Raw genomic sequence first — 56,827 nt, forward strand, 5'->3', positions numbered from 1 at the left:
TAAGTCTCCCTGCGCCGATGGTACTGCCTTCATGGTGGGGGTGGGAGAGTAGGTCGCTGCCGCGCGTTTCTTTGGTGGGGATCGTCCTGTGGGGCGGTCCCCACTTTTTTGTTGCCTGGGTTTGTGATTGTGTGAAACTTCCGGGGGTGCGGGGGTGTGGGGGTGCCTGCTGCGGGTTCCGGGGGTGCCTGCTGCGGGTTCCGGGGGTGCCTGCTGCGGGGGTGTGGGGGGTGCGGTGGTCGGCCGGTCCCTGTCGGCACCGGTAATCCCGCCCCCGGGGGGGCGTTCCGGTGCCCCCGGGTGGGGGTGCTGGTCGGCTTCCGGAACGGCCCCGGGTGTGTGGTGGCGGTGCGGTCGGGTGTGGGGGACGTCTGCGGGTGGGTCCGGTGGTCCGGTCGGGCGCGGTGCTCGTGGTGGGCAAGGGGTCGCGGTCAGGGTTGTCCACAGCCGGGAAATCTTTCCTGGAACCGGCTATCCCTGCTGTTTAGCGTTGGGGGTATGGGCGAGAACGCATTTTCTTCTACTTCCCCGGGGCCGGGTGGCGCTGAGCGGGCTGTGGCCTGTTTGCGTACGGCCGCTGAGGTGGTGCGCGGGCTTGCCCAGGCCGATGTCCCTACCGGGGCTGAGCACACCCTGGGCGAGGCCTTGACCGATGTGCTGGCGGCGTTGGATGGGGTGAAGCTGGCGTGTGCGGATGCGGCGGGGGTGTTCGAGGCGCGGGGTGGGCTGGCCGGGTCGGGCCAGTTCCGGCTGGCGCACTGGTTGCAGCATGTCGCGCACCGGTCTCCGGGCGAGGCGCGCCAGATGGCGAATCTGGCCCACCGCTCGGCGGACCTGGAGGAGTCTGAGCAGGCCTATGCCGACGGTGAGATCTCCCTGGCGAAGCTGGAGCGTATCAGCCACTGGGTGAGCGAGGGTCTGGCGTGTCGTTGCCTGCAGCGGTGGCCGGAGGCGGCGGGGTTTGTGCATGCGGCCGAGGGGCCGCTGCTGGGGATGGCGGTGCAGCCCGCGGTGACGGTGCGGGGGCTGGATCAGGCGGGGCGGCGGTTGCGCTACACGCTGGATCCGGCCCGCCAGGAGAAGGAGTACCAGGACCGTTATGCGGGGCGGGGGGCCCGGTTGACCCGGGGGATGGATGACTCGTTCCATCTGGAGGCCTGGGGGGATGAGGCCAGCGGGGATGTGCTGCGCAACGCGCTGGATGCGTTCCTGGCCCCGCCGTCAAAGCACGGTGAGGAGCGCACCTCCTATCAGCGCACGCATGACGCGCTGGTGGAGATGTGCCAGACGGTGGTAGAGCTGCCGGCCGACCAGGCCCCGCGCCGCCGGGCGGGGGCCGCCCCGGTTGCTGTGGTGGTGGGGCTGGACCTGCTTCAGGGCCAGAGGGGGGCCGCTCCGGGGGTCAGTGAGTATGGCACCTTGTGGCCGGCTTCGGCGGTGCGGGCGCAGGCGGGTGATTGCGCGTTGCGGCGGGTGGTGGTTGACCCGGTCGATGGGCGGGTGGTGGATGTGGGGCGCTCGCGGCGGTTGTTCGGTCCGGCGGTGCGGGCGGCGTTGATGGCGCGGCGCCAGGGGTGTGCGTGGGAGGGCGGGTGTGATCGGCCGATTGCGTGGTGCCAGGTGGATCACAAGGTGGCGTGGTGGGACGGGGGCCGCTCGGATTTGGATAATGCTCAGCCGTTGTGTCGGTTCCATAATTTGGAGAAAGAGCATCGTCGGGCGCGGGAGCGGGGCTGGGGGCCCCGGCCTGGCGGGAAGCCCACGCCCCCACCCCCACCACCAGCACCGCCCCCACCGCCGGGGCGGGCGCCGGGAGAGCCCACGTCCGAGCAGCGCAAGCGGCCGGGCCGGGGCGCGCGCCCTCCGGACGCGGAGGGCGGATCGGGTGATGGGTCCGGCGATCCGGATTGGTGTTGATCGATCGGTGCGCGCGAAGCTGAATGGATGACCCGCCGGGCGAGGTGCCCGGCGGGGCTATCGGTGTGCCTGTGATCGGCTGGGGTGTCGAGGCACGCCTTGATTCACCGGGTCTTTGGGCCGTGTCTGGTTGGGCGGCCGGTGAATGCCGGGTGTCTTGTCGGCTCCGGTCTTGACCGTGCGCCTCGCTGGGCGTGCTGCCCGACCTCTGCGATGTCGGTTGATTAAGTGTCACCGGGCTGGGAGGCGAGCCGGAAGCAGGGACAGACTGGCGAAGACGAATTCAGCACGTTCGACGACATCATTGCCCCTCGAAAGCGTCAAAGAATTGCAAAGTCGAATTCGCCACAAAGAGGCCATGGAAACACCAGGTCGGTCAGCCCCGATGTCACCGCCCTGATCGGGATACTCAGTGCTATCAGCCATGACGTGGTGGGGGAAGAGGGTTGCGGAAGAGCTGGTGTGACGATCCAGCCGCGGTATGCCGGGGGCGTCGTCCTTCGCCGATACGCGTGCGGTCTGCTCTAGGCGGGCCCCTCTCAGAACGGTGTCTGTCTCCACACCAGGACGTGGGCCGGACAGGTGACGCGTCTCGCGCTCTTAAATGACCTGCCTGCGCGGCGCGCCCTTCTAGCATCGAAGGTGGTTCCACATAGGGCCGTGTTGATGAGGAGTCCCATGATTTTCATTACCGCCAAGTTCCGCGTTCTGCCCGAGTACGCGGATAGCTGGCCGGAAATCGCCCGAGAGTTCACCGAGGCGACCCGCAGTGAGCCGGGGTGCCTTTGGTACGAGTGGTCGCGCAGTGTCGAAGACCCGAACGAGTATGTGCTGGTCGAGGCGTTCCGCGATGACGAGGCCGGTGCTGCCCACGTGCAGTCGGAGCACTTCAAAACGGCGCAGAAGACGCTGCCGCCGCACCTCGCCGAGACGCCGCGGATCGTCAACACCACGATTCCGCAGGACGACTGGTCCCTGCTCGGCGAGATGGCTGTGCCGCCGCGCGACTGAGGGCCGCTGCCCGTCCTCGGTCCCGTGTCGCTGAGCTTCTGGGTTCCGCTGGCCGTAGCGGGACTCAGAAGCTCATGGCTGGCCCTAGACGAAGCTCAGCGCTGAGGTCCGGTTCCGAGACAACGTGAGCGCCGCGGGGCTAGGAGTCGCGGCACGGGAAGCACCCGCGGTCCAGCGACCAGCGTCCCGCGCCTACGAGGAGCAGTGACACCAGGCTGAACAGCAGGAGCGAATCGGTGCGTGCCTCATGCGCGGCCCTCCAGAAAACCTCGTCCATCAGGACGGGGAGCTTGGTGAAGAGCAGTGCCCCACCCTCGATGGTGCGCAGCGGCAGCGCGGCAAGTCGGGTGAATAGCCCGGGGATCATACGAGGCCACGATCGACCGCGCCCAGAACCCGGCCGAGCGCGACGTTCTGCGGCGGCTGCGCGGCGCCTTTGCCTCCTGATTGGAGGATGTGTGGCGCGCGCTCGATGTGCGCCCGCATGAGTGCGTCAATTCCCCGGCGGGCGGTCCTCTCCGGACGTGATCGCCGCGTAGTGCTCCGCGATCTCGTCGCTGGTCGTCAGCCACACCCCAGGGTGGTTCACGACGTACTCCAGCGCCTGGTCGAGGTACTTGTGCCGGAACGGCTGGTTGATGACGAAGGGGTGCAGGACCAGCGACATCACTCGGCCGCTGTCGGCCGCGTCCTCGTAGAGCTGGTCCAGCTGGTCCTTGACGATCTGGACGAAGTCAGGCCCGCTCAGGCTCTTGCCCACGAACATGCTGATGTCGTTGATCTCGATGGAGTACGGCACGCTCAGCATCCCGGGCACGTTCAACCGGTACGGCTGGTCGTCGTTGGCCCAGTCCAGCACGTACTCCAAGCCCAGTTCCGCCAGAAGCTCGGGAGTCCGGAAGGTCTCGGTCAGTGCGGGGCCGAGCCAGCCGCGCGGTCGGCGTCCGGTCGACTCCTCGATGGTGCCGATCACGTCCGTCAGGTACGCGCGTTCCTCCTCAAGTGTCATGTCGGCCTGGAGGATCGAGTTGTTCTTGCCGTGCGCGGTCCACACCCAGTCCCGCTCCCGGCCAGCTCGGATGATCTGCGGATAGCGTTTGGCGACGTCGGAGTTGAGCATCACGCTCGCCCGCACCTGGTGCCGGTCCAGGCTTTCGATCAGCCGCCAGATGCCGACCCGGGGACCGTAGTCGCGCCAGCCGTAGTTCAGCGGGTCCGGCGTCAGCCCGACCGTCCCCGGGAAGATGCTCGTCGACGGGCGGTCGACCTGGTAGTGCTCGACGTTCAGGCCGACGTAGAGGGCGATGCGGGCGCCGCCCGGCCAGTGGATCGGATCGCGCTCGACGATCGGGCTGTAGTCGAAGAGCTGGTGGTCCAACGAAGCTCACCTCGTGTCTGCTAAGTGCCGCGGTTTCGCTTGATGGGTATCGTCGAACCTTCACATTGGTGAGAGGCTCAAGACGGCGGCACGTGAAGGCGGTCACATGCGCATCGGGGAGTTATCGGAACGCACCGGCACGCCCCGCCGGCTGCTGCGCTACTACGAAGAGCAGGGACTGATCGTCGCCGGGCGCTCCCCGAACGGCTACCGCGAGTACGACGAGCACTGCGTGGATCGCGTCATGCAGATCAGAGGCCTGCTCGACGCCGGACTGCCGACACGGATCATCAAGCAGATCCTGCCTTGCCTGGACAAGCCCCGCACCATCTACTTCCCTGACGCGACACCGGAGATGATCGCGACCCTGGAACACGAACGCGACCGAATGACTGACCGCATCCGGTGCCTGACGCGGAATCGGGACGCCATCAGCGCGTATCTTGCGGCGGTACTCGATGACAGCCGCCGCGACACCAACGTCGACACCCACGGGGATACCGCGGACCCGTCACCGTCATGACCTGCTGCGGAGGACGCCCCTGGGTGCTGCGGAGTGCCCGCTGTGTGCAGGGTGTCGAGCGCTGTGGCGCCGCCCGCACCGGCGCGGTCGATCGTGTCGTCGACCAGGTGGGCGATTCCGATGACGCGGTGTCCCGCCAGCGCGGTGTCCGCCACCGCCTCCGCCAGGGTCCGGGCGATCCGGTGGGCGCGCGCCTCCGGGGCAGCCGCTCGGGGCGTCGAATGAGATGTGGCGGGTGAGTAGTTCCTGCTCCGGGCGGTCGACAGCGGCGACCGACAGGTAGTCGACATGCACCTCCGGCCCGATGGCTGGGATCGTGCTGTCGTCGAGCGCGAGCAGCACCCGGGCGATCCACGCTCCTCTCGGTGGACTCGCCGATCTCGCGCACCAGCCCGCGGGAGGTCGGGTCGGCGACCAAGTTGGAGACGCTGGTCTAGTTGAGCTCCGAGGCCGTGGCGATGGCGATGGCGGTGCGCGAGCCGGGAGCGAGGGAGCGGACAGCGTGCAGCAGGACGCCCAGGTTGGTTTCTCGTACCGCCTGGAAACCGGTGGGTTTGGTATTCACGTCCGGCCGAATGAGGGCCCCGTCGCATTGGCACCCAGCCGGGTGGAAGGTGGGTGGACGGCCAGCGGCTGATCGCATCGGCCGGTCGGTGACGGTGCCGCGTCGCGCGTGAAGCCGAGGTGTGCATGGCGGGGCGGCCGCATCAACGGTGCCACCGCCGCGGACGCCAGCGCTGTCAACGGAGGCGAGGACGCCGAGGGCGCCGGCCGTGGCGATGATGTCGGGTCCGCGGTCGCGACCGATCGCTGCGGGCCGTGTCGAGTGGTCGTGGAGCGTTACGGCGCCGACGCGGACATGGCCAGGGCTTCGGGAATCGCGTCGAAGGCCTCCTCGACGGAAGCGATGAGCGCGGCCCGTCCGCCGCCGCGCCGCTCGCCCTCGCGCTGGTCGGCGAGCCAGTTCTTGGCCCCGCAACGCCAGGCGCTGATGGCGAACTCTCCGACGAGGCGTAGCCGGACGTCCTCGTGGCGGTCGATCCCCAGTTTGGGTTCCAGCTCGCGCACCAGCCGCCGCTGGACGTGCATGGACTCCACGATCGAGTAGTCGATCAGGGCGGGCGTGGTGACGACCAGTTGCCGCGTGCGGAGGAACCTCTCCACCCAGTCGTCGTCCATGCGCCGGGTCGCCGCGGTCATCGAGTCGCGTAGTGCCGGCAAGAGGGGGCCGTGGAGCTTGCGCCGGGCGACGTCGGCCACGAAGGCGTCCAGTAGGTCCGCCTGCGCCGCCAGTGCCACCTGCTCCTTGGAGGCGTAGTTCCGGAAGAAGGTGCGTTTGGAGACCTCGACAGCGTCGACGAGCTCATCGAGGGTGACCGCGTCGAAGCCCTTCTCGCTGAACAGGCGCAGCGCCGCGTCCGCCAGGGCCCGCCGGGTGCGGAGCTTCTTGCGCTCGCGCAGCGGCAGCGCGCGGTCCACGGACGACGGCGCACCCGTCGGCGCGGCCCGTGGCCTGCTCTCTGACGTGGGGGAATGCGGATTCATAGCTGGTCAGCATAGCAATTTATCCCTGAGGGGCGTAAGCAACGCGGTGGTTTTAATAACTTGATAGCTAATGCCACTCAGTGGCATATTGTCTCCTCGTTGTCTGACCCCCACACCAGAAGGCTTCTCAACTCAATGACCGTGACCACCCCGGCCGGTTCGGCCGGCCCCCCTGAAGCGCGGGAGAGACGGGCGCTCACCCGTCTCCTGCGCACCTATCTCCGCCCCTCCACGGGGCGCATCGGCCTGGTCATGCTGCTGCAGCTGATCCAGACGTCGGCCATGCTCTACCTGCCGACGCTCAACGCCGACATCATCGACAACGGCGTGGCCCGGGCCGATACCGGCTACATCATGCAGTCCGGCATCATCATGCTCGCGGTGGCGCTCTTGGAGGTGGTGTGCGCGGTCGGTGTGCTCTACCTCGGCGCCCACGTCGCCATGGGCCTCGGCCGTGATCTGCGCGCCGCCGTCTTCCACCGCGTCCAGAGCTTCTCCGCGCGCGAGGTCGCACGGTTCGGCGCGCCGTCGCTGATCACGCGCACGACCAACGATGTCGAGCAGGTGCAGATGCTGACCCTGCTGACGCTCACGATGGTGGTGTCCGCGCCCATTATCGGCTTCGGTGGCCTCCTGATGGCCTTCTTCCAGGACGCCGCGCTGTCACTGGTGCTGCTGGTGTTTCTCCCGGTACTGATCCTGGCCCTGATGCTGCTCATCCGTGTGATGGGCCCGCTGTCGGCCTCCTTGCAGGAGCGGATCGACCGGGTGAACCGGGTGGTGCGCGAGCAGATCACCGGTATCCGCGTCATCCGGGCCTTCACCCGCGACGCCCATGAGCAGGAGCGGTTCGGCGCCGCCAATGGTGACCTGCTCAACGTGGGCCTGCGCTTGGGCCGCCTCCAAGCGTTCATGATGCCCATCGTCCTGATCACCACGGAGTTCGCCAACATCGCTGTGGTGTGGTTCGGCGCGTACCGCATCGACAGCGGCGGGATGCAGGTCGGTTCGCTGATCGCGTTCCTGCTGTACCTGACGCACATCCTCGGCGCCTGCATGATGGCCATGGCCGCGTTCTTGATGGCCCCGCGTGCCAGGGTGTGCGCCGAGCGCGTCCGGGACGTGCTGGGCACTTCCTCCACCGTCGTGCCGCCCGCCGCCCCGGTGCGGTCGCTGCCCGGTACGGGGGAGGTGGAGATCCGCGATGTGGACTTCGGCTACCCCGGCGCCGAGGAACCCGTCCTGCACGGTGTCTCGCTGACCGCGCGACCCGGCGAGACTACCGCCATCATCGGCTCCACCGGCAGCGGGAAGTCGACGCTGCTCAACCTCGTGCCGCGGCTTCTCGACGCCACGTCCGGCACCGTCCGTGTCGACGGTGTGGACGTCCGTGAGCTGGACCCCGAGGTCCTCTCCGCGGCTATCGGCCTGGTGCCCCAGAAGCCGTACCTGTTCACCGGGACGATCGCCTCCAACCTGCGCTTCGGTAACCCCGAGGCGTCCGACGACGACCTGTGGCACGCGCTGGAGATCGCCCAGGCCCGCGATTTCGTCGAACGGATGCCCGAGCGGCTCAACGCGCCCATCGGGCAGGGTGGCACCAACGTCTCCGGCGGGCAGCGGCAGCGCCTGGCCATCGCACGGGCACTGGTCGCCCGGCCGCGTGTCTACCTCTTTGACGACTCCTTCTCCGCGCTCGACTACGCGACCGACGCGGCCCTGCGCGCGGCGCTGGAGCGCGAAACCGGCGGGGCGACCGTCATCATCGTCGCCCAGCGGGTCGCGACCATTCGCCACGCGGACCGCATCGTCGTGCTCGACGCGGGCCGGGTGGCGGGCACCGGGACGCACGACGAGCTCATGGGCGGTCCGGGCGGCACAGGTGGCAACAGGATCTACCGGGAGATCGTGCTCTCCCAGTTCACCGAGGAGGAGGCGGCCCAGTGACCCCTACGGACAGAGACGACCAGAGGATAGATGACGGCGGGACAGGCGGCGGCAGGACGGACCACGGCGGGACAGACGGCGGGAGGCACGTCGACGGCAGGCAAGACGTCGGGAGGAAAACAGACGCGGAAACGCCCCGGGACGCAAGGAGGGGCACGTCGGTCGATTTTCGTGGATCGGGCCTGCGGCTGCTTCGCGTCGTGGGGGAGGACGGCCTAGTCCTCGCGGGCGTGGTCATCATGATCGCAGCGACCGTCGCGCTGAGTGTGAGCGTGCCGCTGCTCCTCGGTCACGCCACCGACCTGGTCGTCGCGGGCGCCGCCGAGGGCGGCGTCGACTTCGCGGCTGTCGGGCGGGTCCTGCTCATCGCTCTCGCGGTGGCCGCCATAGCGGGGATCGTGGGGCACGTGCGCGGGCGGCTGTCCGTGCGCGTCGCGCAGCGCACGGCCCACCGGCTGCGCGGTCGGGCCGTGGCCAAGCTGTCGCGCCTGCCGCTCTCCTACTTCGACCGGCACTCGCGCGGGGAGGTGCTGTCCCGGGTCACCAACGACGTCGACAATGTCAGTACGGTCCTGCAGACCGTCCTCGGCCGCATCATCCACTCGCTGCTCACGGTCGTGGGCGTGCTCGCGATGATGCTGGTGCTGTCTCCTCTGCTGACGCTCGTGGCGCTGCTGGCCGTGCCTGTTTCGATCGGCCTCGCCGCGTTCATCGGCAAGCGCGCACAGCCCCGGTTCGTCGCGCAGTGGGCCACCACGGGCAAGCTCAACGGGCACATCGAGGAGATGTACACCGGCCACAACGAGATCGCGGTCTTCGGGCGGCAGAAGGAGGCCGAGCAGGTCTTCGCCGAGCACAACGATGCCCTGTTCGAGGCCGCGCACAAGGCGCAGTTCGTCTCCGGTGTTATCGAGCCCACCCTCAGGTTCGTCGGCAACGCGGGCTACGTGCTGGTCGCCGTCTTCGGCGCGCTACGGGTCGCCTCCGGCACGATGTCGATCGGCGACGTTCAGGCGTTTATCCAGTACACGATGCAGTTCAGTCAGCCCATCGCGCAGATGGCCTCGATGGCCAACCTGACGCAGTCCGGGGTGGCCTCGGCGGAGCGGGTCTTCTCCCTCCTCGACGCCGACGAGCAGGAGCCCGAGGCGCTTGTCCCGGCCCGCCCCGACCGGGTGGAGGGTCGCGTCGTCTTCGAGGACGTGTCCTTCCGGTACGAGCCCGACGAGCCGCTCATCGAGCACCTGTCACTGACCGTGGAGCCGGGGCGGACGGTCGCCATCGTCGGCCCCACCGGGGCGGGTAAAAGCACCCTGGTCAACCTGTTGATGCGGTTCTACGAGGTGACCGGTGGGCGCATCACCCTTGACGGGGTGGACATCGCACAGATGGCGCGCGAGGAGCTGCGCGGCAACACCGGCATGGTGCTGCAGGACACCTGGCTGTTCGGCGGAACGATCGCGGAGAACATCGCCTACGGGGCCGGCGATGTCGCGCGGGAGCAGATCGTCGCGGCGGCGCGCGCCACGTATGTGGACCGATTCGTGCGCACCCTTCCCGACGGTTATGACACCGTGCTCGACGACAGCGGGTCGAGCCTGAGCGCGGGTGAGCGCCAGCTGATCACCATCGCGCGCGCCTTTCTCAAAGAACCGGCCATCCTGGTGCTCGACGAGGCCACCAGCTCGGTCGACACCCGCACCGAGATGCTCATCCAGCAGGCCATGGGGTCACTTCGCGCGGGACGCACCAGTTTCGTCATCGCCCATCGGCTGTCGACCATCCGCGACGCCGACGTGATCCTCGTGATGGAGCGTGGTTCCATCGTCGAGCAGGGCACGCACGACGAGCTGATCGCTGCCGGGGGAGCCTACGCCCGGCTGTACGCGGCCCAGTTCGAGGAGGCGGTGAGCCCGGTGTGAACCGATGGAAGCTGAAGAGAGGGCGGTGGGCCGGGGGACGAGGCCGGCCCGCAAGCCCCCTCCAGGTCGGTTACCTGGCTGCCCAGCACATGCTGCGTGGCGGAGAAGCTGTCGGCAGTAGCCGTTGGCAGAACCGGTCGGCATAAAACACGGTCGGCAGAAAACCGGGGCGGAAGGGGCGGGCGGAAGAGGCGGACCGAGACGGCGGCCGGGGTGGTGTGCCGGATGGACTGGACGGAGCCGCGGAGGGTTGTGCCGCTTTCCGGGCACGCTGTGATCTCGGTCCTCTCCGGGTGCTGCTCGGCGTACTTCCGTGCCGCGCCCGCCCGCGTCTCCGGTTGGTCGGAGTGTTGGTGCTGCTGATCTGGCTGGGGCGCGGCGCTTGGTTTCGGGGAGTTGGGAGCGGACGGTCGGGGCCCGCTCGTGGTCCCATATCCGCGGCCCAGGTGAGCGGTGCGTAGGATGCCGCTAGTTGCGAAGTCTTTGCAACAAGAGCCAAGTGTGAGCTAAGGGGGCGTCCGCCGAGGTGGAGACGGGCGAGGAGACGCGTGGGGCCGATAGCGCGGAGCCAACGGCAGATACGCGGGGGCACGAAGGGCACGCGCAAGCGGCGTCCCCCCGAGGGAGGGCACCTTCGTGTGGGGAATCCCGGTCCGGTGACGCGACGCCCGCGCCGGAACCACCGCGGGGTATTTTCGCGCTCCGCGTTCCGCTCGGCGGGCGCGGCGAACGGACCGCGCTGCGGGTCGCTCTCGGGGCCCTCCTGCTCATGGCGTTGGCCGCGCTTCTCGCCCCCTGGCTGGCCGGGCACGATCCGGTCGCCACCAACACCGACGCCGTTGCCCTTCCGCCCGGCTCGCCCGAGCACCCCCTCGGCACGGACATGCTCGGGCGCGACCTGTACTCCCGCCTCCTCTACGGCGCCCGTCTGTCGCTGCTGGTCGGCTTGGTCGCCGGTGCCGCCACCGTCGTCGCGGGAACGGCGCTCGGCGCCCTCGCCGCCGTCGGTCCCCGCTGGCTCGACATTCTCGTCACAAGGTCCGCCGACGCGCTGCTCGCACTCCCGATGATGCTGGTGGCGCTGGCCCTCGCCGCCGTCGCTGGAGCATCCGTGGCCACGGTGGTGGCGGCCATCGCCATGACCGGGTGGATGCCTGTGGCGCTCATCGCCCGCTCCGAGGTGGCGGCGCTGCGCGAACGGCCGTTCATTCGGGCCGCCTACTCGCTGGGCTTCTCGCGGAGCCGTGTTGTCCTGCGCCACCTGGTCCCCAACGCCGTGCCGCCGATCGCGTCGATCGCGGCTTTCGAGGTGGGGCACGCGATCCTCACCGAGTCCACCTTGAGCTTCCTCGGCGTCGGTATCCCACCGAACACCCCCAGCTGGGGCAACCTGCTCACCGACGCGCGCTCCCACCTGCTCACCGGGCAGTGGTACACGGTGGCCCTGCCCGCGGTGGCCATCGTCGCCACGATCATCGCGGTGAACGTCATCGCCACCGGCTTGGACCGGCGCGGCACCGTCGAGGGGAGGACGTGGTGAGCGGTGCGATGTCGAGCAGCACAGGCAGGACCAGCACAGGCAGGACCAACACAGTGCTGACCATCTCCGGTCTGGCGGTCGACGTCGCGGGCCGGCGCGTCGTCGACGGGGTCGACCTCGACCTGGCGGCCGGGGAGATCACCGCTCTGGCCGGACGCAGCGGCAGCGGTAAGAGCCTCACGGCGCGGGCGGTGGCGGGGTTGCTGCCCGGCGGGGCGACGGTGTCGGGCCGGGTACTGCTGAACCGGGACGGCCGGGCCGAGGATCTGCTTGGCCTGTCCCCGCACCGCCTGCGGCGGCTGCGGGGCTCGGCGATCGGCTATGTCTTCCAGGAGTCCCAGGCGGCGCTGAACCCCACGGTCACCGTTGGCGGTCATCTCCTGGAAACCCTGAAGGCCCATGGCGTTCCCCGCCCTCACCGCAGGACCAGGGGCCTGGCCGCGTTGCGCCAGGCCGGGCTGCCCGCCCCCGAGCGGCTCTGGTCGGCCTACCCCTTCGAGCTGTCGGGCGGGCAGGCGCAGCGCGTCGCGCTGGCGCTGGCCAGTGCGCTCGATCCCCCGGTTCTCATCGCCGACGAGGTCACCTCCGCGCTGGATCCGGTGACCCAGGCCGGGGTGTTGGACATCCTGCGCGCCGGAGCGCGGGTCGGGCAGCGCGCGGTCCTGCTGATCACCCATGACCTCGCTGTCGCGGGTTGCTGGGCGGACCGGCTTGCCGTGCTTGACGGGGGCCGGATCGTGGAGAGCGGGCCGTCGTGTCGTGTCCTGCGCGCACCCGCCCACCCGTTCACCGCGGACCTGGTGCGGGCCAGCGGGGTCGTGCCCTCGGGTGCGGACAGTGCGGACGCGCATGTGTCCGCGCGCGTGGCCGGGGAGCGCGCATGATGCGGCCGCCTGGGTACCTGGACGAGGGGTCGGGCGAGGCGCCGGGCGGGGGCGCGGTCGGCGGCAGTGGCGACCGGAGCAGCGGCGTGCGCGGCGGGGGTGCCCCGCTGATCTCGTGCCGGGGCGTGACCCGCACGATCGGCGGTCGGCGTCGGCGCGTGGCGGCGCTGTACGGCGTGGACCTGGATATCGCGGCGGGGGAGACCGTCGCGGTCGTCGGGCGTAGCGGGTCGGGCAAGTCGACGCTCGCGGGCGTGCTCACCGGCCTCGACCAGCCGCAGAGCGGCACGCTGCGCGTAGGCGACGTGGACGATGTGTGGAGCGTGCCGGAGCGCGAGCGCAGGAGAGTGCGGCGGCGTTTCGGCTGGATCCCGCAAGACGCGCTGACGTCGTTCGATCCGCGTTATGCCGCCGGAGACGTGGTCGCGGAGGCGCTGCCGGATGCGGCGGCCCTGGACGCCGCGTCGGCCGTCGCTGCGCTGTTCGAGCGGGTCGGCCTCGCACCGGAGCTGATGACGCGGCGGCCGGCCACGTTGTCGGGCGGCGAACGCCAGAGGGTCGCGGTGGCGCGGGCGCTGGCGGTGGATCCCGATGTGCTCGTCGCGGACGAACCCACCAGCGGCCTGGATGTGGTGGCCCAGGAGCGGGTGTTGGACGTGATCGCCGTCCAGCGGCGGGCCGGTGTGGGCGCGGACTGCGGGGACCGGGCCCTTGTGCTGGTCACGCACGATCTGCGGATCGCGCGCCGGATGGCGGATCGGGTGATCGCGTTGGACGCGGGACGTGTCGCGGCCGATGTCTCCGTCGCGGATCTCGACACCGGCGGCCCCGCGCTGCGGCAGTTGGTGGAGGCCTCACCGGCACCCTGAGTCGGGTGGGGCGGTCCGTGGTGGAGACGGGTGGCGCGGGCGAGTGGCCCGGACGGTGGAGTTGACGGGTTGAGCCGACGGATGGGGCCGACGGCTGGGGGTAGCGGGTGGGTGGAGGGGTGGGGGTAACAGCGGGGGACGGCTGGGGTGGCGTTCTGGAATCTAAAATGACGAGTGGTTATAGCGCCGGACCCCGCGGTGATCGATAGCGGGCGGGCCGAAATCGCCGACTGCTGCGGCGCCTCAGCTCACCATCACCGCGGGGTCCGACAGGCGTTGCCCCGTAGGACAGGGCCCGAGGGCGGAACGCTCGCCGTTCCGCCCCCACTGACCGGGGAAAATTTGTCCTCCCCCGATTGATCCCCCCTTGGTTCGGCACATGCCGGGGGAGATCACTCCGAGCGCTGGTTGGGGATGCCAGCCAGCAGAGCCCGAACCTCGGTCTCGCGGTAGCGGCGGTGCCCCCCCAGGGTCCGAATCGAGGTCAGCTTGCCCGCCTTCGCCCAGCGCGTGACGGTCTTGGGGTCCACGCGGAACATGGTGGCAACCTCAGCAGGGGTCAACAGGGGCTCCGCCTCGGGCGTGCGAGTTGACATGTGTACGGCCTCTCCTCCTGGATCTGTGTGCCGATCCTGAGCCTTATCCTGGCACTTGGCCCGGATGTCCAATATTTCCCTCAAGGGCCATATTGGCATCACCCGAGGTGATTGTGCGACCACTTAACGCGACTTTGTTGGATGGGAGTCGCAAAGTCGTCATGCGGTGCGTCACGCTGAGTGATTCTAGCGCCACGTTTAGTGGCATGTGGCCTATTCGGTCAAAACTTCGTTCTCCGGCCCCGTTTTTCTCGATCCGGAGGGCCGAAAGTGCTAGAGGCGGCCCGTCTGAAAAGGGGTTTGCCGCGACGGGCAGCTCGGACTCAGCGTTTCTGACGAGGACTTTCGCGGGCGCGTGCGGTGCGACCGGTGTCTATGTCTTCTCTCATCGACTGCTCTCCTGTGTCACGCACATCCTCGGCGTGGCACGGGGTTCCGGTTACTCAGAGTGCGCTCTGTAGCGTGCCGAACACAGTCTATGTCGATCTCTATCGACTGGTATGCCCAGTTTCGGCAAAGTTGGTGCTAACTGTGAAGGTTCTCCCCAGTCGGACCGTCGTGAGGTGCGAAAACATGCGTCAGCAGCTAGAAGAAACCTGGTACACCAGGTTGGGCCTCGGTGTGGCGTGTGACCAGGTAACGTGACGCGGATTCATGTTCTCCGTGACGGAAGCATGACGCTCAGTTGGCGTGCTCCAGGGCCTGTATCGACTTCCAACGCTGCGTAACGCGCTGGTACATGGCCACGGTGAGCTCCTCGTGGCCGGTCTCCAGACCAGTGATGGCCGCCGCGACCTCGGCGACCGACTCGTCGTCGCGCAGCTCGTCGTCGTCCAGCAGGTGCACCAAGCCGCCGTAATCAAGTTCAAGGAGCGCCCCCGGCTGGGCGACGCCCGTCAACCAGTCCTCCAGCCGCTTGCCGGCACCCAGGGCCGCGCTCTCGCCCAGACTGGTCTCCAGTACCCGGATCGTGTGCTCCAGGCGGCGGCGGGCTGACGCTATCTCGGTCACATAGACCAGGGCGCGGCTCGGCTGTGTGCCGGGCAGGGCTTCGGTGCGGTCGGACCCCGTGGCGGAGGAGTGCGCGTGCACCCCGGCATCGCCGCGTGCGGTGGCCGGATCCGGCCCCTCCTCCAGCACCAGTCGGCGCTCCCCCGCTGCGAACGGCGCGAACCAGGGCAGGGGAATCCCCCAGGTACTGGTCAGGATGTGGGTCCGCAGCGGCTCACCCCGGTCACGCCAGCGCTGAAAGGCCTCTTCTGTGGCCTGGGCGACGGGTTCCGGCACGAACGCCGCGCTGAGCCGGGCCGGCGTCGTCGACCGGAACTCGCGCGCCGCCAGCCACGAACGCAGCCGGGTCTGCCAGGGGCAGATATAGAGGTCGTCACCCCACACGCGCACGTAGGCGTCCCGGCTCTCCTGCTCGGGGGCGAGGGCCGGCGGCGTGGCCACCAGCCGGTGCAGGGAATCGGCGTGCTCGGCCGCCATCGCCTCTACGCGTCCGAGGCCGCCGGCGGACTCGGCATAGGCCCTCCAGTACGCCTGCTCCCGGCGCGGAAACGCGGTAACTGGCTGGTAGACGCGGAGATAGGCGGTGTAAGGCAGCACGATCGAATGGTGGCATACCTCGACGGTCTCCAGGGCTCCGCATGACACTCCGCGGCGGACGCCGGTAGTCGATCTCGGTGATGTTGGGTACTTTGGTCCGAGGTTGCCAACGGTCCGGCTGTTTTCCGTGCGCCCGCTCGCCATGGGAGGCGTCCCCGGTGGACAATGGTTCTACAGGGGCCGGGTGACACGCCCGGGGCGGCGCCGCATGGCGTCCGGGTGGTGTGCCGCGCGGCCTGTTAACGAAGGGCGGCGTAGGCAGGTTGGTCCCAGACCGGGTACGGTTGTATCCGTACGTAAGCTGGCGCCTGTCGTCAGTGCGATGACGGCCGTCAGCCCGGCAGTGCGGTTTTGCTAGTGATCTGGGGTTTTCGTCAAACCCAATCGTTGAGGGGGTCGAGCCAATGGGGCGCGGCCGAGCCAAGGCCAAGCAGCAGAAGGTCGCTCGGAGGCTGAAGTACAGCTCCGGCGGGACCGACCTTGAACGGCTGCGGTCGGAGCTGGGTGTCGCTGAGGGCAATACGGGGAGTTCGGATCGGTATTCGGAGCCGTCGGATTCCACCTATGGGGACCCATACGACGACCTGGTCGACCGTTATGCGGACTACGCGGACAACTACCCGGGCGGCGACACGTCCTCGGAAGACGAGTCCGAGCGATCGGACAGCTACCGCTGAACCTCCGCTTCGCGCAGAGTCGGCGGGTACGCGCAGCATCCGCATAACCGGGTTCCGCTGATACGCAGGCAGATATAGCCGGTCCGAGCCACCGAGGGTGGGTCGGACCGGCTATATCTGTATGTGCCGAATCCCGATGAACCGCGTCCGCATGTGCAGCATCCGCAGGCGCCGAATGCGCGCCGGGCACAGGCTTCGGGAACACCGCCGCAGGCGGCGTGCACGGTCCCTGGGGCCGCCGGTGGGGGACGGCCCTGTCGCGCGTCGCGTCAGGCGTGATCGCCGACAAGTCGCACCTGGCCCGATCCCGGGGTCACCGACCCCATGTTCCATGCGTGAAGGCCGCGCTCCGCCAGCGTGGCGACCGCCCGGTCAGCGGAGTCGGCGGCGACGATCGCGACCATGCCCACGCCCATGTTGAACGTGGCCTCCATGTCCTCCCGTGAGATCTTGCCCCGCTCCGCGATGTAGGAGAACACCGGGCCGGGCGTCCATCCCGAGCGGTCGAGGGTGATGTCGAGGGTGTCGGGCAGCGAACGGGCCAGGTTCGATGCCAGGCCGCCGCCGGTGATGTGGGAGAAAGCGTGGACCTCGGTCTCGGCCGCCAGCGCCAGGCAGTCCTTGGCGTAGATCCGGGTGGGGGTCAGCAACACCTCGCCCAGCACACCTTCCAGCTCCGGGACATGGCCGTACAGGTCCAGGTCGGCCTCGTCCACCACGTGCCGGATCAGCGAGTACCCGTTGGAGTGCGGGCCCGAGGAGGCCATCGCGATCACGGCGTCGCCCGCCCGCACCCGGTCCGGGCCCAGGACCGCGTCGGCCTCGACGACGCCGGTGCCGGCGCCCGCCAGGTCGTACTCATCGGGCTCCATGGCGCCGGGGTGCTCGGCGGTCTCGCCGCCGATGAGGGCGCAGCCCGCCTGGTGGCAGCCCTCGGCGATCCCGCTGACGATCTCGGCGACGCGCTCGGGGACCACCGACCCGCAGGCGATGTAGTCGGTCATGAACAGCGGCTCGGCGCCGCTGACGACGAGGTCGTCGACGACCATGCCGACCAGGTCGACGCCGATGGTGTCGTGCTTGTCCATCTGCTGGGCCAGCAGCACCTTGGTGCCCACCCCGTCGGTGGAGGTGGCCAGTACCGGGGCGCGGTACTTCGCGACGTCCAGGCGGAACAGCCCGGCGAAGCCGCTGGCATCGGTGACCTGCTCGGGTCGGCGGGTGCGCGCCACGTGCTGCTTCATCAGGTCGACGGCGCGCTCCCCGGCGGCGATGTCGACACCGGCGGCGGCGTAGGCCGGTGTGGTGTTGGCACCCTCTGCCACGCGAAACCTCTCAACTGTGCTCGGCTTTTGTGCCCCGGCGCCGCGGCGGCGGGACGACCGCCCCGAGGGAAGAAGGGACCTCCCCGGGGCGGAGGGTCTACTTCGTGCTCGCGGCCGACGTCAGCGGCTCGGGGGTGCTGCGGGACTTCTCCAACAGGTACTTGCCCCGGGAGTCCTCGTCGACCTCGATGGGGTACACGCCGTCGAAGCAGGCGCGGCAGAGGCGGTTCTTGGGCACGTGCGTAGCCGCGATAACCTCGTCCAACGCGATGTAGGCCAGCGAGTCGGCGTTGATGGACTCGCGGATCTCCTCGTTGCTGAGGCTTCCGGCGATCAGCTCGGCCTTGGTGGCGAAGTCGACGCCGTAGTAGCACGGCCACAGCACCGGTGGGCTGGAGATGCGCACGTGCACCTCGGTGGCGCCGGCTTCGCGCAGCATGCGGACGAGGGCGCGCTGGGTGGTGCCGCGCACGATGGAGTCGTCGACGACGACCAGCCGCTTGCCCTCGATCACCTCGCGCAGCGGGTTGAGCTTGAGGCGGATGCCCAGTTCCCGCAGGGTCTGGCTGGGCTGGATGAAGGTGCGGCCCACATAGGAGTTCTTCACTAGGCCCTGGGCGAAGGGGATGCCGCTGCCCTCGGCGTACCCGACGGCCGCGGGGGTTCCCGATTCCGGAACCGGGATCACCAGGTCGGCGTCGGCCGGGTGCTCCTTGGCGAGGCGGCGCCCCACCTCGACGCGGGCGGAGTTGACGTTGCGGCCGGCGATGGTGGTGTCGGGGCGGGCGAGGTAGACGTACTCGAACAGGCAGCCCTTGGGAGCGGCCTCGGCGAACCGCATCGAGCGGACGCCGCGCTCGTCGACCGTGATCATCTCGCCCGGCTCGATCTCACGGACCACGGTGGCGCCCACGATGTCGAGGGCGGCGGTCTCGCTGGCGACCGCCCAGCCGCCGCTGTCCAGGCGTCCGAGGACGAAGGGGCGGATGCCCTGCGGGTCCCTGGCCGCGTAGAGCGTCTGCTCGTCCATGAAGACGAGGGAGAAGGCCCCCTGCACCCGCGGCAGCAGGTCGAGCGCCGCCTCCTCGATGGGGCGCCCGCTCTCCGCGAGGAGGTTGGTGAGGACCTCGGTGTCGGTCGTCGCGCCAAGCCGGTCGCTCGGCAGCATGGCCGCGAGCTCGGGGGTGTTGATGAGGTTGCCGTTGTGGCCGAGGGCGAGTCCCCCGTCGCGCGCCGTGTAGAAGGTCGGCTGCGCGTTCTCCCACACCGGGGAGCCGGTCGTGGAGTAGCGGCAGTGCCCGATGGCCAGGTGACCGCGGAGCGAGTCGAGTGTCGCCTCGTTGAAGACCTGGGAGACCAGTCCCATGTCCTTGTAGACGAGGATGCGCTCGCCGTCGCTCAGGGCGATCCCCGCGGACTCCTGGCCGCGGTGCTGCAGCGCGTAGAGACCGAAATAGGTGAGCTTGCTGACTTCTTCGCCGGGCGCCCAGACCCCGAAGACACCACAGGCGTCCTGCGGTCCTCGTTCGAGGGGATCGATGTCCATAGAGAGCCGGCCGTCGGATTGCGCCACGTTCCTCAGCTTAGTGCCTGATCACCGAAGGCGCGTCACGCAGGGTCGGGTCCGGCCCGAAAACGCTGCTGACACGGCATTCGGGGGCCATAGCGAGAATCGGGGAACACTGCGCGAATCGAAAGAACACTGCGCGAATCGAAGAACACGGCGCGAATCGGGGGCCACAGCGCGGCATCGCGGCGCCGACGTCGGTACGCCTGGCCCAGCGCTGCTGTCAGGACTCCGGCCACAGCGGTAGCAGTGCCGCGAGGTCGGCGCGGTTTCCGCTCGCTGACACCGTGTGGGCGGCCACGGCGTCCTCCCAGCTCGTCCGCCCCACGGCCAGACTGAGCCAGGTGAGGGAGTCGGTCTCCACGACGCCGGGCGGGGTGCCGCGGGTGTGGCGCGGCCCCTCGATCACCTGCACCGCGCCGAAAGGCGGCACGCGCACCTCCAGGCTGTGGCCGGGGGCGCGTTCGGCGAGCTCGGACAGTGTGCCCCGCACAGCAGCGCGTACCGCGGACCGCTCCGGGGTCTGCCCGGCGTCGCGGGCGCGGAGCACGGCGTGGGCGCAGGCCGCCAGGACGAGGGCGGGCCGGTCGGGGCCGTCGTACGCGCTTTCGCCGAGCGCTGCGAGCTGGGCGTCGAGGGCGGCGCGCAGGGCGGTGTGGCGTCGCTGCGCTGCACTGGGCTTCGCGGACATGGGCACGAGCCTAGGGCGTTCGCGGGAGTGGAGCATGGGGGACTGGGTGCGGTCCGCTCGCCGCCCGCACCCGTGTCCGCTGATCGCGGGAGCGCGTCCGTAACTGCAGCAGGTCTTTCGCCACAGGTCTTTCGCTACAGGTCATGAGCGGCAGGTCTTTCGCGGCAGGTACCTGTGCGCGTGTCCGTTGCCGGCCACCAGGCGCGTCGGGATCGCGCGGAGATCATGACGCGTAGGAATCACTATGCGCGGATCGCCGGTACTTGTCGGTTTTTCTGCGGATGCGGTGTGGTCCTACCGGGCATGGGCGGTTGCCCTGAGGGTGTCTGGCGCCGAAACTGTCGGTTGTGGGAACTCGATACGACGCGGCGGTGAATGCCATGTGCCGCGCAGGTGGGAGGGAGGCCGTAGGCCATGTCGGCGCTGGTGTTCCCCTGTGATGTGCGTCCTGTTCGCGAAGGCCGCCTCGACCGTTCACTCGATGTCATGGGGAGCCGTGGTCAACGGGTGTCCGGGCCGGGATGGTTAGGATGAATAGCTCCACTACATGGGTCTTCAGTGGTCGATGCCGGACTTCAGGCGAACGCGAGCAAGGAGTGAAACGCCCCTGGGAGGCCGCAATGGGGCGTCGGTTGGTCGTGCCCGCACCGAACCGCCGACCCATTTGCCCGATTAGTGCCCATAACATCCCACACGGACGAGTACCGCACTTCGGGAGATAGATGTGCGTCTGCGCCTGACACCGCGCGATGACAGCTACTACGAGATGTTCGCTGACTCGGCGAACAACCTGGTGATCGCGGCGCGTCTGCTGGTTGAACTGATCAGTGACGGCGCCGACCGCGATGCGATCAGCGAGAAGATGCGTGCCTGCGAACACGCCGGGGATGAGCGCACCCACGCGATCATGCGGCGGCTGAACGAGAGCTTCGTCACCCCCTTTGACCGTGAGGACATCTATCGGCTGGCCTCGTCTCTGGACGATGTCATGGACTGCATGGACGCGGCGGTCGACCTCATCGGCCTCTACGGACTGGACCGCCTTCCCAAGGGCATCATCGACCAGGTCGAGGTGCTGGAACGGGCGGCGGAGCTGACCGCCGAGGCGATGCCCCGGCTGCGCTCGATGAAGGACCTCACGCGCTACTGGATCGAGATCAACCAGCTGGAGAACCAGGCGGACCAGATCTACCGGAGGCTGCTTGCGCGGCTGTTCAGCGGGGAGTACGACGCCCTCACCGTCCTGAAGCTCAAGGACGTCATCGAAGAGTTGGAGACCGCGGCCGACGCGTTCGAGCACGTGGCCAACACGGTCGAGAGCATCGCGGTGAAGATGTCCTGACCCTAGCCCCTACCCGCAGCCCCGTTCCCCGCCGGAGGTCCATCCCTCCGCTTCCCACGTCCCGTTTCCCCGCCCACCGCTGCCCCCGGCCCGCCGCCCGCCCATACCCCCGAGTGCGAAGTCCAGACGCCTGTGTCCCCTGAAACCCCCGCGCTTCTCGCCGTCATCCTCGTGGCGCTGGTGTTCGCATACACGAACGGTTTCCAGGACGCCGCCAACTCGCTCGCGACGTCGGTCTCGACGCGGGCCCTGGGTCCGCGCGCCGCTGTCATCATGGCCGCGAGCATGAACATGCTCGGCGCGTTCCTGGGCGAGGGCGTGGCTCGGACGATCGGGCAGAACATCATCGCGCCGCCCGAGGGAACCGACGGCCTGACCGTCCTGTTCGCGGCCTTGGTCGGCGCGATCGTGTGGAACGTCGCCACCTGGTACAAGGGCATGCCGTCCTCCGCTTCCCACGCCCTGGTGGGCGGGATGATCGGGGCGGCGCTGGCGTCGTGCTCGACCGTGGAGTGGTCCGGTGTGGCGGCCCGATTCGTGCTGCCGATGCTGCTTTCGCCGCTGATCGGCGGGGTGGGCGGTCTCGTGGTGATGCTGGCGATCATGTGGCTCTTCCGCCGTGCCAATCCGCGCCGGGCCGGGCGGCAGTTCAAGCTGGCACAGAGCGTCTCGGCGGCTGCGATGGCGGTGGGCAACGGGCTGCAGGACGCGCAGAAGACGATGGGCGTCGTGGTCCTCGCTTTGGTCACCACCGGGTATCAGGCCTCGTACGACGTGCCGATGTGGGTGGTTGTGGCGGCGGCGGTGGCGATGTCCCTGGGGACGCTCACCGGGGGGTGGCGGATTATGCGGACGCTGGGCCGCCGGGTGTTCCACCTCGATCCGCCCACGGGGTTCGCGGCGGAGAGCACGGTCGCGGTGGTGTCCTACGCGACCTCGTTTATCTGGCAGGTGCCGATCTCCAGCACCCACACCATCACGTCGGCGATCATCGGGGTCGGTGCGACCCGTCGGCTGTCGGCGGTCCGCTGGGGCGTGGCCGGGAACATCGTCGTCGTCTGGCTGCTGACGCTCCCGGGCACCGCCGCGATCGCCGCCCTCACCTACGGCTTGGTGAAGGCCGTAACGCTCTAGGGCACGAGGGTGCGTCGATCGCGGCGGTTCTTCCATTTCCCCGGGGCTGAACCAGGTGGTGTGGCTGGTTCGCCCGTCGGTCCGTTCGCATTGGGCCGTTTCTCCTCGGCCGGGGCCTTTCGGGTAGATCGAGAAAAGCCCCGCGGTCGGAGAGCCGCGTCCCGTGGGCGCACCATTTCCCACGGAGTCCCCACTACGCGCGGGGCCCGCACGCTTCCGGACCGGTCGGGCGCGGGAAAACGCTAGGGGGTCAGCCCACGCGGGGGATGTTCACGAGGAGCAGCTGCGGGCTGTCGACCTCGTGGAACAGCCACACCCGGTCACACCGGAAGTCCAGGGTCACGGGGCTTCCCTCGGGCAGGATCCTGGCCGTGACGTAGGGGTTCTCCCGCTCGATGATCTCCTTGGCCATTTTCGCCGGGGCACCGGCCAGCTCGGGCCACTCCTGCTTGCCCTGGCAGAACGATGCGGACTTCTGCGCGGGTGCTCCCTGGTCGGTGACGGCGGCGTTGGCAGCCGCCGGGATGCCAACCCCCAGGCTTGTGGCCGAGGCGAGAACGAAGGCGGCAACGGTGACGCGCTTCATGGCAACCATTCCTTCAACTTGTGATTGGAAAGGACGCCACAAAATGTAGCACTGAAAGGTGGCCGCTGATTACGGGTGCATTGCGGGGGTGGTGCCTGTAGCCGAATCTTTGCGTCGGTGGGTACATAAGTGCTGGTCGCGGCGGGTAAATGCACTCCATGTTTCTCGGAGATGTCATAAGTCGTTGAAAACGGGAGAATGTGCGGTGATCAGTTTTCAGGGTGGCGAATCCGCAGCTCTTCGGCCCTTTCGGGGGTGTCAATCGGGGGTGGTTTGGGGGTGTCGAGTGCGGGCTCGGAGAATGGATCTTCGAGTGATCATGAAGGCGAAATCGCACGTGCAATGCACGTTCGCAGCCGTCCTGAACTGCTAATATGCCGGTTAAACGGATTTAAATAACAACTTGATAACGATCGATGGCGTGTAAGTAGCGTGCTCTCGGCTCGTTGTTTCCGGGGCTTTGGGGGTGTCCGTTCGCGGTGTGCGGTTCAGCTATCCGAGAAATGGTTTACATGGACCCGAGTGAGCTTCTTCACATTCGCTGGTGCGCCATATTCCGAACAGGATGGTGAAAGGATAAATGAATCGCTAATCGCCTGATCCAGGGGAGCGCCGATGCGCTGCGACGACAAATGGTGCCGGCCGCGGGAAAGCTGCGGGATCAAGTACCGAGGGCAAGTACCGAGCTCAAGTACGGTGCCAAGTGCTGGGCCGAGTACTGAACCAAGCAATGGGGCCACGTAATACCGTGCCCCTTGGAAATGGGCGCAAGGGGCGCAGGGCTGGTCGGGGGAACCGGATGTGCCGGGCGGCCCGCGTCCCGCCGCCGACGTCCCGATGCGCGACGGAAAAGCAGCATCGAGGGCTCAGGGGCTGTGGGACACAGCCCCTGAGCCCTCGACGTCTCCTCGAACCGGTGGTTACCCGAAGCGGCCGGTGATGTAGTTCTCGGTCTCCTTCTTCTCCGGCTTGGTGAAGATCTTGTTGGTCTCGTCCATCTCGATCAGCCTGCCGGGCTTGCCGGTGCCGGCCAGGTTGAAGAAGGCCGTCTGGTCGCTGACTCGGGCCGCCTGCTGCATGTTGTGGGTGACGATGACGATCGTGAAGTTCTCCTTGAGCTTGGCGATCAGGTCCTCGATCGCCAGCGTCGAAATCGGGTCGAGGGCGGAACACGGCTCGTCCATGAGCAGCACCGCCGGTTCGACCGCGATGGCACGCGCGATGCACAGGCGCTGCTGCTGGCCGCCCGACAGGCCCGCTCCGGGGCGGCTCAGACGGTCCTTGACCTCGTCCCACAGGTTGGCGCCGCGCAGCGAACTCTCGACGAGTTCGTCGGCGACGCTCTTGCTCAGCCGCTTGTTGTTCAGCTTCGCGCCCGCGATGACGTTGTCGTAGATCGACATGGTGGGGAATGGGTTGGGCCGCTGGAAGACCATGCCGATCTCCCGGCGGACCGCCACGGGGTCCACGTCGGGGCCGTAGATGTCCAGGTCGTCGAGCATGACCTTGCCCTCGACCCGGGCCCCCGGTGTCACCTCGTGCATGCGGTTGAGGGTGCGCAGGAAGGTCGACTTGCCGCAGCCGGAGGAGCCGATGAAGGCGGTCACCGAGCGGGGCTCGATGGTCATCGACACGTCCTCGACGGCGAGGAAGTCGCCGTAGTAGACGTGCAGTCCGGAGACGTCAATTCTCTTGGCCACTGGAAGTCCTCAGGTCAGTCAGTGTGGAAGCTTTTGGGTCGATGGGTCGACTGCGGTCAGTGGGTCGACAGCGGTCACGGTGTCGGATCGTCGATCGGCGGTCATCGCCCGAGCTTCGGGGCGAAGAAGCGCGAGATCAACCGGGCGCCGAGGAAGAGCAGCATTACGATCAGGATCAGCGTGAGCGCCGCTGCCCACGCTCTGGCGTAGGCCGCGTCGGTCCCCATGCGGACCTGCTGGTAGATGAACACCGGAAGGCTCATCATCTGTCCGTTGAAGAGGTTCCAGCTGATCTTGTCGGCCGCGATCCCCGCGGTGAGCACCAACGGGGCCGTCTCACCGATAACGCGCGCGAGCGCCAGCATGATTCCCGTGGTCAGCCCGGCAATGGCGGTCGGCAGGACAACTTTGACGATGGTCAGCCACTTGGGCACACCCAGGGCGTAGGAGGCCTCACGCAGCTCGCTGGGCACCAGCTTCAGCATCTCCTCGCTGGACCGCACCACCACCGGGATCATCAGCACCGACAGCGCGATCGCACCGGCCGCGCCGTTGGTCTTTCCGGGGCCGAAGAGCATCATCCACAGCGCGACCACGAACAGGCCCGCGACGATCGACGGGATACCCGTCATCACGTCCACGAAGAAGGTGATGGCCTGTTTGAGTCGGCCGCGCCCGTACTCCACGAGGTAGATCGCGGTCATCAGGCCGACCGGGATGGAGATCAGCGCCGCGAAGCCGGTGATCGCGATGGTGCCGACGATGGCGTGGTAGACACCGCCCGCCTCCATGCTGGGCAGCACGCCGTTCATCGAGACGGTGAGGAAATACCCGTCGAACCGGTCCATACCGTTGACCAGAACGGTGAACAGCAGCGAGAGCAGCGGGACGATCGCCACCGCGAAGCAGCAGTAGACGACCCCGGTGACCAGCCGGTCCTTGGCCTTGCGCCAGTTCTCGACGAGGGTCGAGGCGGTTCCGATGAGCACGAGGTACCCGACAGCGAGGAGCACCGCGAAGGAGGCCGGGTGGAACGCATTCAGCGCGAACTGCGCGCCGCCGACGACGATCGCCACACCGGCGAGCACCGCCGGAGGGAAGTAGCGCGGTAGCGTCCCGGTCGTCAGCGTGGGCCGCTTCAGCCGCGGGCCCTTGCCAGCGGCGCCGGTGGAGGGGGCGTTGCTCGTGGTGGTCATTTAGGAGAACTCCTTGCGCCGCGCGACGATGAAGCGCGCACCCATGTTGACGACCAGCGTGATCGCGAAGAGCACCAGACCGGCCGCGATCAGCGCGGACACACCGTAGCCGGTGGCCTCCGGGTACTGCAGGGCGATGTGCGCCGCGATGGTCTGGTTGCCGCTCTGCAGGAGGAAGGGGGAGATGACCAGAGCGGGCGAGAGGATCATCGCGACCGCCATGGTCTCGCCGAGCGCGCGGCCCAGGCCGAGCATGGCGCCGCCGATGATGCCGGGGCGGCCATAGGGCAGGACCGCCATGCGGATCATCTCCCAGCGGGTGCCGCCCAGGGCCAGCGCGGCCTCGCGGTGGGCCTGCGGCACCTGGTGGAAGACGTCCCTGGACATCGCGGTGATGATCGGCAGGATCATCACCGCCAGCACGATCCCGGCGCTCATCATCGTCCGTCCGGTGGTCGACACCGGCCCTTCGAACAGCGGAATCCAGCCCAGATACTGCTTCATCAGCTTGTAGACGGGCTGCAGCTCCAGGACGAGGTAGCCGACGCCCCACAGGCCGTAGACGACGCTGGGGATGGCTGCCAGCAGGTCCACGATGTAGCCGAGGACCGCGGCGATGCGGCGCGGCGCGTAGTACACGATGAACAGCGCGATGCCGATGGCGAGCGGCGTCGCCAGGACCAGCGCGATCGTGGCGGCGAGCACGGTCCCGAAGGCCAGGGCCGCGACACCGAACGCGGGGTCGGTGCGGGTGCTGGCGTCCCACTCGGTGGCGGTGAAGAAGTTGGCGGTGTTGGCCAGCAGCGAGTCCCAAGACTGGAAGAGCAGGAAGGCCGCGACCCCCGCGAGGATCAGCAGGATCAGGAGCCCTGACCCGCGTGCGGTGTTGGCGAAGACGACATCGCCGACACGCCGTTTGCCCTTGGGCGGCGGGGCCGCCGCGGACGTGTCCGCGTCCGTGGTGGTCATGTGAGACTCCGGTCGAGATTCGTCACGTTCGTGGTCGCGGTCGCCCCTCCGGAGACCGGTACCGTCCCGTGTTGTCCTGACGTGGGCTGACAGGGCCCGTTATATTGTGCGGCTTTCGCGTGGGCGTTTCGACCATGCCGTGCCGCCGCCGACACCAAAAGCGCGCAACGGCCGGGAGCGGCCGGCCGTACAACGCCGTGAAGGGCAGGGCCCGCACCCGTCGGTGTGGGCCCCGCCCTCGCGGAGGTCTGCGGCGCGCCGATTAGGCGCTCGCGGAGATCTTGTCGATGGTGGCCTGGAGCTTGTCCCGCGTCGTGGAGGAGATCGGGGCGGAGCCGGTCTCGTCGGAGGAGGCCTGCTGGCCCGCCTCGCTGATGACGTAGGAGAGGAAGGACTTCACCAGCTCGGCGTTCTTCTCGTCCTCGTACTCCATGCAGGCGATCTCGTAGCTGACCAGCACGATCGGATAGGCGGAGGACTCCTTAGTGAGGTAGTCGAGCTCGATGGCGTGGTCGTTCTCGGTGTTGCCCTCGCGCTCCGGGGAGGCGTCCACGATCGCGGCCGCGGCCTCGGGGCTGTAGGCGACGAATTCGTCGCCGACGCCGACGGCGGCGGTGCCCAGACCCTTGACGTGGGAGGCGTCCACGTAGCCGACGGTGCCCTGGCCGCCCTGGATGGCGGCGACCACACCGGAGGAGCCCTGGGCGGCCTCGGCCGGCTCGATGGGCCAGTTGCCGTCAGGCTCGTGCGGCCAGGCGTCCCCGGCGGCCTCGGCCAGGTAGGAGGTGAAGTTCTCGGTGGTGCCGGACTCGTCGGAGCGGTTCACCGGAACGATCTTGGTGTCCGGGAGCTCGACGTCGGGGTTGTCCGCGGCGATCTTCTCGTCGTTCCACTTGGTGATCTTCTGGTTGAAGATGTCACCGATCACCTCGGGCTTGAGGTTGAGGGAGTCGATGCCGTCGAGGTTGAAGGCGACGGCGATGGGGGAGATGTAGGCCGGGAGGTTGACGACCTCGGAGCCCTTGCAGCGCTTGGTGGCCTGCTCGGTCTCCTTCTTGTCGAGGGCGGCGTCGGAGCCGGCGAAGGTCACGGCCCCGTCGATGAACTGCGAGCGGCCCGCGCCCGAGCCCACGGCGTCGTAGTTGACCGTGGTGTCACCGCACGCGCCCTCGTAGGCCGCCGTCCACGCGGCCACGGCGTTCTCCTGGGCGCTGGACCCGGCGCCGGCGAGCGTGCCGCCGCCGTCGACGCAGTTGACGTTGCTGGCGTCGGCCGCGTTCTCCGGGTCGACGGCCTGGTCACTGCCACAAGCCGAAAGTGCGAGGGAACCGGCGAGGGCGAGCCCCGCGAACTGACCGTACTTGGAGAGCTTCACAGCTCCGGTGTCCTTCCTGTGGACCTTCGTCTTGGCTGGACAGGCCCCCATCCGAAGGGTCCCGCCGACTGTGAAGGTAGGCAGGCCAGGTGACGAGCCCTTCCAGGGAGGGTGAACGGAGAGTGAACGCGGGCGTCACCAGGGCGGAAGAAACGGCAATAAAGCGATGGATGTACGGTTAATCACTTCGATTTTACCTTTTCGCGCCCCTGGTGAACTGCGTGGATCACCACAGGCCCAGGGCCCGTCACGGCGCGTGGTGCGGGGTGCCGCGCCGCGGCCGAGGCTCTCTCAGGGGGCCGCGTACATCACGTCGGCGTCCCACAGCGTGAACCCGAGCGACTCGTACAGCCGCACCGCCGCCTGGTTCTCCTCGTCGACGTAGAGCAGCACCCACGGCAGGCCCCGGTCGCGCAGATGGCGCAGACCGACAAGGGTGAGCGCGCGGCCCAGGCCCGTGCCCTGCCATGCCGGGTCGACCCCCACCACGTAGACCTCGCCCACCGGCTCGCCGTCGGTGAGCCCGGCGCCGTCGGCGTGCGTCTTGGTCCAGTGGAACCCGGCGATCGCCCCGGTGGCGGTCTCCTCGGCGACGAAGAAGCCCTCCGGGTCGAACCATTCCTCGGCCTGCCGCTGCCGCAGGTCGTCGAGGGTGACACCGCCCTGTTCGGGGTGGTCGGCGAACGCGGCCGCGTTGGCCTTCAACCACGCCGGTTCATCGGTTCCGACCCGGAACGTGCGGATGACCAGCCGCTCGGCCACCTCATCGGACAGCACTGGCTCAGGCAGGGCCTGTGCGGGCGGGACCTGTCCGGAGGGCCCCGTGGACGGCGCGGTACCGGCGGTGGCTGCCCCCGTCGTCCTGGCCGCCGGGGCCTCGGTGCCGTCGCGCAGCCGCAGCCGCATCTTCAGCAGCCCCCGCACCTGCTCCCAGCCGAACGAGCGCGCCAGTGCCACCGCGCCCTCCAGCCGCCCATGAGCCCAGACACGCACTCCGTCCGGACCGGCGTCCTCGGCCAGCGAGCGCAGCAGGGTGGACCCGTGCCCGCGGCGGCGCCGCTTCGGCAGGACGACGACCTCGGCCGCGTCCGGTTCGCCGGGCGTGCGCTCCGCGAAGGCGAAACCGGCCAGGGACGCCGGGCGGCTCCCGGTCTCCTCGAAGATCAGGTGGAAGCGCGTGGTGCCCGTCTCCGCGCCGTGGCGCACACGCAGCAGCGTCTGTTCGGCCAGCGGAGCGACTCCGTCATGTTCCTGGGCCGCCTCGGCCAGGGCGATCACCGCCTCGGCCTCGTCGGTCTCCAACTGCCCGGTGATGTGCACAAAGCTCATGGGAAGAGCCTAGGGCCTGTCCGGCGGATCATTCCGAGTGCGCGACCACTGGATCGGTGTCGGCCCCGCTCCCCCCGAGCGGCGGGAATGCCGCTACAGCAACACAGCCCCGCACTGGAGTCCCCTACTCAGGCGGATCGCGGAAAGGGTGGCGACCACCGGTGGTCCGGAACGTCATCGCCGGACAGGCCCGGCTTTTATCGGATCACCCTGATAGCGGAGGGCAGGGTGATCCATTTAGAAGGGTCGGGTCGGTCTGCACGCGCCGTTCTCTTCTGGCACGGGCACCTTCCCTGTGCCCGCCTCGGAGACGATAGGCCACGCCCGACCGGGCGAAAAGGCCTCCGCGCCCTGTTTCGGCGAGGGCCGAAAGACGGCGCGATAGGTGTGGTGGAGGGCACATTCGGCCGTCCCGCGAACCCCGTCGGTCGGCCGCCGGGGACGCGGGTGGGGTCGGCGCAAGCGGGCCCGTTTCTCCGCCGGCCCTCCGGGCGGTTCGCCCCGTGCGGGGATTTCGATGGCCTTGGCGAGCGATCACGCTTCGCTCCCGTGCGCCGCCGGTCTCGTTGTGAGCGAGCGCCACGGCAACACCGTGCGCCACTTACGTCACTCCGCTCGGGATGGAGCTCCTCGACCCGGCCCGGTGAACGAGGCGGAGCACCCGCCGGTCAGTTCTTGCGGCGGCGGCCCATGTAGCCGGTGCCTGTGCGCACTCGGCGGAAGGGGCTCAGCGGGACGGACAGGAAGAGCAGGAGCAGCAGGAACGCGAACATCACCAGCGGAGTGAGGGAGGACGACACGTCGGTGTCGCCCGCGGCGACCGTGGTGCTCTCCTCGCCGTCCTGGCTGTCTTCGCCCGGCACGACGGTGGGCAGGTCCGCCAGGTCCCGGGACGAGCTGGGCGTGTCCAGCTCGGGAATGTCGGCGGGTCCCGTGGGCAGCGCGGGCCGGTCGCCCTCCGAGTCCGATGAGCGCGTGGTGACGGGGCTGTGCGGCGGCGCGGGACGCGGAGCGGATGTGGTCTGCCGCGGTGACCGTGTAGCGGGCTTCTTCGCCGACGGCTTCTTCGTTGACGGCTTCTTAGTGGAGGGCGACGTGGTGGACGGCGACGACGGGTCTTTCTCCGGCGGTGTCGTCTTCGGCGGTGGCTCTGGCGAGCCGCTCTGGTCCGGCGGGTTCGACGGATCGCTGGTTTCCGGCGGATCCGAGGGGTCCGCGGTCTCGGGCGGCTCCGAGGGATCTCCGGTTTCCGGCGGGGGCGTCGGGTCTTCGGTCTCCGGCGGGTCGGTTTCGTCCGGGGGCGACGGCTCCTCGGACGGGTCGGGCTCCTTCTCCGCGACGACCTCCACCTCGACCGGAGCGGACTCGGCGGTGTCGCGCGGCACCTCGTCGACCAGGGCGCAGTCGATGCCCTTGTTGACAGCGACGTAGTCGACCATGGCCGTGACCGTCACCGACTCCGTTGGCGCGCCGGTGACCTTGGCATTGGCGGGCGCGGTCCGCGCCTCATGCTCGCCGACGCTGAAGCCGCTGTCCACGCGGAGGTCGTAGAGGCAGAACTGGATGTTGGGGCGGTCGGGGGAGGGCGCGACCTTGAGGTCCAGCGTCGCGGTCTCCCCGGTCTCGACGGTGAGCCGCTCGGGAGCCAGGGAGATGACCGGGCGGAGCTCGGTGTCGAGCGCCAAGGTGTCGGCCGAGGCGGATGGCACGAGCGCGATCAGGGTCGAGCCGATGAACATTGTGCCGAGCGGGAGGGCTGCGACGCGCAGAGACGCCCGGGAGGTTCTGCCGTCATTACCGCTCAGCATGGGCCACTCTCCATCCGCCATGGCTCATCCGACTGCCGCGGGCGCGCCGCAATTGCGGTCACCACGGACACACACCGCCGCCGTTTCCGGCCGTCCCAGCATCTTAAAGGGTGCTCCACTTCACCACGAGCCCCCAGAGCCGGGGTGCGGAAGAAGTAACCCGGTGGATGCCGGGGATTCAGATCGATCCGGTTGATCCCGTCAGTCCGGAAGCTCGAAGGGAGCACTCGAAGGGATCAGTGGCGCGCCGAGGCCGACCGCTGATCGGACTCGTCGCCAGTGGTCTCCTCTCCCTTCGGCGCCGGGGACGACTCCTTGGCCCCCGACTTGGTCGTGGTGTCGGGAACGAAGCGGTAACCGACGTTGCGCACGGTGCCGATGAGCGATTCGTACTCACTGCCCAGTTTCGCCCGCAGTCGTCGCACATGCACGTCAATCGTGCGCGTGCCGCCGAAATAGTCGTATCCCCACACTTCCTGCAGCAGCTGGGCCCGGCTGAACACCCGCCCCGGGTGCTGGGCGAGGAACTTCAGCAGCTCGAACTCCTTGAACGTGAGGTCGAGGATGCGGCCGCGCAGCCGCGCGATGTAGGTGGCCTCGTCGATGACGAGGTCGCCGCGGCGGATCTCGTCGGGGTCATCGGTTCCGGCGTCGGCCTGGCCGATCGCCAGCCGCAGCCGCGCCTCGACCTCGGCCGGCCCCGCCGTCGTGAGCAGGAAGTCGTCGACCTGCCAGTCGGGGGTGAGCGCGGCGACCCCGCCCTCGGTGAGAATGGTGATCAGAGGACAGTCCAGCCCGGTGGTGTCGAGCAACCGACAGAAATTGCGGGCCGCCACAAGGTCGGTGCGGGCATCCACCAGAATGGCGTCGACCGGGGGACTCGCGGCGCGGTCGCCGCCCGACACGAGGAGGGCGCCCGCCTCGGCGGGCGCGACGCGCACCGAGTGCAGGAGCAGGCCCAGGGCCGGCAGCACGTGATCCGACGGTTCGTTGGAGTTCGTCAGTAGCAGCAGGTGGCTCATGCGTCCCATCCCGTGGCCCCGCGCGCGGCGGGTGATCGAAGGCGCCGTTGCCCCCGGTGAAGAATAGATATCGACTGATGAATCGCCTCCGAGCACTTCAAGGATAATCAATCGATGGTGAGCGGAATCATCCGGTACTGGGCGGCGGCCAAGGAAGCCGCCGGAACCGGCGAAGAGACCTACCACGCCGACACGTTGGCGGAGGCGCTGGACGCGGTGCGCGCCGGGCACTCCGGCGACGACCGGCTGCTCCGCGTCTTGGAGCGCTCCTCCTTCCTGGTGGACGAGAGGCCGGTGGGTGCGCGCGACCATGCCGCGGTCAAGCTGACCGAGGGCGGTGTGATCGAGGTACTCCCGCCCTTCGCGGGAGGCTGACGGGAGGCGAGAGGACGGCGGTAGGCACGAGAATGACGGGAGGGTGAGCGGCCCGGGCCGCACGCACACCGGCACCACACGAGCGCAGGGGTACCGCGTGGGCTCAGGGGCACAGCACGCCACAGCGCTCGCTTCGAACGTGAGGACGTAGATGAACAGCGGGACGGGCGGGGCACACGGTGCCGCCCACACGATCACGATGCTCGGCAAGCCGGGCTGCCACCTGTGCGACGAGGCGCTGGAGGTGATCCGGCGGGTCGCCGACGACCTGGGCGTGCACTACGAGGTGCGCGACATCACCACCGCGCCGGCGGAGGAGAAAGACGAGTACTGGGACAAGATCCCGGTCACGTTCGTCGACGGCGCCCAGCACGACTTCTGGCGGGTGAGCGAGAAGCGCCTGCGGGCCGCTCTGTCATGAACCGCTCCGCTGGTCCGCGCCCCGGTCTCCGGTCCCGCCGTCCCCTCGGCGTGCCCCCGCGCGCCGACCGGAAGTCCCCCTGGTACAAGGGTTCGCGAACGCACGCGTGTGGCCTGGGAGGTCCGCGCGTTACGCCGACCCTACTTTGTGCCTCCTTTCACAAGGGCGTAATCTTAGGTTCAAAATCCATTCCGGCCGGGATCTTGACGAGTGCGTCGCGCTCGTGAGGAGCAACGGACCTGTGTCGGCCCGCACCTTGACACTTCGTCGATCGAAGCCCTGGAGCACACGCCCGTGACCCCTCCTACGCCACGCCCCCGGGAGAGGGGAATCCCGGAGGCGACAGTCGCGCGACTGCCGGTGTATCTGCGCGCCCTGCAGGCGCTGAACGCCAGCGGGACGCCGACGATCTCCTCCGAGGGCCTCGCGACCGCGGCGGGGGTGAACTCGGCGAAGCTCCGAAAGGACCTCTCGTATCTAGGGTCGTATGGGACGCGCGGGGTGGGCTATGACGTCGAATATCTCATCTACCAGATTTCGCGTGAGCTTGGTCTCACAAAAGACTGGACGGTGGCGATCGTCGGAATAGGCAACCTCGGGCGTGCGCTGGCTAATTACGGAGGGTTCGGTACCCGCGGGTTCCGGATCGCGGCGCTGCTCGACGCCGACACCGCGGTCGTCGGCCGGGAAGTCGCGGGTCTCTCGGTGCGTCACATCGACACCCTGGAAGAGGCCGTCAAGATGGAAAAGGTGTCCATCGGAGTCATCGCGACTCCGGCGGCGGCCGCGCAGGGGGTGTGCGACCGCTTCGTCGAGGCCGGTGTCACCAGTGTGCTCAATTTCGCACCGGTGGTGCTCAATGTGCCTCCGGGCGTCGATGTGCGTAAGGTCGACCTGTCCATCGAACTGCAGATCCTCGCCTTCCACGAGCAGCGGAAGAACGGCGGCCACGGGCGACCGGGGTGGATCGAAGCCGCGGAAGGTCTGTGAGGACGGGCGCGGCAGCGGAATTGGACTGAGGTACGGAGCGTGGCGGTAATCCCCGCATTGGAGTGCAGATGAGTGTCCTCGCCGTTGGGCTGAGTCACCGGGGCTCACCGGTGGCCCTGCTGGAGCGCGCTGCTCTGGACGGCCAGACCCGGCTCAAGGTCATGGCCGAGATGGCGAACGCCGCGGCCGTCAACGAGGTGCTGATGGTCTCCACGTGCAACCGCACGGAGATCTACGCGGACGTCGAGAAGTTCCACCCCGGCGTCGCCGCCATCACCGAACTCTTCTCCTGGCACACCGGTATCTCGCTGGCCGACCTCACCCAGCACTGCTACGTGCACTACGAGGAGCGCGCCGTCCAGCACCTGTTCTCCGTGACCTGCGGGCTCGACTCCATGGTCGTCGGCGAGGGGCAGATCCTCGGCCAGGTCCGCAACGCGATCAAGGACGCCCAGCACACCGGCACCATCGGGCGGGTGCTCAACGACCTCGGCCAGCGGGCGCTGCGCGTCGGCAAGCGCGCCCACACCGAGACCCACCTCGACCACGCCGGCGCCGACATGGTCGGCCTCGGCCTCGTGGTCGCCGGGCGCCACTTCGGCCCCTTCGGCTCCGCCCGGATCGACGCGATCGGCTCCTGCGGGGCCGAGAGCGCCGACGCCCCCGCCCGCTGCCCGATGGGCGGCAACGAGGCGCTGGCCGAGCCGACCGCCGACGTCGCGGCCGCCGTCCCGCAGCCCCAGGTCCTCACCGGGGCGCGGGTTCTGGTGCTGGGCGCCGGATCGATGAGCGCGCTGTCCGCCAACACCGTGGCCCGCCAGGGCGCCAGCACGGTCATCGTCGCCAACCGCACCCACGAGCGCGCCGCCCGGCTGGCCGAGTGCCTAACCGAGGCCTACGAGCCCATCCAGAGCCACGCCGTCCCATTCGAGGACGCCGCTGGCCTCCTCCACGAGGTCGACCTGGTGATCTCCTGCACCGGCGCCCAGGGCCTGGTGCTGACGCGGGCGGAGGTCGAATCCGCCCTGGAGCGGAAGTCCTGCGGGCGCCCGCTCGTCTTCCTCGACCTCGCCCTTCCACGCGACATCGACCTTTGCGTGCGCGACATCCCCGGCGTGCACCTAGTCGACATCGAGGACCTCCGCCAGGCCGCCGCCGAAGGCGCTGACGCTGCCTCCGGGCGTTCCGGCGCGATCTCCGTGGTCCGTGACATCGTCGAGGAGGAGGTCGCCGAATACCAGGCCGTGCGCCGCGCTGAGCAGGTCGCTCCGACCGTTGTCGCGCTGCGCAGCAAGGCCCGCGAGGTCGTCGACACCGAGCTCTCCCGACTGGAGGGCCGATTGCCCGACCTGGACGACAAGACCCGCGGCGAGGTCGGCCACGCCCTGCGCCGCGTCGTGGACAAGCTTTTGCACCAGCCCACGGTCCGGGTCAAGGAACTCGCGGCGGGACCCGACGGCGACTCCTACGAGGCGGCCCTGCGCGAGCTGTTCGACCTTGAGCCGACGGCACCCGGCGCGGTGAGTGCCGAGCACGGTTCCGCACAGAGCACCGCAGGGGAGACGAAGTAGTCATGACCTCCGTGCCCGCCCGGCTCGGCACCCGTCGCAGCACGATGGCCACCACGCAGTCGCAGCAGGTGGCCGACGTCATCACCGAGCGCACCGGCATCCCGGTCGAACTGGTCCTGATCACCAGCTACGGCGACGTCACCAAGGCCCATCTGACCCAGCTCGGCGGTACCGGTGTCTTCGTCAACGCGCTGCGCGACGAGCTGCTCTCGGGGAACATCGACTTCGCGGTGCACTCCCTGAAGGACCTGCCCACCACACCGGCGGACGGGCTGACCCTCATCGCCATCACCGAGCGGGACGACCCGCGCGACGCCTTGTGCGCCCGCGACGGCCTGAAGTTCGCCGACCTGCCGCGCGGCGCCGTCATCGGCACCGGCTCGCCGCGGCGTGTCGCCCAGCTCGCGGCGCTCCGGCCCGACCTGAACTTCGTCCCGATCCGCGGCAACGCCGAGACCCGCCTGGGCAAGGTCAGCTCCGGTGAGCTCGACGCCGTCGTGCTGGCCTACGCCGGGCTCGCCCGCATCGGCCGCGTCGACGACGTTACCGACGTCTTCGAGCCCTCCCAGATGCTGCCCGCTCCCGGCCAGGGTGCTCTCGCCGTGGAGTGCGACATCTCCCGTGCCAGCCGCGACCTGGACTACCTCGCCGCCGTCGACCACACCCCGACCCGGATGGCGGTGGCCGCTGAGCGCACGGTTCTGGCCGAGCTGGAGGCGGGCTGCGCCGCCCCCGTCGGAGCGTTCGCCGAGTACCACGACGGCCTGCTGCGGCTGCGCGCCGCGGCCGTGGCCACCGACGGCCGGCAGTCGGTGCACCGCGAGCGCGCCGTCGCGCTGGACGGCCCCGACATCACGGTCGCGGCGGCCGAACGTCTCGGCCGCAAGCTCGCCCGCGAGATGATCGCGGAGGGGGCCGACCGCATCGTGGCCGCCGCCACTGAGGAGTCCTCAGGCACCGAGGACGAGCCAGAGCACGGGGGGCAAGAGCAGGGGGAGCAAGGGTAGGCCGCCGCCCTGGCTGGGCGCCCCGGCCAGCGCGCCATCGGGACGTCGGACCCCGGGATGCCGGGGGAATCGCGGTGGCGCCGGGAGGCCGAGCAGCGGGGGAAGCGCGGTGGCGGAGAAAACCAAGGAGCGAGCGCACATTGACTACGCCCCACAGACAACCGCGGGAACGCCTGCTCTCGCGGACAGGGGTCCGATTCCTCCTCGGGCGTGATGTCCGGGGCATCCTCGGAGGTTCATGGTGAATCAGCACACTGAGCCGAGCGCTGGCCATGTCGCGATCGTCGGGGCCGGGCCGGGCGGCGCGGAGCTGCTGACGCTGCGGGGTGCCGCGCTGCTCGCGGAGGCCGACGTCGTCATCACCGTCCGCGAGCCCGGACCCGAGCTGGCCAAGTACCGGGCCGCCCTGCTCACGCACTGCCGCGACGACGTCACGGTGCTGGAGCCGGCCGAATGCGGCGGCGAGATCAACGCCCTGGCCGTCAACCACGCCCGCGAGGGCAGCCGCGTGGTCCGCCTGTACAGCGGCGACCCCCTGGTGGGCTGCCGGGGCGCCGAGCTGGCCGCCGCTTGCCAGCGGGCCGGCGTCGAGTGCGAGCACGTGCCGGGGCTGTCCTCCATCACCGCGGTCCCGACCTACGCGGGCGTCCCGCTGATGCCCGAGGGCGTCAGCGACCTGCACGTCGTCAACGCCCGCAGCGCGGGGTTCGACCTGGAGCGGCTGCCCGAGGACGACGGCGGAACACTCGTCGTGCTGGGGCCGGAGATCCCCGACGACGACCCGGGCCACGCCGGTCCGGGCTACGACCGGCTGTGCAAGGCGCTGATCGCGGGCGGGCGGCCCGCCGACACCCCGGTCGCCGTCACCCGCATGGGGAGCACCACCGAGCAGAGCACGGTCGTCTCCACGCTCGGTCGGCTCACCGCCGACATCAAGGCCGCCGACGCCAAGGGCAACAACGTCACCTCGCCCGCGATGCTCGTCGTCGGCCCCGGCGTCGCCCAGCAGAAGGAGCTGTCCTGGTTTGAGACGCGTCCGCTGTTCGGTTGGCGGGTGCTGGTTCCGCGCACCAGGGAGCAGGCGTCCGGGCTCGCCGGCCAGCTGCGCGGTTACGGCGCCGTGCCCGAGTCGGTGCCCACGATCTCCGTCGAGCCGCCGCGCACCCCGCAGCAGATGGAGCGGGCCGTGCGCGGCCTGGTGACCGGCCGCTACCAGTGGGTCGCGTTCACCTCGGTCAACGCGGTCAAGGCCATCAGGGAGAAGTTCGAGTCCTACGGCCTGGACGCCCGCGCGTTCGCCGGGGTCAAGGTCGCGGCCGTCGGTGAGCAGACCGCCGCCGCGCTGCGCGAGTTCGGCATCCAGCCCGACCTCACCCCGCCCCCGCACCAGCAGTCCGGCGCCGGACTCGTCGAGGTGTGGCCGCCCTATGACGCCGAGCTCGACCCCATCGAGCGGGTGCTGCTGCCGCGCGCCGACATCGCGACGGAGACGCTGTCCGCCGGCCTGGACGACCTGGGGTGGGAGGTCGACGATGTCACGGCCTACCGGACCGTCCGCGCCGCGCCGCCGCCCGCACCGGTCCGTGAGGCCATCAAGGGCGGCGGGTTCGACGCGGTGCTCTTCACGTCCTCCTCCACCGTCCGCAACCTGGTGGGCATCGCCGGAAAGCCGCATAACACCACCGTCATCGCGGTGATCGGGCCGGAGACCGCCAAGACCGCTGAGGAGTTCGGGCTGCGCGTCGACGTCGTCGCCCCGAAAACCTCGGTTTCCGCCCTCGCCGCCGCTCTGGCGGAGTACGGTGCGGCACAACGGGCCGAGGCGCTGGCCGCGGGGAAGCCGGTCCTCAAGCCCAGTCAGAAGCGGCGCGGCCGACGGCGCAAGGCGCTGTAGGTCCTCCGAGATCCCGGCCCGCCCGGTCCACGACCAATCCGCACCCTGCCCCACAAGGGAGTGTCGCCACATGTCCGCTCGTTACCCGGCCGCCCGCCCGCGTCGGCTGCGCCGCACACCCGCGCTGCGCCGCCTGGTGGCGGAAACGCGGTTGCGACCGGAAGAGCTGATTCTGCCGATGTTCGTCAAGGAGGGCATTGACGCGCCGAACCCGGTCGAGTCGATGCCGGGCGTGGTCCAGCACACGCGCGACAGTCTGCGCAAGGCGGCGCAGGAGGCCGCCGAGGCCGGCGTGGGCGGGCTGATGCTGTTCGGCATCCCGGAGTTCAAGGATGACCGCGGCGCGGCCGCCGACGACCCGGGCGGCATCGTGCAGCGCGCGCTGCGCGACCTCTCCGCCGACCTGGGCGACGACATGGTGATCATGGCCGACCTGTGCCTGTGCGAGTACACCGCGCACGGGCACTGCGGCGTGCTCACCCCCACGCACCAGGTCGACAATGACGCCACCCTGGAGCGCTACGCCTCCATCGCCATCGCGCAGGCGGCGGCCGGTGCGCAGGTGGTGGGGCCGAGCGGGATGCAGGACGGACAGGTCGGCGCGATCCGTGCGGCGCTGGACAAGGCGGGGTATACCGACGTCGTGATCCTGGCCTACGCGGCGAAGTACGCCTCGGCGTTCTACGGCCCGTTCCGCGACGCCGCCGAGGGCGCGCCGCAGTTCGGCGACCGCGCCGGGTACCAGCAGGACCCGGCCAACGCCCGTGAGGCGCTGCGCGAGGTCGAGCTCGACCTTGACGAGGGCGCCGACATGGTCATGGTCAAACCGGGGCTGGCCTATCTCGACATCATCGCCAAGATCGCGGAGCGGGTCGACGTACCGGTCTCCGCCTACCAGGTCAGCGGCGAATACGCGATGGTCGAGGCCGCGGCGCGCAACGGATGGATCGACCGCGAGCGCGCGATCATGGAGGCCCTGCTCAGCTTCCGCAGGGCCGGAGCCGCGCAGATCCTCACCTATTGGGCCACGGAGGCAGCACGCCTCCTGCGCTGACGGGAAACAGACGCTTCCCGGTCGCCCAGGTCGAGGTCGGGAATAGCGAGAACTGACCGACACGACCGGGATGAACAGGGAGGGAACCCATGGCCGATGTGATCCAGCGGCGGAAACGCCGTCCCGCGCTGGGCGACATGTTGGGCGCGGCCTTGAAGTACGCGTCCCTGGGCTGGCCGGTCTGCCGGGGTGCCGCGCCCTCCGCGATGGGCGGGCGCGCCTGCGGTTGCGACCGCATCGGCTGTCCCGACCCGGGCGCCCACCCCATGTCGGCGGCGTGGGGCATGGAGGCCACCGTCAACCCGGACACCATCCGCCGATGGTGGACGACCACCCCCGCGGCCAACGTCATCCTGCCCACCGGCCGCGTCTTCGACGTCCTCGACGTCCCCGCTGGCGCCGGTGTCATGGCCCTGACCCGGATGGACCGCGCGGGAATCCCGGCCGGCCCGGTGGCGGCCGTGGACGGCCGCCACCTGTTCTTCGTCGCCACGCGCTCGCCGGTGGACGAGGACGAATGGTGGTCCTGCCACCTCGACTGCGTTCCCGAGACCAGCTCCGACACCCCCGGCCTGCGCTGGCACTGCCGCGACAGCTACGTCCTCGCCGCGCCCTCGCAACTTCCCTCGGGCGCCGCCGCGACCTGGATCCGCGGCCCCCGTGAGGGAGCGGCCCCCACCGGACTGCCCGACCCCATCGCGGTCCTCGACACCATCTCCGACGCCTGCGAGGAGTTCACCTCCTGAGCCCCGCGCGGTGATCCGGTGATCACCGCCGGGTGGAACCCGGGTCCGCTGGGCGGCCTTGTCCGCTGTGGACCCATCCGGTGTTCTGCGGTGAAAAGCGGCACCGAGGGCGGGTGGGGGTGGGGCGGCCGGGCTTGTCGCGGGCCCGCTCTGGCGATGATCATGGGGAATCTCCCGGCAAACCGGACAGAACTGGGACCGTCCCCATGATCATCGCGGGAAAGTTGTGGAAAACCGGGCAGGCGGCCCCCAATCCGCGTTTCGGGCCGCCCGCATGGCCTGCCCGGGAGCTGATCCGGGGGCGCTCCACCCCTGGCCTCTTCGCGGCCGCCGTCGCCGCTCCACCGGGAAGAGGACCGGCGGTGCGACCCCCGCCAGACCGAACCCGCCAGGGGACCGGCGTCCTCAGCCCCCACCGGCCTCGCTGCCGCTTTTCACCCAAGAACACCGGATTAGCCGAACGCCGACACGGCCGCCCAGCAGACCTTGGCGGGCAGGGCCGGGATCGCCTCGGGACAAGAAGAGAGCTAGGGCAGGTCCAGCTTCTCGTCGCTGACGACGATGCCGTCCTCGTCGCTGTAGAGCCAGCTTTCCGGGGTGAAGACGACGTTCCCGAAGGACACGGCCCCGTCCAGGTGGCCGGCGCCGGTCTTGGCGGACTTGCGCGGGGTGCTCCCCAGGGCCTTGATGCCGAGGTCGAGCTTGGCCAGGGCCGCGACGTCGCGCACCGCGCCGTTGATGACGACGCCGGCCCAGCCGTTGTCGAAGGCCGCCTGGGCGATCAGGTCGCCCATCAGGGCCGTGCGCAGGGAGCCGCCGCCGTCCACGACCAGCACCCAGCCTTCGCCCGGCTGGTTGAGCTGCTCTTTGACCATGGCGTTGTCCTCGTGGCACTTGATCGTGGCGATCGGGCCGTGGAACGCGGTGCGTCCGCCGAACTGGCGGAACTGGGTCTCGCAGGTGACGATCGATTCCCCGTGGGCGTCGATCAGGTCGGCGGTGGCGAACACCTCAGACATACAGTCCCCCTGGGTTGGGTGCGGTGGTGGGTCTGGCAGTGCTGGATAGGGAAGTACTGGCTAGTGCGGGGCCGACAGGCCGGTGACGGATGTGCCGGTGGTGCGGGTGTGTCCGCGGAAGGTGTGTCCTCGAACCTAACAACTCGGGTCGCGGCACGTGCGGCGGGTCTCGGGAATTCACCCGCCCGGCCAGGTGCCACACTGGGAGGCGTGGCTACACATACGACTTCCGATGAGCTGTTCCAACGAGCCGGTGCGGTGGTTCCGGGGGCGGTGAACTCCCCCGTCCGCGCGTTCGGCGCGGTGGGCGGTACCCCGCCCTTCATGGCGTCGGGGAACGGCCCCTACCTGACGGACGTGGACGGCAACACCTACGTCGACCTCATCTGCTCCTGGGGTCCGCTGATCCTCGGGCACGCGCACGCCGCCGTGGTGGAGGCGCTGACCGAGGCCGCGAGCAAGGGGACCTCCTATGGCGCGCCCACGCCGGGCGAGGTGGAGCTGGCCGAGGAGATCGTCGCGCGCACCCCGGTGGAGCGGGTGCGGCTGGTCAACTCCGGCACCGAGGCCACCATGTCGGCGATCCGGCTGGCGCGCGGCGCCACCGGCCGCAGCAAGGTGATCAAGTTCGCCGGGAACTACCACGGGCACGTCGACGCCCTGCTGGCCGCGGCCGGGTCCGGGGTGGCGACGTTCGCTCTGCCCGACTCCCCGGGCGTCACGGGCGCGAGCGCCGCCGACACCCTGGTCCTGCCCTACAACGACATCGAGGCCGTGGAGCGGGCCTTCGCCGAGTCCGGGGACGAGATCGCCTGCGTGATCGCCGAAGCGTGCCCGGCCAACATGGGCATCGTGCCGCCGAAGGACGGCTTCAACGCGAGGCTCAAGGAGATCACCGCGAAGCACGGCGCGCTGATGGTGCTCGACGAGGTCCTCACCGGGTTCCGCGTCAGCCGCTCGGGCTGGTTCGGTCTAGAGGGCGTCACCCCCGACCTGATGACGTTCGGCAAGGTCATGGGCGGCGGGCTGCCCGCGGCGGCGTTCGGCGGCCGTGCCGACCTCATGGAGCAGCTGGCCCCGGCCGGTCCGGTCTACCAGGCCGGGACGCTCTCGGGGAACCCGCTGGCCACGGCGGCCGGACTGGCGACCCTGCGCAACGCGACCCCCGAGGTCTACGCGCACATCGATCGCGTGTCGGCGCGGGTCGCCGAGGCGGCGGGCAAGGAGCTCAGCGCGGCCGGGGTGCCGCACCGCATCCAGCACGGCGGCAACCTGTTCACGGTGTTCTTCACCGAGGACGAGGTGACCGATTTCGACGGTGCGCGGGCGCAGAACACCGCCGCCTTCGCCGCCTTCTTCCACGCGATGTTGGACCAGGGCGTGTACCTCCCGCCCGCGGCGTTCGAGGCGTGGTTCTTCTCCGCCGCCCATGACGACGCGGCCATTGACCGGGTCGTCTCGGCTCTGCCCAAGGCCGCGCGCGCCGCCGCGGAGGCGAGTGCCTAGGTGTTCCTGCCCTGGGAAGGTCGGTAACGCGGAAGCGCCGCTAACCGCGGTGGGGATACCGGTGGTGATTGCCGTGATCGACCACCCTCGGTGGCCAGTACACCTGTGGAGGGGCCGTTGGCGCCCGGCGGAGCACGCCACCGCCGGGCCGGTCGGTACCGCCGGACGGATCCCTCGCGGGAAGCCGGGTGACGGTAGGGGCTGTGATGTGCGAGGGGCGCGAAGAAACGCTACGTGATTCACTGACTGACCGTTAACCGGCGCTTTATCCTAGGGAGATGTTGGATCTCGACCGGTTGCGCGCGCTCACCACGATCGCCCGGTACGGCTCGGTGAGCGCGGCGGCCGACGTCCTGGGCATCACCACGTCGGCGGTCTCCCAGCAGATCACCAAGCTTGAGCGGGAGACCTCCGCGCAGCTTCTGGAGCGCAACGGGCGCGGTGTCCAGCTCACGGACGCGGCGCACGTGCTCGTCCAGCACGCCGACCGGATCCTCGAACTCATCACCGCCGCCGAGGCCGACCTGGAGGCACAGCGGGGCGGCGTCGTCGGACCTCTACGGGTCGCCGCGTTTCCCACCGCGGCCCGCGGGCTCATGCCCCAGGTCCTCGTCGACGCGGCGGAGCGGCACCCGCGGCTCACCGTCACGCTCACCGAGTGCGACCCCATGGCCTCCCAGACGCTGGTGCTGCGCGGCGAGTGCGACCTCGCCGTCGTCCAGGACTGGGAGGGCTCCCCCCTCCCGCCCCCCGAGGGCATCGAGCGCGTCCACCTCTTCGACGACACGGCCGAGGTCGCCATGCCCGCCTCACACCCGCTCGCGGAGCGGGACGACGTGGAGATGTCCGAGCTCGCCGACGAGAGGTGGATCTCCTCCCCGCGGGGCACCATCTGCTTCGACTGGCTTGCCGACGCCCTGCGCCGCCGGGGCGTGGAGCCGCGGATCGCACACTACAGCGGCGAGTACCCGACCCAGCTGGCCCTGGTCGCGGCCGGACTGGGCCTCGCGCTGCTGCCCCGCCTGGGCCGGGGACGGCTCTGGCCCGATGTGGTGACGGTCCCGGTCCGCCCCGTGCTCTTCCGGAGTGTCTACGCGCTGTGGCGGCGCGAGGCGGGGCGTCGGCCCGCCGTGCGTGCCATGGTGGCGGCCCTGCGCACGGCGGCCGATACCGTTTAAGGGCACGCCGCCTCGCGCGTCACGTCGCCCACCACCCGCAACGGCCCGGTTGTCCGCGCCACCGGTGGGGCCGGCACCGCGGCACGGCGTTCCCGGATGACAAGAGCCACGAAGGGAAGCGGTCGCACACATGCCCACGACCACCGTCGTCCACCTGCTTCGGCACGGTGAAGTGCACAATCCTGACGGAATCCTCTACGGGCGGCTTCCGGACTTCCACCTGAGCGAGACCGGCCAGCGGATGGCCGATCTCGCCGCGGCCTGGTTCGAGGGCCGGGACATCGCCGCCCTGTACTCCTCGCCTCTGGAGCGCACCCAGGAGACCGCCGAGCCGTTGGCGGACCGCGTCGGCCTGCCCGTCCGGCTCGACGATCGGCTGATCGAAGCGGCCAACTCGCTGCAGGGCAGGCACGTCTCCCGCGGCTCGCTCACCGACCCGCGGGTCGTGCGGCGGCTGTACAACCCCTTCCGGCCGTCGTGGGGCGAGCCCTACACCGAGATCGCGGCCCGCATGGTCGACGTCGTCAAGGTCGTCCGCAAGGAGGCGTGGGGACGCGAGGCCGTGTGCGTCAGCCACCAGCTGCCGATCTGGACGGTGCGCCGCGCGGCCGAGCACAAGCCGCTGTGGCACCGGCCGGACCGCCGCCAGTGCGAGCTCGCCAGCGTGACGTCGCTGACCTTCGAGGACCAGCGGCTGGTCAGCGTGGGCTACTGCGAGCCCGCGGCCGCGCTCTACGGTTCGGGACCGGGCGTCCCCGGCGCGTAGCCGCCTAACCGCGGGGGCCGGAGGGGCACGGGAAGGAATGGCCGGTGTTCCGTGTTGTCCGCAGGTGGGGCAACCCGCGTCCGGTCACCAGATCAGCGGCCGTGCGTTCCGCGGTTGGCGCGAGCGGGTAGGCTACCTCGTTGGGTGCGGCGTATGCGTTGCTCTCCGTTCGTTCGGAGGGACGGCACGCGTTCCGCGTTCCGATCCCGCTCTCATGAGCCCGTGGGACGACGCGTCGTATCCCCCTCGATGGCACCCATTGGTCCGCCCGCGTCCGCGGGAACGGGCTGGGTGGGCTGTCGTGTCTGAAGCAACCGTTGGCGAGAGGTGATCCTATGGGTTCCGTCATTAAGAAGCGCCGCAAGCGCATGGCGAAGAAGAAGCACCGCAAGCTTCTCAAGAGGACTCGCATCGCGCGCCGCAACAAGAAGTAGGTTCGTGTCTCTCCGCCGACGCCGCCCCTCCGGTTCCCGGCCGTGGCGGACGCGGAGACACTCTCCTCATTCACGCGTACCCAACTCTTTCGAGGCGTGCAGTCATGGGCCGAGTCGTACTTGTCACCGGGGTCTCCCGCTATCTGGGCGCCCGGGCCGCGGAGAAACTGCTCGACGACCCCGGTGTCGACCGGGTCATCGGCGTCGATCCCGCGCCGCCGGGATACGCGCCGGGGCGGGTCGAGTACGTCGCCGCGGATCTCCATGACGGCAGTGTGAGCAGGGTCGTCCGCGACTCCGGCGCGGACACGGTCCTGCACCTCGGCCTCGCCACCGCCCCCGAGAGCGCCGAAGGCCGGGCGGAGTCGCAGGCTAACCACGTCCTGGGCACCATGCAGCTGCTGGCCGCGTGCCAGCGGTCCACGTCCGTGCGGCGGATCGTGGTGCGCTCCAGCGCGGCCGTCTACGGGGCCGCCGCGCCCTCCGCGGAGCTGTACACCGAGGACCTCCAGGCTCGCGACATCCCGCGCTCCGCCTACGCCCAGGACGCCGCCGAGGTGGAGCGGCACACGCGCGGCCTGGCCCGCAGGCGCCCGGACATGTCCGTGGCCGTCCTGCGCCTCGCCAACCTCATCGGCCCGTCGATGGAGACCCCGCTCGCTCGCTACTTCGGGCTCCGGGTCGTCCCCACGGTCCGGGGCTACGACCCGCGCCTGCAGTTCATCCACGAGGACGACGCCGTCGACGCGCTGTGCCTGATGGCCGGCGGCGACAACGAGGGCGTGTTCAACGTCGCGGCCCCCGGCTCCATCCCGCTGTCGCAGTGTCTGCGCCAGGCCGGGCGGCCCGGTGTGGCGATGCCCGAGCGCGGCCTGCGCATGCTGCGCGGCCTGGCCCGGCGCGGCCGTATCGACTACTCACCGGAGCAGCTGCGGCTGCTCTGCTCCGACCGCGTCATGGACGTCAGCAAGCTGCGCCGCACCGTGGGCTGGTCGCCGACCTACACCTCGCAGGAGACCTTCGAGGCGTTCCTCGCGGAGCTCGGTGTCGACGGCGATGACCCGAAGAACGGGCGCGAGCGCGGCCGTGGCCGCGACCGCCGTCCCGTGATCCACCGGATGCGGGCCGCCGTGGGGCGCTCCTAGAGCCGCCTCCGGGCCGCCCCCTATCACCCAGCCCCGCCCGTTCCGACGCGCCGCTCGCGCACGTCCCGCGCGTTTCAGCGCTGGTCGGGCGTGCCCCTGCGACGGCGGATCATGCCCACGGCCACCGCGCCGCCGACCGCCCCCGCCACGGCGGCGGACACCCCGACCCGCAGCTTGACCCGGTGCCTGCGGAACTCGTGCACCGGCCATCCGCGCTCCTCGGCGTGCTCGCGCAGCGCGTCGTCGGGGTTGACCGCGTTGGGGTGGCCCACCAACGACAGCATCGGCAGGTCGTTGCACGAGTCGCTGTAGGCGGCGCAGGCCGACAGGTCCAGTCCCTCACTCCGCGCCAGCGCGCGCACGGCCTCCGCCTTGGCCGGGCCGTGCAGCAGGTCGCCCACCAGCCGCCCGGTGTAGACGCCGTCGACCGTCTCGGCGACGGTCCCCAGAGCGCCGGTCAGCCCCAGCTTCCGCTTGATGATCTCGGCGAGTTCCACGGGGGTCGCGGTGACCAGCCAGACGCTCTGCCCGGCGTCGAGGTGGCGGCGGACGAGGCGGCGCGCGCCCTCCCAGATCCGGTCGGACATCGTCTCGTCGTAGATCTCCTCGCACAGCGAGACGAGGTCGTCCACGGCGTGCCCGGCGACGAACGCCAGCGCGGCCTCGCGCGCGGCGTGGATGTGCTCGGGCCGCTCGCTGCCGCTGAGCCGGAACACCGCCTGCCCCCACGCGAACCGCAGCAGGTCACGCGTGGTGAACAGGTCGCGGGCGGCGAGTCCGCGGGCGAAATAGTAGATCGACGCACCGCGCATCAGGGTGTTGTCGACATCGAAAAAGGCCGCGCCGTGCCGGACGATGGCGGGATCGCCGCCATTCTGATCAGGTCGGATATGCGCCCACATGTTTCGAGCCTACGGTCACCGGGGCGCGCGGCGACCGGAACGCGATTGCGGGATCACACCGGGTGAGCTAACTCACAACACAATTGGGGGCAACTGCACGCGGCCCCGGGAAATCGGTGCAAGTCGGAGCCGCGAAAGCCGAGTCGTGTGCACAAGCGGGTGCGAGAGTGCAGCATTATTAGCGGGATGGTCGAGGTAGGACTGGCATTCGTCTGCGCACTGGTGGCTTGGAGCGCTACCGCTGCGCTTATCGCGCGTACTCAGAGGGAACCCCGGGTCTACACGGGCGCGTGGGTCGCGTCGTCGGTGGGCGTCGCGATCGCGCTGAGCGCTGCCTTCCCCGGGGCGCTGCTGGAGTTCTCCGACGTGACCTTCCGGATCTTCCAGATCGGGGTCGCCCTCATCGGGCCGCTCATGGCGGCGTGGGGCGCGGTGGAGTACGCGGTCGATTCGCCCCGGGCGCGTTTCGGGACCCGTCTGGTGGTGACGGCGCTGACCATCGTGCCGCTGGTGGTGCTGACCCTGGACCGGTTGCGCGGCCGCTACGACAGCAGCTATCCGGCCCTGGCCGACCACTACGACCTCATCCCCAAGTCGGTGCTGGGTCTGGTCCACACGTTCGCGGCGCTGGCCCTGATCGCGTGCGCGATCGTGGCCGTGCGGCGGATGGGGGAGCGCCCGCGGTTCGCGCAGCACCAGCTGACGGTGATCGGCCTGGTCGCCCTCGCGGCCGTGCTGGAGATCCTGGTGGCCCGCGTCGGGCTGGCCGTGCTCGGCCAGCTCATGATGCTGGGGGCGGTGGGCGCGCTGTGGGCGGCCCTGGTCCGTTCCCAGAAGCCGCCGAGAGAGCGCCGCGGGCGGGGACGCGGCGGCCGGCGCCGGTCCGCGGCTCCCCCGCGGGACACGTCCGAAGCCGACGAGGCCGAGCAGGAGTCCCAGGACTTCCGTGATCAAGAGGAGGACGGCGTGTGGGGTAGGCGGCGCCGCAAGGAACCCGAGTACGACGAGTACGACGACGGCTTCGACCGGGGCTTCGACGACGAGGACGACTACGACGACTACGGTGAGCCGTCGGCGTCCCCGCGCCAGTCCTCGCGGCTGCTCGGCATCATCACCATCTACACGCTGGCCGAGGGGCACGAGGACGCGTTCGACGACTGCGCCGACGAGGTCGTCGACGAGGTCGCCCGGCGGGAACCGGACACCCTGCTGTTCGCCGCCCACACCGTTCCCAGCGCGCCGCAGCAGCGCATCGTCTACGCCATCTACCGCGACCAGCTCGCGATCGAGGAGCACGAGCAGCAGCCGCACGTCATGGAGTTCCAGCGCCGCAGCTCTTCGCACGTCGTAGCCACCAATGTGATCGAGCTCGCACTGTCGGGGGCCTCGGCCAACGACAATCTGGCGCACATGCTGATGCCGCGCTGAATCCGGGGCGAACGCACGCGGACGCACCGATGAGCGCGGGATGAGAAGCGCCCGACGTTTCCCGGGCCGATGGTGGAAATCGGCGGGGAGATTCCCACCGGAAACCGGGAGAAGGGGACGCGTGAAGTACGCTTCGTTCTCGTCGACTAGTCAGCCGGGGCGTCCTGGGGCGCCGCTGAGCTGTGCTCTGCGGCCCTGACCATCCCCCTGGGCCGTGCGGAGCGCCGGGACTAACGGGAGTGTGCTGGAACCCCGATGCGTAAGTTTCTCGCCTTCATCTTGATCTTCCTGCTGGTGATGGTCGTGGTCGCCGACCGCGGGCTCCACTCGGCCGCGCAGAACGAGATCGCCAAGCGTGTAAGCCAGCGGTACCAGCTGTCCTCGGAGCCCGAGGTCACCATCGGCGGCTTCCCCTTCCTGACCCAGGCGATCGGCGGGGAGTACTCCGAGATCCACATCGTCACCGGCGCGATGACCGTCAACGACGTCAGCCTCGACCGCGTCGACGTCACCGCCCGCGACGTCCAGGCGGCTATCGGCGACCTGATGACCGAGCCGAAGGTGATCGCCAAGACCGCCGACGCCACGGTGATGCTTCCCTACAGCGAGCTCCAGTCGCGGCTCCCGCAGGGCATCGTCATCGAGAACAAGGACGGCAAGCCGCGGATGACCGGTGACCTCGCGGTTCCCGGCGGCATCAGCGTCCCGGTCGCTGCCGACCTCGACGTGTCCATCGACGGCGACGTCATCAAGGTCACGCCGTCCAGTATCGAGGTGAGCGATGCCCCCCCGATCCAACTCGGCTCGGCGGTCGAGGATCGGCTGACGGTCAGCTTCCAGGTCCCCCAGATGCCGTTCGACCTGCAAATCACCAAGATCGACGCGCTGCCCAACGGGGTCGAGGTGTCGGCCGAGGCGACCAATGTCAGGCTCGTGGGCGCGGCTTCGGAGGGGTAAGCCGCGCATGGGACCGGAGCAGCTCGCCGGCGGGGCGGTGGTCATCGCGACCCTCGCCGTGGCGACGCTGTTCGGCGCGCTGTGGCAGCGTGGCAACGGGCGGATGCGAGACGTGCGGCCGACCGCCGCCGCTGGCACCGGGAGACGCGGCGCGTCGCGGGGCGACCGCGCGGCCCCGAACGATGGAGGGACGGGCGTGAGCGAGGCCGACGGCGGAGCGGTCGAAGGTGGCGCAGCCAACGGCGGCGGTGTTACTGGCAGCGGCGTTAACGCCAGCAGTGTCGACGGCAGCGAGCCCGACGGCCTGTCCCTGACGGCCGAGGACATCGGGTCCCCGCTGGGGGAGCGGGCCACCCTGGTGCAGTTCTCCACCGCCTTCTGCCAGCCCTGCCGCGCCACTCGGCGGGTGCTCACCGAGGTCGCGGCCATGGTCGAGGGGGTCGCGCACGCCGAGATCGACGCCGAGTCGCGGCTCGACCTGGTCCGGCGGCTCGGCATCATGCGTACGCCCACCGTCCTCGTCCTCGACGCTCGCGGGCGCGTCACGCGACGGGCCAGCGGCCAGCCGCGCAAGGCCGACGTCATCGCCGCCCTGGGCTCCACCATCGACCCCTGAAGCACGCCCCGCGCCGACCCGCGCGGCCTTCGGGGGATGTGATCCGCCCCACTCGTGACATCCGCGCCCCCAACCCGTACGATCGTGACCGTGACTTCTCCGACAGATGCGCTTTTGACGAAGCGACGCGCCGTGGACTTCTGCCGCGTCGCCACCGCACTCTGTCGCGCTTCCCGCTAGAGCGGATCTCCGCGGTGCGCCCGCGCCCCGGATCCGGCCCACGGCCAGCCTTCCGTTAGCACGGAGGACGAGCCGGGCCATCGCCTCTCGCCCCTCCCGCACCGCTCACGCAGCTGGGAAGCCCATCATGCAGGTCGACCCTCGCGGACAGCGATTCGCCGCCGTCGTCACCACCGTCGTTCTCGCCCTCGTCCTGATCACCGGTAGCCACTGGCTCCTGGCCTTTCAGGCGCTGGTGTTCGCCGTCGCCGTGATGATCGGCGTCCGCCACTCGCCTTACGCGTGGATCTTCGCCCGCTTCGTGCGCCCCAGGCTCGGTGCTCCCCCGGAGCTGGAGGACGCGGCCCCGCCGCGGTTCGCCCAGGGGGTGGGGCTGGCCTTCGCCCTCGTGGGGCTCGCCGGTTACCTGTTCGTCGGTTCCTGGCTGGGGATGGTCGCCACGGCATTCGCTCTCTTCGCCGCTTTTCTCAACGCCGCCTTCGGCTTCTGCCTCGGCTGCGAGATGTACCTTCTGCTCCGCCGCCTGCCCCTCCCGGGCAAGGCCGCATAGGCGCGGCTCGGTGGTTTCAGATGGGGAAGCGCATCACACCGGTGCGTGGGTAGGGACAAACCACATCCGGTGTCCCAAGCACACGGACGACACACAACCGACCGATTCGGCCGCTGAGGCCATCGCAGGCAACGATCTATGAGGAGGATCCCCATGAGCCGCTCCGACGTCCTTGTGGACGCCGACTGGGTGGAGGCTCACCTGAACGACCCAAGCGTCGTTCTCGTGGAGGTTGACGAAGACACCTCGGCCTACGACAAGGGGCACATCCCCAACGCCATCAAGATCGACTGGAAGAAGGACCTCCAGGACCCGGTCCGGCGCGACTTCATCGACAAGACCGGCTTCGAGAAACTGCTCTCCGAGCGCGGTATCTCCAACGACGACACCGTCGTCCTCTACGGCGGCAACAACAACTGGTTCGCCGCCTACGCCTACTGGTACTTCCGCCTGTACGGCCACCAGAAGGTGCGGCTGCTCGACGGCGGCCGGAAGAAGTGGGAGCTCGACTCCCGCGAGCTGGTGGAGGAGGTGCCCGAGCGCCCGAAGACCTCCTACAGCGCCAAGGACCAGGACCGCTCCATCCGGGCCTTCCGCGAGGAGGTCGTCGACGCCATCGGCACCAAGGATCTGGTGGACGTGCGCTCGCCCGACGAGTTCGTCGGCAAGCTCCTCGCCCCGGCCCACCTGCCGCAGGAGACCTCGCAGCGGCCCGGCCACATTCCGACCGCCCGGAACATCCCGTGGGCCAAGACCGCCAACGAGGACGGCACGTTCAAGTCCAACGATGAGCTGCGTGAGCTCTACACCGAGGCCGGTGTGGATCTGAACAAGGACATCATCGCCTACTGCCGCATCGGCGAGCGCTCGTCGCACACCTGGTTCGCCCTGCACGAGCTGCTCGGCCTGGAGAACGTGAAGAACTACGACGGTTCATGGACCGAATACGGCTCGCTCGTCGGCGTGCCGATCGAACTTGGGGAGGCCCAGTGAGTGACAACGGATGCGGAGCGCCGGTCGGCGGCGTCGCCCTCGCCAACGCGGACGCCGGTGACCAGGCGGTCATCCAGGGTGTCGTGAAGCGCGACGGCGCTCCGCTGCGCGGCGCCTACGCGCGGCTGCTCAACGCCTCGGGTGACTTCGTCGGCGAGGTCGCCACCGGCGACGAGGGAACGTTCCGCTTCTTCGCCGCCGATGGGGACTGGAAGGTCCGCGTGCTCGCCTCCCAGGGCTTCACCGCGGAGTACGACGTCACGGCCGAGGTGGGCAAGGTCATCGACCTCCAGGTCGAGGCCTGAACGTCCGGCAGGCCCGTGACGCCGCCCGATCCGGCACCGAGCGCGTGCCCGCAGAAGGACTTCCCTTCTGCGGGCACGCGCTCGTCTTTGCCCCTAGGGACACGGCGAAAACCCGCGAATTCGTCCGGAGCGCCCCCGTCCCCGCCCCCACCAGGCGATGATCATGGGGATTCTCCCGGCAAAGCGGACCGAACCGGGTTCCTGACCATGATCATCGCGCAGAAAGGTTCCGGACAGCGCCATTCCCGACGTTGGGGGCGCCCGGCCTAGCCACGCCTGGCCCGTCAGGGGACCGGCGAGCCCCAACCCCCGCCGCGCTCGGCGCCGCCGTGACCGCTCGGCCGGGCAGCTTCCCGGAGTGCGCGCCCCCGACGCTGGCCCGACCCGGCCCTGTCTGCCAGGAGACGGGTACCCCGGCACCCTCCCCGCTGTGTCGGCGCTATGGGGTGCGATGATTCGCTTCCATGACTCCCGTGATCCTCTCCGCCGTTCTCGGTGCCGCACTGCTGCACGCCATGTGGAACGCGATCGCGCACGCGATCACCGACCGCCTTCTCGGCTTCGCGCTGATCGGTGTCTCCGGAATGGTCTGCGGCGGGGCGCTGGCCGTGGCCACCGGGCCGCCCGCACCGGAAGTCTGGCCGTTCCTGCTGGGTTCGGCGCTGGTGCACGTGCTCTACATGGGCCTGCTCATGCTCTCCTACCGGAGCGGGGAATTCGGTCAGGTTTATCCGCTCGCCCGGGGGACGGCGCCGTGGGTCGTGGCGCTGGTCGCCACTCTTGTCATCGGTGAGGCGCTGCCCCCGCTCCACCTGGCCGGGGTGCTGGTCATCTCCGCTGGGCTGATGGTGCTGGTGCTCGCCGGTGGACGGCCCCGACCTGGCCAGGCCCCGGCGCTGCTCGCCGCCGTCGCCACCGGTCTGGCGATCGCGGGCTACACCGTCATCGACGGCACCGGGGCGCGCCTGTCCGGGGATACCACCGGGTACCTGGGCTGGCTCATGCTGCTGCAAGGGCCGGTGTTCATGATCGTCGCGGTCATCACCCGCCGGGGGCGGCTCGTGGAGCAGCTGCGCCCGATCTGGCGCGTTGGCGCCCTGGGCGGCGCGTTGAGCGCGGGCGCCTACGGTCTGGTGCTGTGGGCGCAGACCCAAGGGGCGCTGGCGAGTGTCGCGGCCCTGCGCGAGACCAGCATTATCTTCGGCGCCATCATCGGCACGGTCGCCTTCAAGGAGAGTTTCGGCCATGTCCGATCTATCTCCTCGATTGCTGTCGTGACCGGTATCGTCCTGCTCGCGCTTTGAATTACCGGTCACGTTATTTTCAGCGAGGTCGTGACAACTCGGCTACCGCCTGAAACCATTCCACCGTACCCATCCCGATCTCCCCGGCTCCCGTGGCCCGGGCAGGAGGTGCGACGCGGTGGCAGCCCCTCGATCAGGAGTACAGACCGGGCTGACCTACATCGGATGGCGCCATGAGCTACTGGTTCCGGACCCCGGTCCGGCGCCCCGCCGTCCCGCACCCCCGGAGAGCGTCGCCATCACCGAGGAGTGGCGCGCCGCCCAGTGGCGCCACGAGGCGAGAACGAACCGGCCCCTCACCGCCCTCCTGGCCCTGCTGGCCCTCGTAGCCGTGGTCTGCGTCGGCCTGTGGCCGATGCGCATCCTCCCCGGACTTGTCGCGCTGGGCCTGTGCCTGGCCTGCCTCGCTATGGCTGTGCCCATCGTGGTCGCCCTGCTGCAGAGTCGCCAGGCGATGGCCGAGCGCCTGCGCCGGGAGGAGGCCCGCCTCGCCGAAGAGCAGGAGCGGCTCGACGCGGAACAGCGCGAGCGTCTGGAGGAGCACGCCCGTCAGTACGCGGAATGGCAGACCCGCCAGCGCGCCTTCGAGGCGCAGCCCCGCTGGTACGGGGTGCGGGTGCCCGAGAACGCCGGAACCATGGTCGTCGCGGGAGGAACCGACGCCGGCTGGTCGGCCCTGCTCACCACCATCGGGGCGTCGCGGCTGCGCAGCGGGCGCGACCTGACCGTCGTGGACCTCTCCGGCCGCGCCCTCGCCCGCGACCTCATGGCGTTGGTCAAGCGCTGCGGCATCACACCGCGCATCCGCGTCCTCCCCGCTGGCCTGCAGCGGCTCCACCTCGGCACCGACCTCGACGGGGCGCAGCGCGCCCGCATCCTCTCGTCGGTCGCCTCGGCCCTCGACCCCAAGGCCGACATCGACATCGACGAGATGCTGCTCCTGCAGATCCTTGAGGTCGTCGGCCCGGGGGCGAGCGTCTCCGCTGTCATCGGCGGACTGCGCGCCCTGGCCGACCCCGGCGAAGGAGCGGCGGTCCGGAGCGACCCCGCTCTGATGCTGCTCAGCCCGGAGCAGCGGGCCGAGGTCCGCGCCCGCTGCGGGGCGGACCGGTCGGTCATGGAGCGCGCCTGGGAACTGGAGCGGCACATCGCCCCCTTCGAGGGCATCGGTACGCGCTGCGGCGACGAGCCCTACGCGCAGATCAAGGTGATCGCCACCGACCGCGCCGCGGGGGACGTCTCCACGCGCGCCTACGGCACCTACGCCGTCGCCGCCCTGCGCGAGCTGCTGGAGCTGCGCTCCCGCGGTCCCCACAACGAGCGGCGCGCCCCCCGGCCGTGGGCCAACACCATCGTGGTGTGCGGCGCCGACGTGCTCCCGGCCGCCGAGATCGATCGGCTGATCGGCGCGGCCTCATGGTCCGGAGTCGGCCTGGTGCTGATGATCCGCGAGGTCGGCGAACGCACGGCGCACCGCCTGGCCGCCCCCGGCGTGTTCCCCGTTCTCATGCGCCAGCCCACCTCCGCGTCGGCGGCGCGCGCCGCCTCCTGGCTGGCGACCGGGCGCGTGGCGGCCTCCGCCGCGGCGGGAGCAGCGGCCGAGAAGGCGGGGGTTGGGGAGGCGGGTGACGTGGAGGCGCTGGCCGCGAGCAACGGCCACCGGGTGGCGGTACGGCTCCGGATGCACCAGCTCACCGAGGTCATCGGCGAGGCGCTGAACGACACGGTGGGCGGGGGCTACGTAGCCGAGGACAGCGAGGGCGTCACCGCCCCGGTGCCCGTGCGCACCGCGGCTCCGCCGGTCACCCCGCTCAACCTGGCCAAGAACATGCGCGTGGCCACCGCCTGGGGCCGCGCCACCACCCAGGCGGCCGAGATCGGCGAGACCGACGGCACGGGTCCGGTCAGCGACTACCAGCTCGACCCGCACGGCTTGCGCACCCTGCCGCCGACGGCGATGGTCGTCCCCGGTGACGCGGGGCCGGTCCTCACCGACGCCAACCCGGGCATCCTGACCCTGCCCACCGCCACTCTCAGCACCGTCGAGGAGTCCCGTGGGGAACCGGCCCGCCCGCTGGCGCCCCCCACCGCTGATCCGGGGGCCGCGCACCCCAATGTCGGCCCGCCTCCTGAGCGCCTGGACTGGCGCGCGGTCTGATCGTGCACCGGCCGCACCGGCCCCCAACGCGCCCGAAGCGGGCGTCCGTCCGAGGTCCGCGTCCCTTTTGGTCCCACAAGAGGCCACGGGCAATAGGCTTAGGAGGCGCCGCCACTCGCGTCAGGCGCCTTTTCGAACTGCCTTCCGGCAGCCACCTCCAGCAGCAATTTAGTGGGGATCATGAGCGAACTTCCCTTGCGCGCCCAGTTGGCCGCGGTCTTGGGCAAGGGCGCGGCCACGCTGTCCCGGGCCACCGGGCGCGGCGACGGTTCCGTCATCGGCGGCCGGGTCGCGCTCAAGGTCGAGCCGGAGCTCCTCGCCAAACTCGCCCGCGGACGCAGGCTGACGCTGGTCAGCGCGACGAATGGCAAGACCACGACGACCCGGTTGATCGCGTCGGCGCTGCGTGAACTCGGTGAGATCGCGACCAACGAGCACGGTGCGAACATGCCGACCGGGCACATCACCGCCCTGGCGAACGCCCCGGACGCCCGCAACGCCGTCCTTGAGGTCGACGAGAAATACCTGCCGCAGGTCCTGCGCGACACCAGTCCGGCGGTCGTCGTGCTGATGAACCTGAGCCGCGACCAGATGGACCGCGCCTCCGAGATCAACCTGCTCGCCAAGAAGTGGCGCGACGCGCTGCGCCGCAGCGAGGCGCACGTCGTCGCCAACGCCGACGACCCCCTCGTCGCGTGGGCGGGCCTCGGCGCGCGGCACGCCACCTGGGTGGCGGCGGGGCAGCGCTGGAAGGAGGACTCCTGGTGTTGCCCGGAGTGCGGCGGCCACCTCAAACGTGAGCCCGATCCCCACTGGGAGTGCCCCGAGTGCGGGCTGAGCCGCCCGGAGACGAGCTGGGCCGTCGAC

At 69.8% G+C, this 56,827-nt stretch carries 53 protein-coding genes (1 of these 53 cut by a window edge); 34 read left to right on the forward strand and 19 right to left on the reverse strand.

Annotated features, from left to right (window positions below; all coding sequences use genetic code 11):
- Positions 1–498: 498 nt before the first annotated feature.
- The gene (locus ABD259_RS01880; protein WP_344159747.1) at positions 499–1,917 is read left to right on the forward strand and encodes an HNH endonuclease signature motif containing protein; all 1,419 of its coding nucleotides are present in this window, start codon (positions 499–501) and stop codon (positions 1,915–1,917) included.
- A 678-nt stretch (positions 1,918–2,595) separates the two neighbouring features.
- Positions 2,596–2,928 carry a putative quinol monooxygenase gene (locus ABD259_RS01885; RefSeq protein ID WP_344099666.1) on the forward strand — a complete coding sequence of 111 codons (333 nt, stop codon included), beginning with the start codon at positions 2,596–2,598 and terminating at the stop codon, positions 2,926–2,928.
- 139 nt (positions 2,929–3,067) lie between these two features.
- Here ABD259_RS01885 and ABD259_RS01890 read toward each other — a convergent pair whose 3' ends face one another.
- Positions 3,068–3,295: a hypothetical protein gene (locus ABD259_RS01890; RefSeq protein ID WP_344159749.1), complete on the reverse strand. Its 228-nt coding sequence runs from the start codon at positions 3,293–3,295 to the stop codon at positions 3,068–3,070.
- 126 nt (positions 3,296–3,421) lie between these two features.
- Positions 3,422–4,306: a polysaccharide deacetylase family protein gene (locus ABD259_RS01895; RefSeq protein WP_344159753.1), complete on the reverse strand. Its 885-nt coding sequence runs from the start codon at positions 4,304–4,306 to the stop codon at positions 3,422–3,424.
- Between the two features lie 106 nt (positions 4,307–4,412).
- Between ABD259_RS01895 and ABD259_RS01900 the strand changes: the two genes are divergently transcribed.
- The gene (locus ABD259_RS01900; protein ID WP_344159756.1) at positions 4,413–4,829 is read left to right on the forward strand and encodes a MerR family transcriptional regulator; all 417 of its coding nucleotides are present in this window, start codon (positions 4,413–4,415) and stop codon (positions 4,827–4,829) included.
- A 433-nt stretch (positions 4,830–5,262) separates the two neighbouring features.
- On the opposite strand, the gene ABD259_RS01905 is transcribed toward ABD259_RS01900, so the two are convergent.
- Positions 5,263–5,394, reverse strand: a complete 132-nt coding sequence (locus ABD259_RS01905; protein ID WP_344159759.1) for a hypothetical protein — start codon at positions 5,392–5,394, stop codon at positions 5,263–5,265.
- A gap of 275 nt (positions 5,395–5,669) precedes the next feature.
- Complete coding sequence (locus ABD259_RS01910; protein WP_344099656.1) at positions 5,670–6,374, reverse strand: TetR family transcriptional regulator; 705 nt, start codon at positions 6,372–6,374, stop codon at positions 5,670–5,672.
- Between the two features lie 135 nt (positions 6,375–6,509).
- Here ABD259_RS01910 and ABD259_RS01915 point away from each other — a divergent pair, with 135 nt between their 5' ends.
- The 5 genes from ABD259_RS01915 (at position 6,510) to ABD259_RS01935 (ending at position 13,536) form a co-directional block, all read left to right on the forward strand.
- Positions 6,510–8,321, forward strand: coding sequence for an ABC transporter ATP-binding protein (locus tag ABD259_RS01915; RefSeq protein ID WP_344159762.1), 1,812 nt, complete (start codon positions 6,510–6,512; stop codon positions 8,319–8,321).
- A 239-nt stretch (positions 8,322–8,560) separates the two neighbouring features.
- Positions 8,561–10,243 (forward strand): ABC transporter ATP-binding protein, encoded by a 1,683-nt coding sequence (locus ABD259_RS01920; protein ID WP_344099652.1) that lies wholly within the window; start codon positions 8,561–8,563, stop codon positions 10,241–10,243.
- A gap of 769 nt (positions 10,244–11,012) precedes the next feature.
- Entirely contained in the window at positions 11,013–11,783 is a 771-nt protein-coding gene (locus ABD259_RS01925) for an ABC transporter permease (RefSeq protein ID WP_344099650.1), read from the forward strand.
- A gap of 53 nt (positions 11,784–11,836) precedes the next feature.
- Entirely contained in the window at positions 11,837–12,667 is an 831-nt protein-coding gene (locus ABD259_RS01930) for an ATP-binding cassette domain-containing protein (RefSeq protein WP_344159764.1), read from the forward strand.
- On the forward strand, positions 12,664–13,536 hold the full coding sequence (locus ABD259_RS01935; RefSeq protein WP_344099646.1) for an ABC transporter ATP-binding protein: 873 nt from the start codon (positions 12,664–12,666) through the stop codon (positions 13,534–13,536). Before ABD259_RS01930 ends, ABD259_RS01935 begins: the two co-directional genes overlap by 4 nt.
- A gap of 392 nt (positions 13,537–13,928) precedes the next feature.
- On the opposite strand, the gene bldC is transcribed toward ABD259_RS01935, so the two are convergent.
- Positions 13,929–14,132 carry a developmental transcriptional regulator BldC gene (bldC, locus tag ABD259_RS01940; RefSeq protein WP_017621302.1) on the reverse strand — a complete coding sequence of 68 codons (204 nt, stop codon included), beginning with the start codon at positions 14,130–14,132 and terminating at the stop codon, positions 13,929–13,931.
- Between the two features lie 681 nt (positions 14,133–14,813).
- Positions 14,814–15,740: a DUF8083 family protein gene (locus ABD259_RS01945; RefSeq protein ID WP_344159767.1), complete on the reverse strand. Its 927-nt coding sequence runs from the start codon at positions 15,738–15,740 to the stop codon at positions 14,814–14,816.
- 404 nt (positions 15,741–16,144) lie between these two features.
- Here ABD259_RS01945 and ABD259_RS01950 point away from each other — a divergent pair, with 404 nt between their 5' ends.
- Entirely contained in the window at positions 16,145–16,417 is a 273-nt protein-coding gene (locus ABD259_RS01950; RefSeq protein WP_017621300.1) for a DUF3073 domain-containing protein, read from the forward strand.
- Positions 16,418–16,686: 269 nt separating this feature from the next.
- On the opposite strand, the gene purM is transcribed toward ABD259_RS01950, so the two are convergent.
- The 3 genes from purM to ABD259_RS01965 form a co-directional block, all read right to left on the reverse strand.
- Positions 16,687–17,742 carry a phosphoribosylformylglycinamidine cyclo-ligase gene (gene purM, locus ABD259_RS01955; protein ID WP_344099640.1) on the reverse strand — a complete coding sequence of 352 codons (1,056 nt, stop codon included), beginning with the start codon at positions 17,740–17,742 and terminating at the stop codon, positions 16,687–16,689.
- Between the two features lie 97 nt (positions 17,743–17,839).
- The gene (gene purF, locus ABD259_RS01960) at positions 17,840–19,315 is read right to left on the reverse strand and encodes an amidophosphoribosyltransferase (protein WP_344099638.1); all 1,476 of its coding nucleotides are present in this window, start codon (positions 19,313–19,315) and stop codon (positions 17,840–17,842) included.
- 217 nt (positions 19,316–19,532) lie between these two features.
- Positions 19,533–20,000 (reverse strand): sterol carrier family protein, encoded by a 468-nt coding sequence (locus tag ABD259_RS01965; RefSeq protein ID WP_344099636.1) that lies wholly within the window; start codon positions 19,998–20,000, stop codon positions 19,533–19,535.
- A gap of 724 nt (positions 20,001–20,724) precedes the next feature.
- Between ABD259_RS01965 and ABD259_RS01970 the strand changes: the two genes are divergently transcribed.
- Positions 20,725–21,342, forward strand: coding sequence for a DUF47 domain-containing protein (locus ABD259_RS01970; protein ID WP_344159770.1), 618 nt, complete (start codon positions 20,725–20,727; stop codon positions 21,340–21,342).
- Between the two features lie 132 nt (positions 21,343–21,474).
- A complete protein-coding gene (locus ABD259_RS01975; RefSeq protein WP_344099632.1) occupies positions 21,475–22,476 on the forward strand; it encodes an inorganic phosphate transporter in 1,002 nt (333 codons plus the stop codon).
- A gap of 250 nt (positions 22,477–22,726) precedes the next feature.
- Here ABD259_RS01975 and ABD259_RS01980 read toward each other — a convergent pair whose 3' ends face one another.
- The 8 genes from ABD259_RS01980 to ABD259_RS02015 form a co-directional block, all read right to left on the reverse strand.
- On the reverse strand, positions 22,727–23,062 hold the full coding sequence (locus ABD259_RS01980; RefSeq protein ID WP_344099630.1) for a serine protease inhibitor: 336 nt from the start codon (positions 23,060–23,062) through the stop codon (positions 22,727–22,729).
- A 920-nt stretch (positions 23,063–23,982) separates the two neighbouring features.
- A complete protein-coding gene (gene pstB, locus ABD259_RS01985) occupies positions 23,983–24,762 on the reverse strand; it encodes a phosphate ABC transporter ATP-binding protein PstB (protein ID WP_344159773.1) in 780 nt (259 codons plus the stop codon).
- 101 nt (positions 24,763–24,863) lie between these two features.
- The gene (gene pstA / locus ABD259_RS01990; RefSeq protein ID WP_344099626.1) at positions 24,864–25,958 is read right to left on the reverse strand and encodes a phosphate ABC transporter permease PstA; all 1,095 of its coding nucleotides are present in this window, start codon (positions 25,956–25,958) and stop codon (positions 24,864–24,866) included.
- The gene (pstC, locus tag ABD259_RS01995) at positions 25,959–26,927 is read right to left on the reverse strand and encodes a phosphate ABC transporter permease subunit PstC (RefSeq protein ID WP_344099624.1); all 969 of its coding nucleotides are present in this window, start codon (positions 26,925–26,927) and stop codon (positions 25,959–25,961) included.
- 262 nt (positions 26,928–27,189) lie between these two features.
- A complete protein-coding gene (pstS, locus tag ABD259_RS02000; protein WP_344099622.1) occupies positions 27,190–28,302 on the reverse strand; it encodes a phosphate ABC transporter substrate-binding protein PstS in 1,113 nt (370 codons plus the stop codon).
- Positions 28,303–28,593: 291 nt separating this feature from the next.
- On the reverse strand, positions 28,594–29,631 hold the full coding sequence (gene mshD / locus ABD259_RS02005) for a mycothiol synthase (RefSeq protein ID WP_344159776.1): 1,038 nt from the start codon (positions 29,629–29,631) through the stop codon (positions 28,594–28,596).
- Positions 29,632–30,299: 668 nt separating this feature from the next.
- On the reverse strand, positions 30,300–31,439 hold the full coding sequence (locus tag ABD259_RS02010; RefSeq protein WP_344159779.1) for a hypothetical protein: 1,140 nt from the start codon (positions 31,437–31,439) through the stop codon (positions 30,300–30,302).
- A gap of 236 nt (positions 31,440–31,675) precedes the next feature.
- Entirely contained in the window at positions 31,676–32,461 is a 786-nt protein-coding gene (locus ABD259_RS02015) for a winged helix-turn-helix transcriptional regulator (protein ID WP_344099614.1), read from the reverse strand.
- Positions 32,462–32,575: 114 nt separating this feature from the next.
- On the opposite strand from ABD259_RS02015, the gene ABD259_RS02020 reads away from it, so the two are divergent.
- From ABD259_RS02020 to ABD259_RS02055, 8 genes are all read left to right on the forward strand, one after another.
- Complete coding sequence (locus ABD259_RS02020) at positions 32,576–32,836, forward strand: MoaD/ThiS family protein (protein WP_344099612.1); 261 nt, start codon at positions 32,576–32,578, stop codon at positions 32,834–32,836.
- A 151-nt stretch (positions 32,837–32,987) separates the two neighbouring features.
- The gene (locus ABD259_RS02025) at positions 32,988–33,257 is read left to right on the forward strand and encodes a glutaredoxin family protein (protein ID WP_344099610.1); all 270 of its coding nucleotides are present in this window, start codon (positions 32,988–32,990) and stop codon (positions 33,255–33,257) included.
- A 294-nt stretch (positions 33,258–33,551) separates the two neighbouring features.
- Positions 33,552–34,247 carry a redox-sensing transcriptional repressor Rex gene (locus ABD259_RS02030; protein WP_344159782.1) on the forward strand — a complete coding sequence of 232 codons (696 nt, stop codon included), beginning with the start codon at positions 33,552–33,554 and terminating at the stop codon, positions 34,245–34,247.
- 68 nt (positions 34,248–34,315) lie between these two features.
- Positions 34,316–35,818 carry a glutamyl-tRNA reductase gene (locus ABD259_RS02035; RefSeq protein ID WP_344099608.1) on the forward strand — a complete coding sequence of 501 codons (1,503 nt, stop codon included), beginning with the start codon at positions 34,316–34,318 and terminating at the stop codon, positions 35,816–35,818.
- A 2-nt stretch (positions 35,819–35,820) separates the two neighbouring features.
- Entirely contained in the window at positions 35,821–36,825 is a 1,005-nt protein-coding gene (gene hemC / locus ABD259_RS02040) for a hydroxymethylbilane synthase (protein ID WP_344099606.1), read from the forward strand.
- 238 nt (positions 36,826–37,063) lie between these two features.
- Entirely contained in the window at positions 37,064–38,719 is a 1,656-nt protein-coding gene (locus ABD259_RS02045; protein ID WP_344159785.1) for a bifunctional uroporphyrinogen-III C-methyltransferase/uroporphyrinogen-III synthase, read from the forward strand.
- Positions 38,720–38,789: 70 nt separating this feature from the next.
- Positions 38,790–39,773: a porphobilinogen synthase gene (hemB, locus tag ABD259_RS02050; protein ID WP_344099602.1), complete on the forward strand. Its 984-nt coding sequence runs from the start codon at positions 38,790–38,792 to the stop codon at positions 39,771–39,773.
- Positions 39,774–39,862: 89 nt separating this feature from the next.
- Positions 39,863–40,519 (forward strand): bifunctional DNA primase/polymerase, encoded by a 657-nt coding sequence (locus ABD259_RS02055; protein WP_344099600.1) that lies wholly within the window; start codon positions 39,863–39,865, stop codon positions 40,517–40,519.
- A 527-nt stretch (positions 40,520–41,046) separates the two neighbouring features.
- Here the strand turns inward: ABD259_RS02055 and rraA are convergent.
- Entirely contained in the window at positions 41,047–41,538 is a 492-nt protein-coding gene (rraA, locus tag ABD259_RS02060) for a ribonuclease E activity regulator RraA (RefSeq protein ID WP_344099598.1), read from the reverse strand.
- A gap of 210 nt (positions 41,539–41,748) precedes the next feature.
- Between rraA and hemL the strand changes: the two genes are divergently transcribed.
- The 5 genes from hemL to ABD259_RS02085 all read left to right on the forward strand — a co-directional run bounded on the left by hemL (position 41,749) and on the right by ABD259_RS02085 (position 46,567).
- On the forward strand, positions 41,749–43,044 hold the full coding sequence (gene hemL, locus ABD259_RS02065; RefSeq protein ID WP_344159788.1) for a glutamate-1-semialdehyde 2,1-aminomutase: 1,296 nt from the start codon (positions 41,749–41,751) through the stop codon (positions 43,042–43,044).
- A 278-nt stretch (positions 43,045–43,322) separates the two neighbouring features.
- Positions 43,323–44,222 carry a LysR family transcriptional regulator gene (locus ABD259_RS02070; protein ID WP_344159791.1) on the forward strand — a complete coding sequence of 300 codons (900 nt, stop codon included), beginning with the start codon at positions 43,323–43,325 and terminating at the stop codon, positions 44,220–44,222.
- Positions 44,223–44,352: 130 nt separating this feature from the next.
- A complete protein-coding gene (locus ABD259_RS02075; protein WP_344099592.1) occupies positions 44,353–44,988 on the forward strand; it encodes a histidine phosphatase family protein in 636 nt (211 codons plus the stop codon).
- Between the two features lie 335 nt (positions 44,989–45,323).
- A complete protein-coding gene (locus tag ABD259_RS02080; protein ID WP_017621272.1) occupies positions 45,324–45,422 on the forward strand; it encodes a 30S ribosomal protein bS22 in 99 nt (32 codons plus the stop codon).
- Positions 45,423–45,526: 104 nt separating this feature from the next.
- The gene (locus ABD259_RS02085; protein ID WP_344099590.1) at positions 45,527–46,567 is read left to right on the forward strand and encodes an NAD-dependent epimerase/dehydratase family protein; all 1,041 of its coding nucleotides are present in this window, start codon (positions 45,527–45,529) and stop codon (positions 46,565–46,567) included.
- Positions 46,568–46,641: 74 nt separating this feature from the next.
- Here ABD259_RS02085 and ABD259_RS02090 read toward each other — a convergent pair whose 3' ends face one another.
- Positions 46,642–47,469, reverse strand: a complete 828-nt coding sequence (locus tag ABD259_RS02090) for an HAD family hydrolase (RefSeq protein WP_344099588.1) — start codon at positions 47,467–47,469, stop codon at positions 46,642–46,644.
- 186 nt (positions 47,470–47,655) lie between these two features.
- Here ABD259_RS02090 and ABD259_RS02095 point away from each other — a divergent pair, with 186 nt between their 5' ends.
- The 10 genes from ABD259_RS02095 to ABD259_RS02135 all read left to right on the forward strand — a co-directional run.
- Positions 47,656–48,897 carry a putative quinol monooxygenase gene (locus ABD259_RS02095; protein WP_344159794.1) on the forward strand — a complete coding sequence of 414 codons (1,242 nt, stop codon included), beginning with the start codon at positions 47,656–47,658 and terminating at the stop codon, positions 48,895–48,897.
- Between the two features lie 255 nt (positions 48,898–49,152).
- A complete protein-coding gene (locus ABD259_RS02100; protein ID WP_344159797.1) occupies positions 49,153–49,854 on the forward strand; it encodes an LmeA family phospholipid-binding protein in 702 nt (233 codons plus the stop codon).
- Between the two features lie 304 nt (positions 49,855–50,158).
- The gene (locus tag ABD259_RS02105) at positions 50,159–50,470 is read left to right on the forward strand and encodes a thioredoxin family protein (protein ID WP_344160171.1); all 312 of its coding nucleotides are present in this window, start codon (positions 50,159–50,161) and stop codon (positions 50,468–50,470) included.
- A 90-nt stretch (positions 50,471–50,560) separates the two neighbouring features.
- A complete protein-coding gene (locus ABD259_RS25780; protein ID WP_394340776.1) occupies positions 50,561–50,650 on the forward strand; it encodes a putative leader peptide in 90 nt (29 codons plus the stop codon).
- A 127-nt stretch (positions 50,651–50,777) separates the two neighbouring features.
- Positions 50,778–51,200 (forward strand): DUF4395 domain-containing protein, encoded by a 423-nt coding sequence (locus tag ABD259_RS02110; protein WP_344099582.1) that lies wholly within the window; start codon positions 50,778–50,780, stop codon positions 51,198–51,200.
- 153 nt (positions 51,201–51,353) lie between these two features.
- Complete coding sequence (locus ABD259_RS02115; protein ID WP_344099580.1) at positions 51,354–52,193, forward strand: sulfurtransferase; 840 nt, start codon at positions 51,354–51,356, stop codon at positions 52,191–52,193.
- The gene (locus tag ABD259_RS02120; protein WP_344099578.1) at positions 52,190–52,498 is read left to right on the forward strand and encodes a DUF1416 domain-containing protein; all 309 of its coding nucleotides are present in this window, start codon (positions 52,190–52,192) and stop codon (positions 52,496–52,498) included. The genes ABD259_RS02115 and ABD259_RS02120 overlap by 4 nt, the downstream gene beginning before the upstream one ends.
- 464 nt (positions 52,499–52,962) lie before the next feature.
- Complete coding sequence (locus ABD259_RS02125; protein WP_344099576.1) at positions 52,963–53,802, forward strand: EamA family transporter; 840 nt, start codon at positions 52,963–52,965, stop codon at positions 53,800–53,802.
- A 118-nt stretch (positions 53,803–53,920) separates the two neighbouring features.
- Entirely contained in the window at positions 53,921–55,960 is a 2,040-nt protein-coding gene (locus ABD259_RS02130) for a hypothetical protein (protein ID WP_344159800.1), read from the forward strand.
- 180 nt (positions 55,961–56,140) lie between these two features.
- Positions 56,141–56,827: the 5' portion of a MurT ligase domain-containing protein gene (locus ABD259_RS02135; RefSeq protein ID WP_344099572.1), read on the forward strand. It continues 570 nt past the right edge of the window; the window shows 687 of its 1,257 coding nt (coding positions 1–687); it begins with the start codon at positions 56,141–56,143; its stop codon lies beyond the right edge, outside the window.

This window comes from Nocardiopsis rhodophaea (genome assembly GCF_039530945.1).
GTDB classification, from domain to species: domain Bacteria; phylum Actinomycetota; class Actinomycetes; order Streptosporangiales; family Streptosporangiaceae; genus Nocardiopsis_C; species Nocardiopsis_C rhodophaea.

Bases quoted from the DNA above. Each gene is read 5' to 3' on its own strand.
- ABD259_RS01880 (WP_344159747.1), top strand. From the start codon at position 499: ATGGGCGAGAACGCATTTTCTTCTACTTCCCCGGGGCCGGGTGGCGCT.
- ABD259_RS01885 (WP_344099666.1), top strand. From the start codon at position 2,596: ATGATTTTCATTACCGCCAAGTTCCGCGTTCTGCCCGAGTACGCGGAT.
- ABD259_RS01890 (WP_344159749.1), bottom strand. From the start codon at position 3,295: ATGATCCCCGGGCTATTCACCCGACTTGCCGCGCTGCCGCTGCGCACC.
- ABD259_RS01900 (WP_344159756.1), top strand. From the start codon at position 4,413: ATGCGCATCGGGGAGTTATCGGAACGCACCGGCACGCCCCGCCGGCTG.
- ABD259_RS01910 (WP_344099656.1), bottom strand. From the start codon at position 6,374: ATGAATCCGCATTCCCCCACGTCAGAGAGCAGGCCACGGGCCGCGCCG.
- ABD259_RS01915 (WP_344159762.1), top strand. From the start codon at position 6,510: ATGACCGTGACCACCCCGGCCGGTTCGGCCGGCCCCCCTGAAGCGCGG.
- ABD259_RS01920 (WP_344099652.1), top strand. From the start codon at position 8,561: ATGATCGCAGCGACCGTCGCGCTGAGTGTGAGCGTGCCGCTGCTCCTC.
- ABD259_RS01925 (WP_344099650.1), top strand. From the start codon at position 11,013: ATGGCGTTGGCCGCGCTTCTCGCCCCCTGGCTGGCCGGGCACGATCCG.
- ABD259_RS01935 (WP_344099646.1), top strand. From the start codon at position 12,664: ATGATGCGGCCGCCTGGGTACCTGGACGAGGGGTCGGGCGAGGCGCCG.
- bldC (WP_017621302.1), bottom strand. From the start codon at position 14,132: ATGTCAACTCGCACGCCCGAGGCGGAGCCCCTGTTGACCCCTGCTGAG.
- ABD259_RS01950 (WP_017621300.1), top strand. From the start codon at position 16,145: ATGGGGCGCGGCCGAGCCAAGGCCAAGCAGCAGAAGGTCGCTCGGAGG.
- ABD259_RS01965 (WP_344099636.1), bottom strand. From the start codon at position 20,000: ATGTCCGCGAAGCCCAGTGCAGCGCAGCGACGCCACACCGCCCTGCGC.
- ABD259_RS01980 (WP_344099630.1), bottom strand. From the start codon at position 23,062: ATGAAGCGCGTCACCGTTGCCGCCTTCGTTCTCGCCTCGGCCACAAGC.
- pstA (WP_344099626.1), bottom strand. From the start codon at position 25,958: ATGACCACCACGAGCAACGCCCCCTCCACCGGCGCCGCTGGCAAGGGC.
- pstC (WP_344099624.1), bottom strand. From the start codon at position 26,927: ATGACCACCACGGACGCGGACACGTCCGCGGCGGCCCCGCCGCCCAAG.
- mshD (WP_344159776.1), bottom strand. From the start codon at position 29,631: ATGAGCTTTGTGCACATCACCGGGCAGTTGGAGACCGACGAGGCCGAG.
- ABD259_RS02010 (WP_344159779.1), bottom strand. From the start codon at position 31,439: ATGCTGAGCGGTAATGACGGCAGAACCTCCCGGGCGTCTCTGCGCGTC.
- ABD259_RS02015 (WP_344099614.1), bottom strand. From the start codon at position 32,461: ATGAGCCACCTGCTGCTACTGACGAACTCCAACGAACCGTCGGATCAC.
- ABD259_RS02020 (WP_344099612.1), top strand. From the start codon at position 32,576: ATGGTGAGCGGAATCATCCGGTACTGGGCGGCGGCCAAGGAAGCCGCC.
- ABD259_RS02025 (WP_344099610.1), top strand. From the start codon at position 32,988: ATGAACAGCGGGACGGGCGGGGCACACGGTGCCGCCCACACGATCACG.
- ABD259_RS02035 (WP_344099608.1), top strand. From the start codon at position 34,316: ATGAGTGTCCTCGCCGTTGGGCTGAGTCACCGGGGCTCACCGGTGGCC.
- hemC (WP_344099606.1), top strand. From the start codon at position 35,821: ATGACCTCCGTGCCCGCCCGGCTCGGCACCCGTCGCAGCACGATGGCC.
- ABD259_RS02045 (WP_344159785.1), top strand. From the start codon at position 37,064: ATGGTGAATCAGCACACTGAGCCGAGCGCTGGCCATGTCGCGATCGTC.
- hemB (WP_344099602.1), top strand. From the start codon at position 38,790: ATGTCCGCTCGTTACCCGGCCGCCCGCCCGCGTCGGCTGCGCCGCACA.
- ABD259_RS02055 (WP_344099600.1), top strand. From the start codon at position 39,863: ATGGCCGATGTGATCCAGCGGCGGAAACGCCGTCCCGCGCTGGGCGAC.
- rraA (WP_344099598.1), bottom strand. From the start codon at position 41,538: ATGTCTGAGGTGTTCGCCACCGCCGACCTGATCGACGCCCACGGGGAA.
- ABD259_RS02070 (WP_344159791.1), top strand. From the start codon at position 43,323: ATGTTGGATCTCGACCGGTTGCGCGCGCTCACCACGATCGCCCGGTAC.
- ABD259_RS02075 (WP_344099592.1), top strand. From the start codon at position 44,353: ATGCCCACGACCACCGTCGTCCACCTGCTTCGGCACGGTGAAGTGCAC.
- ABD259_RS02080 (WP_017621272.1), top strand. From the start codon at position 45,324: ATGGGTTCCGTCATTAAGAAGCGCCGCAAGCGCATGGCGAAGAAGAAG.
- ABD259_RS02085 (WP_344099590.1), top strand. From the start codon at position 45,527: ATGGGCCGAGTCGTACTTGTCACCGGGGTCTCCCGCTATCTGGGCGCC.
- ABD259_RS02090 (WP_344099588.1), bottom strand. From the start codon at position 47,469: ATGTGGGCGCATATCCGACCTGATCAGAATGGCGGCGATCCCGCCATC.
- ABD259_RS02095 (WP_344159794.1), top strand. From the start codon at position 47,656: ATGGTCGAGGTAGGACTGGCATTCGTCTGCGCACTGGTGGCTTGGAGC.
- ABD259_RS02100 (WP_344159797.1), top strand. From the start codon at position 49,153: ATGCGTAAGTTTCTCGCCTTCATCTTGATCTTCCTGCTGGTGATGGTC.
- ABD259_RS02110 (WP_344099582.1), top strand. From the start codon at position 50,778: ATGCAGGTCGACCCTCGCGGACAGCGATTCGCCGCCGTCGTCACCACC.
- ABD259_RS02115 (WP_344099580.1), top strand. From the start codon at position 51,354: ATGAGCCGCTCCGACGTCCTTGTGGACGCCGACTGGGTGGAGGCTCAC.
- ABD259_RS02125 (WP_344099576.1), top strand. From the start codon at position 52,963: ATGACTCCCGTGATCCTCTCCGCCGTTCTCGGTGCCGCACTGCTGCAC.